This window comes from Nitrospirota bacterium, assembly GCA_016207885.1.
Lineage (GTDB): Bacteria > Nitrospirota > Thermodesulfovibrionia > UBA6902 > UBA6902 > JACQZG01.
Map to the genome: position 1 here is coordinate 115,344 of JACQZE010000003.1, position 57,671 is coordinate 173,014.

General features: G+C 44.5%; 55 protein-coding genes and 1 tRNA gene (2 of these 56 cut by a window edge). 13 read left to right on the plus strand and 43 right to left on the minus strand.

The features are described 5' to 3' along the window. Positions 1-345, plus strand: partial view of an adenosylhomocysteinase gene (locus HY807_00590; protein MBI4824907.1) — the final stretch only. 1,086 nt of this gene lie to the left of the window's left edge; only the last 345 of its 1,431 coding nucleotides appear in the window; its start codon lies beyond the left edge, outside the window; the stop codon is at positions 343-345. 73 nt (positions 346-418) lie between these two features. Here the strand turns inward: HY807_00590 and HY807_00595 are convergent, their stop codons facing one another. From HY807_00595 to HY807_00635, 9 genes are all read right to left on the minus strand, one after another. After that, positions 419-1,387 (minus strand): alpha/beta hydrolase, encoded by a 969-nt coding sequence (locus tag HY807_00595; GenBank protein MBI4824908.1) that lies wholly within the window; start codon positions 1,385-1,387, stop codon positions 419-421. A 9-nt stretch (positions 1,388-1,396) separates the two neighbouring features. Then, the gene (locus HY807_00600) at positions 1,397-1,837 is read right to left on the minus strand and encodes a dCMP deaminase family protein (GenBank protein MBI4824909.1); all 441 of its coding nucleotides are present in this window, start codon (positions 1,835-1,837) and stop codon (positions 1,397-1,399) included. A 59-nt stretch (positions 1,838-1,896) separates the two neighbouring features. Next, complete coding sequence (locus tag HY807_00605) at positions 1,897-2,187, minus strand: DUF3467 domain-containing protein (GenBank protein ID MBI4824910.1); 291 nt, start codon at positions 2,185-2,187, stop codon at positions 1,897-1,899. A 12-nt stretch (positions 2,188-2,199) separates the two neighbouring features. Next, positions 2,200-2,802 carry an MjaI family restriction endonuclease gene (locus tag HY807_00610; protein ID MBI4824911.1) on the minus strand — a complete coding sequence of 201 codons (603 nt, stop codon included), beginning with the start codon at positions 2,800-2,802 and terminating at the stop codon, positions 2,200-2,202. A 49-nt stretch (positions 2,803-2,851) separates the two neighbouring features. Next, positions 2,852-3,586 carry a cytosolic protein gene (locus HY807_00615; protein ID MBI4824912.1) on the minus strand — a complete coding sequence of 245 codons (735 nt, stop codon included), beginning with the start codon at positions 3,584-3,586 and terminating at the stop codon, positions 2,852-2,854. Beyond that, a complete protein-coding gene (locus tag HY807_00620) occupies positions 3,567-4,430 on the minus strand; it encodes a site-specific DNA-methyltransferase (GenBank protein MBI4824913.1) in 864 nt (287 codons plus the stop codon). The genes HY807_00615 and HY807_00620 overlap by 20 nt, the downstream gene beginning before the upstream one ends. A gap of 10 nt (positions 4,431-4,440) precedes the next feature. Beyond that, a complete protein-coding gene (locus HY807_00625) occupies positions 4,441-4,614 on the minus strand; it encodes a hypothetical protein (GenBank protein MBI4824914.1) in 174 nt (57 codons plus the stop codon). Between the two features lie 272 nt (positions 4,615-4,886). Continuing rightward, entirely contained in the window at positions 4,887-7,142 is a 2,256-nt protein-coding gene (locus tag HY807_00630; protein ID MBI4824915.1) for a vitamin B12-dependent ribonucleotide reductase, read from the minus strand. Between the two features lie 469 nt (positions 7,143-7,611). Further along, positions 7,612-14,340, minus strand: coding sequence for a hypothetical protein (locus HY807_00635; GenBank protein MBI4824916.1), 6,729 nt, complete (start codon positions 14,338-14,340; stop codon positions 7,612-7,614). A 234-nt stretch (positions 14,341-14,574) separates the two neighbouring features. On the opposite strand from HY807_00635, the gene HY807_00640 reads away from it, so the two are divergent. From HY807_00640 to HY807_00655, 4 genes are all read left to right on the plus strand, one after another. Then, positions 14,575-15,486 (plus strand): DUF4380 domain-containing protein, encoded by a 912-nt coding sequence (locus HY807_00640; GenBank protein MBI4824917.1) that lies wholly within the window; start codon positions 14,575-14,577, stop codon positions 15,484-15,486. 47 nt (positions 15,487-15,533) lie between these two features. Beyond that, complete coding sequence (locus tag HY807_00645) at positions 15,534-16,643, plus strand: type IV pilus twitching motility protein PilT (protein ID MBI4824918.1); 1,110 nt, start codon at positions 15,534-15,536, stop codon at positions 16,641-16,643. Positions 16,644-16,761: 118 nt separating this feature from the next. Then, complete coding sequence (locus HY807_00650) at positions 16,762-17,385, plus strand: hypothetical protein (GenBank protein MBI4824919.1); 624 nt, start codon at positions 16,762-16,764, stop codon at positions 17,383-17,385. Positions 17,386-17,504: 119 nt separating this feature from the next. Further along, a complete protein-coding gene (locus tag HY807_00655; protein MBI4824920.1) occupies positions 17,505-18,038 on the plus strand; it encodes a hypothetical protein in 534 nt (177 codons plus the stop codon). Between the two features lie 54 nt (positions 18,039-18,092). On the opposite strand, the gene HY807_00660 is transcribed toward HY807_00655, so the two are convergent. The 18 genes from HY807_00660 to HY807_00745 form a co-directional block, all read right to left on the minus strand. Then, on the minus strand, positions 18,093-19,316 hold the full coding sequence (locus tag HY807_00660; protein ID MBI4824921.1) for an ATP-binding protein: 1,224 nt from the start codon (positions 19,314-19,316) through the stop codon (positions 18,093-18,095). Between the two features lie 57 nt (positions 19,317-19,373). Continuing rightward, positions 19,374-19,472: transfer RNA gene (locus HY807_00665), tRNA-Sec, on the minus strand. 59 nt (positions 19,473-19,531) lie between these two features. Next, entirely contained in the window at positions 19,532-21,424 is a 1,893-nt protein-coding gene (gene selB / locus HY807_00670; GenBank protein ID MBI4824922.1) for a selenocysteine-specific translation elongation factor, read from the minus strand. A 70-nt stretch (positions 21,425-21,494) separates the two neighbouring features. Further along, positions 21,495-22,646 carry an ATP-binding protein gene (locus HY807_00675; protein MBI4824923.1) on the minus strand — a complete coding sequence of 384 codons (1,152 nt, stop codon included), beginning with the start codon at positions 22,644-22,646 and terminating at the stop codon, positions 21,495-21,497. A gap of 134 nt (positions 22,647-22,780) precedes the next feature. Further along, entirely contained in the window at positions 22,781-22,969 is a 189-nt protein-coding gene (locus HY807_00680) for a hypothetical protein (GenBank protein MBI4824924.1), read from the minus strand. A gap of 55 nt (positions 22,970-23,024) precedes the next feature. Continuing rightward, complete coding sequence (locus tag HY807_00685) at positions 23,025-23,357, minus strand: type II toxin-antitoxin system PemK/MazF family toxin (GenBank protein MBI4824925.1); 333 nt, start codon at positions 23,355-23,357, stop codon at positions 23,025-23,027. After that, the gene (locus HY807_00690) at positions 23,342-23,536 is read right to left on the minus strand and encodes a DUF2281 domain-containing protein (GenBank protein ID MBI4824926.1); all 195 of its coding nucleotides are present in this window, start codon (positions 23,534-23,536) and stop codon (positions 23,342-23,344) included. Before HY807_00690 ends, HY807_00685 begins: the two co-directional genes overlap by 16 nt. Before the next feature lie 250 nt (positions 23,537-23,786). Then, the gene (locus HY807_00695) at positions 23,787-25,535 is read right to left on the minus strand and encodes an AIPR family protein (protein ID MBI4824927.1); all 1,749 of its coding nucleotides are present in this window, start codon (positions 25,533-25,535) and stop codon (positions 23,787-23,789) included. A 209-nt stretch (positions 25,536-25,744) separates the two neighbouring features. Continuing rightward, positions 25,745-26,092, minus strand: a complete 348-nt coding sequence (locus HY807_00700) for a DUF5615 family PIN-like protein (protein ID MBI4824928.1) — start codon at positions 26,090-26,092, stop codon at positions 25,745-25,747. 19 nt (positions 26,093-26,111) lie between these two features. Continuing rightward, complete coding sequence (locus HY807_00705) at positions 26,112-26,354, minus strand: DUF433 domain-containing protein (protein ID MBI4824929.1); 243 nt, start codon at positions 26,352-26,354, stop codon at positions 26,112-26,114. 173 nt (positions 26,355-26,527) lie between these two features. Next, complete coding sequence (locus HY807_00710; protein ID MBI4824930.1) at positions 26,528-27,919, minus strand: L-seryl-tRNA(Sec) selenium transferase; 1,392 nt, start codon at positions 27,917-27,919, stop codon at positions 26,528-26,530. A 202-nt stretch (positions 27,920-28,121) separates the two neighbouring features. Further along, positions 28,122-29,405, minus strand: a complete 1,284-nt coding sequence (gene hisD / locus HY807_00715; protein MBI4824931.1) for a histidinol dehydrogenase — start codon at positions 29,403-29,405, stop codon at positions 28,122-28,124. Next, positions 29,402-30,652 (minus strand): UDP-N-acetylglucosamine 1-carboxyvinyltransferase, encoded by a 1,251-nt coding sequence (murA, locus tag HY807_00720; GenBank protein ID MBI4824932.1) that lies wholly within the window; start codon positions 30,650-30,652, stop codon positions 29,402-29,404. The genes hisD and murA overlap by 4 nt, the downstream gene beginning before the upstream one ends. Continuing rightward, entirely contained in the window at positions 30,640-31,503 is an 864-nt protein-coding gene (gene prmC, locus HY807_00725; protein MBI4824933.1) for a peptide chain release factor N(5)-glutamine methyltransferase, read from the minus strand. The genes murA and prmC overlap by 13 nt, the downstream gene beginning before the upstream one ends. Positions 31,504-31,523: 20 nt before the next feature. Next, positions 31,524-32,591 (minus strand): peptide chain release factor 1, encoded by a 1,068-nt coding sequence (gene prfA / locus HY807_00730; GenBank protein MBI4824934.1) that lies wholly within the window; start codon positions 32,589-32,591, stop codon positions 31,524-31,526. A gap of 94 nt (positions 32,592-32,685) precedes the next feature. Beyond that, on the minus strand, positions 32,686-32,886 hold the full coding sequence (gene rpmE, locus HY807_00735; protein ID MBI4824935.1) for a 50S ribosomal protein L31: 201 nt from the start codon (positions 32,884-32,886) through the stop codon (positions 32,686-32,688). Between the two features lie 357 nt (positions 32,887-33,243). Continuing rightward, complete coding sequence (locus HY807_00740; protein ID MBI4824936.1) at positions 33,244-33,891, minus strand: Fic family protein; 648 nt, start codon at positions 33,889-33,891, stop codon at positions 33,244-33,246. Positions 33,892-33,903: 12 nt separating this feature from the next. Next, on the minus strand, positions 33,904-34,428 hold the full coding sequence (locus tag HY807_00745) for a hypothetical protein (GenBank protein MBI4824937.1): 525 nt from the start codon (positions 34,426-34,428) through the stop codon (positions 33,904-33,906). Between the two features lie 281 nt (positions 34,429-34,709). Here HY807_00745 and HY807_00750 point away from each other — a divergent pair, with 281 nt between their 5' ends. Both HY807_00750 and HY807_00755 read left to right on the plus strand, forming a co-directional pair. Continuing rightward, on the plus strand, positions 34,710-35,513 hold the full coding sequence (locus HY807_00750; protein ID MBI4824938.1) for a hypothetical protein: 804 nt from the start codon (positions 34,710-34,712) through the stop codon (positions 35,511-35,513). A 23-nt stretch (positions 35,514-35,536) separates the two neighbouring features. Beyond that, positions 35,537-36,400 carry a Bro-N domain-containing protein gene (locus tag HY807_00755; protein MBI4824939.1) on the plus strand — a complete coding sequence of 288 codons (864 nt, stop codon included), beginning with the start codon at positions 35,537-35,539 and terminating at the stop codon, positions 36,398-36,400. A 62-nt stretch (positions 36,401-36,462) separates the two neighbouring features. Here HY807_00755 and HY807_00760 read toward each other — a convergent pair whose 3' ends face one another. Next, a complete protein-coding gene (locus HY807_00760) occupies positions 36,463-38,874 on the minus strand; it encodes a DEAD/DEAH box helicase family protein (GenBank protein ID MBI4824940.1) in 2,412 nt (803 codons plus the stop codon). Positions 38,875-39,144: 270 nt separating this feature from the next. Here HY807_00760 and HY807_00765 point away from each other — a divergent pair, with 270 nt between their 5' ends. Next, on the plus strand, positions 39,145-39,342 hold the full coding sequence (locus HY807_00765) for a type II toxin-antitoxin system HicB family antitoxin (GenBank protein MBI4824941.1): 198 nt from the start codon (positions 39,145-39,147) through the stop codon (positions 39,340-39,342). After that, positions 39,339-39,512: a type II toxin-antitoxin system HicA family toxin gene (locus tag HY807_00770; protein MBI4824942.1), complete on the plus strand. Its 174-nt coding sequence runs from the start codon at positions 39,339-39,341 to the stop codon at positions 39,510-39,512. The genes HY807_00765 and HY807_00770 overlap by 4 nt, the downstream gene beginning before the upstream one ends. Before the next feature lie 45 nt (positions 39,513-39,557). Here the strand turns inward: HY807_00770 and HY807_00775 are convergent, their stop codons facing one another. The 14 genes from HY807_00775 to HY807_00840 form a co-directional block, all read right to left on the minus strand. Continuing rightward, entirely contained in the window at positions 39,558-40,880 is a 1,323-nt protein-coding gene (locus HY807_00775; protein MBI4824943.1) for a sigma-70 family RNA polymerase sigma factor, read from the minus strand. A 157-nt stretch (positions 40,881-41,037) separates the two neighbouring features. Beyond that, complete coding sequence (locus HY807_00780; GenBank protein ID MBI4824944.1) at positions 41,038-42,744, minus strand: DNA primase; 1,707 nt, start codon at positions 42,742-42,744, stop codon at positions 41,038-41,040. An 89-nt stretch (positions 42,745-42,833) separates the two neighbouring features. After that, the gene (locus tag HY807_00785) at positions 42,834-43,799 is read right to left on the minus strand and encodes an NGG1p interacting factor NIF3 (protein ID MBI4824945.1); all 966 of its coding nucleotides are present in this window, start codon (positions 43,797-43,799) and stop codon (positions 42,834-42,836) included. After that, positions 43,800-44,252, minus strand: coding sequence for a GatB/YqeY domain-containing protein (locus HY807_00790; GenBank protein ID MBI4824946.1), 453 nt, complete (start codon positions 44,250-44,252; stop codon positions 43,800-43,802). 4 nt (positions 44,253-44,256) lie between these two features. Beyond that, positions 44,257-44,607 carry an aspartate 1-decarboxylase gene (locus HY807_00795; protein ID MBI4824947.1) on the minus strand — a complete coding sequence of 117 codons (351 nt, stop codon included), beginning with the start codon at positions 44,605-44,607 and terminating at the stop codon, positions 44,257-44,259. A 33-nt stretch (positions 44,608-44,640) separates the two neighbouring features. Continuing rightward, complete coding sequence (gene gatC, locus HY807_00800) at positions 44,641-44,913, minus strand: Asp-tRNA(Asn)/Glu-tRNA(Gln) amidotransferase subunit GatC (GenBank protein MBI4824948.1); 273 nt, start codon at positions 44,911-44,913, stop codon at positions 44,641-44,643. Then, positions 44,914-47,019: a UvrD-helicase domain-containing protein gene (locus HY807_00805; protein MBI4824949.1), complete on the minus strand. Its 2,106-nt coding sequence runs from the start codon at positions 47,017-47,019 to the stop codon at positions 44,914-44,916. 135 nt (positions 47,020-47,154) lie between these two features. Beyond that, entirely contained in the window at positions 47,155-48,990 is a 1,836-nt protein-coding gene (gene glmS, locus HY807_00810) for a glutamine--fructose-6-phosphate transaminase (isomerizing) (protein MBI4824950.1), read from the minus strand. A gap of 6 nt (positions 48,991-48,996) precedes the next feature. Further along, positions 48,997-50,385: a bifunctional UDP-N-acetylglucosamine diphosphorylase/glucosamine-1-phosphate N-acetyltransferase GlmU gene (gene glmU, locus HY807_00815; protein MBI4824951.1), complete on the minus strand. Its 1,389-nt coding sequence runs from the start codon at positions 50,383-50,385 to the stop codon at positions 48,997-48,999. Between the two features lie 47 nt (positions 50,386-50,432). Further along, a complete protein-coding gene (locus HY807_00820; protein MBI4824952.1) occupies positions 50,433-51,017 on the minus strand; it encodes a D-sedoheptulose 7-phosphate isomerase in 585 nt (194 codons plus the stop codon). Continuing rightward, positions 51,014-51,178 (minus strand): hypothetical protein, encoded by a 165-nt coding sequence (locus HY807_00825; protein ID MBI4824953.1) that lies wholly within the window; start codon positions 51,176-51,178, stop codon positions 51,014-51,016. The genes HY807_00820 and HY807_00825 overlap by 4 nt, the downstream gene beginning before the upstream one ends. Next, positions 51,175-52,557, minus strand: coding sequence for an argininosuccinate lyase (argH, locus tag HY807_00830; protein MBI4824954.1), 1,383 nt, complete (start codon positions 52,555-52,557; stop codon positions 51,175-51,177). Before argH ends, HY807_00825 begins: the two co-directional genes overlap by 4 nt. A 54-nt stretch (positions 52,558-52,611) precedes the next feature. Further along, positions 52,612-52,905 (minus strand): type II toxin-antitoxin system RelE/ParE family toxin, encoded by a 294-nt coding sequence (locus HY807_00835; GenBank protein ID MBI4824955.1) that lies wholly within the window; start codon positions 52,903-52,905, stop codon positions 52,612-52,614. Positions 52,906-52,907: 2 nt separating this feature from the next. After that, complete coding sequence (locus tag HY807_00840; GenBank protein MBI4824956.1) at positions 52,908-53,117, minus strand: addiction module protein; 210 nt, start codon at positions 53,115-53,117, stop codon at positions 52,908-52,910. 192 nt (positions 53,118-53,309) lie between these two features. On the opposite strand from HY807_00840, the gene HY807_00845 reads away from it, so the two are divergent. Continuing rightward, positions 53,310-53,843 (plus strand): flavin reductase family protein, encoded by a 534-nt coding sequence (locus HY807_00845; protein ID MBI4824957.1) that lies wholly within the window; start codon positions 53,310-53,312, stop codon positions 53,841-53,843. Here HY807_00845 and HY807_00850 read toward each other — a convergent pair. Beyond that, positions 53,840-55,669, minus strand: a complete 1,830-nt coding sequence (locus HY807_00850) for a hypothetical protein (protein ID MBI4824958.1) — start codon at positions 55,667-55,669, stop codon at positions 53,840-53,842. The two genes, HY807_00845 and HY807_00850, sit on opposite strands and share 4 nt — an antisense overlap. A gap of 134 nt (positions 55,670-55,803) precedes the next feature. Between HY807_00850 and lexA the strand changes: the two genes are divergently transcribed. The 3 genes in view from lexA to dinB are tightly spaced (at most 38 nt apart) and all read left to right on the plus strand, a layout consistent with a single transcriptional unit that may run on beyond the window. Next, positions 55,804-56,418 (plus strand): transcriptional repressor LexA, encoded by a 615-nt coding sequence (lexA, locus tag HY807_00855; protein MBI4824959.1) that lies wholly within the window; start codon positions 55,804-55,806, stop codon positions 56,416-56,418. Continuing rightward, the gene (locus HY807_00860; protein ID MBI4824960.1) at positions 56,418-56,666 is read left to right on the plus strand and encodes a hypothetical protein; all 249 of its coding nucleotides are present in this window, start codon (positions 56,418-56,420) and stop codon (positions 56,664-56,666) included. The genes lexA and HY807_00860 overlap by 1 nt, the downstream gene beginning before the upstream one ends. Positions 56,667-56,704: 38 nt before the next feature. After that, positions 56,705-57,671: the 5' portion of a DNA polymerase IV gene (gene dinB / locus HY807_00865; GenBank protein MBI4824961.1), read on the plus strand. The gene runs 251 nt beyond the window's last position; the window shows 967 of its 1,218 coding nt (coding positions 1-967); it begins with the start codon at positions 56,705-56,707; the stop codon falls past the right edge of the window.

Below are 57,671 nucleotides of genomic sequence, written 5' to 3' on the forward strand. Positions count from 1 at the left end.
GTTAATATAAAGCCGCAGGTGGATAAGTATATCTTCCCCGAAGGGCATGCCATCTTCCTTCTTGCCGAAGGCAGGCTGGTAAACCTCGGCTGCGCTACAGGCCACCCTTCATTCGTAATGTCAAACAGCTTCACAAACCAGACACTTGCACAGATAGACCTCTGGAAGAATAAGGATGTTTATGAAAAAAAGGTCTACCGCCTCTCCAAACAGCTTGATGAGGAAGTCGCAAGGCTCCATCTGGAGAAGATCGGCGTCAGGCTGACAAAGCTCACAAAAGAACAGGCCGCTTATATAGGCGTTTCTGTTGACGGGCCGTACAAGGCGGAGCATTACAGGTATTAATTTTTCTGTCATTCCCGTTATGTGTTAGGCGGAAATCCAGTCTTTTTTATGATGACAATCTGCATAGAGGTTCTCAGATACTTTTGAGAACCTCTATTGTTTTTTGGATGACTTCTTTGTCCCACATTATTGATACATGGTTCGCAGGCACGTCATAGTGACTTGAACTCCACGGCATCACCGAACTCTCCGCTGATACAAGAGCGTCACCCTTGCCCGGTGTAAGCTCATCAAGTTTGAGAGAAGACGGCAGCAGTTTCATAAGCGAATCAGGTATCTCTATCAGAGGCTTAGGATATATCTCGCTTTCATTCTTCTTCCACTGATAAACGGTCAGAAGCCTCGGTTCTGTCCCGCCGAAAGAAAGATATTTGATATTTTTATTGCTGGAATCTTTCAGGCCCTTAATAAAATCAGAGCCCGGCATCAGCTCCTTCAGCGCCTCCCCAAGGAGAAAATCAGTTGTCCGGCCGATGGTCTCAATAACCGTGCCTTGTTCTTCCTTCGGCAGGATCTTCTTCAGCACAGCTGCCAAAGGCGAGAGATATCCGGCTATCTTTGAGATGGAACTGCCTGAATGAGGCGATGCGATCGTTATCAGTGCCTTTATCGCGGGATGCCTATCTTCCATGAACTTCCTTGCGATAAGTCCACCCCTGCTGTGGCCTATCAATGCAACAGGGCTTCCGGGGAAAAGCTCTTCAGCCTTTGCAACGATATGCTTAAGCTCTACAACTGCGGCATCTACATGGCCGACCGGCCTCTTCTGGCTCCACGTTATGAGGTTGTATCCTTCATCCCTGAGTACAGACCAGATGTTCTCTATCTTATCGGGGAAATCGCCTATGGTGATATTATTTTTTTCTGTTGAAATGCGTGGAATGGGCGTCTCTGCTGCGAGTATTTTCAGCCGGAAGTTATTTGCAAGAAGCTTTGTGTGGAGAGGGTCTGTCCATATGCCCTTGTCCACTCCGAGGCCATGGATCAGGACAGCGACAGGTTTATCAGCGCCGCCCTTATGAATGGTTTCATTTAAATTCACATTGACCTGCTACGGCTTAAATACCTCTATCTTTTCAATGCCCCCGTCACTCTTCAGAAATATGACCTCTTTTATCTGGGCGTTCCTTATCATGCGGTCGCAAAGCTTGCACGGCTTGCCGTTGGCAAAACTCTTGTCATCTTCAAAACCTGCGATATAGATGACAGCGCCTTTCATCCTCTCAGGCGGCGCGTTGATGATCGCGTTCTGTTCGGCATGCACAGCCTCGCAAAGCTCATACCTCTCGCCTGAAGGGATGTTCTGTTCCTTTCTGATGCACGTTTGAAGGTCTATGCAGTTATCTATGCCGCGCGGGGCGCCGTTATATCCTGTGCTTATCAGCACCCTGTCTTTCACAATGACCGCGCCATACTTTCTGCGCATGCAGGTGGACCTTGAAGATACGACCTTTGCTATCTCTATAAAATAATCATCCCATTCAGGGCGCATGTTATATTCCTTTAATTGCTGATTCAGCGGTCATTAATTATAGCAGAAACGAAGCGGCGCTAAGCATTAAAACCTATCGGCCCTTTCCCCTTGAGTATATCCGCTTCCACGATCGTGCCAAATTGAGCCTCATATCTCCTGACATTATCCTGAAGCGCGGCAATTATGCGCTTTGCATGTCCCGGGCTTGTGATGACTCTCGCGTTGACCGTGCCGACAGGCGGTGTTATCAGAGAGAAGTCCATTATAAATTCATCCTTCGTATGTGTGACCGTCATACTGTTCGCATATACCCCTGCCTGAATGTGAGGCGGGATGTTGATAGTTATCTCATTTGGTTTGTTCGCCATTGTGTGCCTCCTTTATTTCTGTAATTTTCCGATTTCCTTTTTAATTTCTTCAATTACTTCAACATTATATATCTTCTTATTTTTGCCCGCCTTGACAGAGTAGATAAAAAAGACTTGCCCGCCAAACTTCTTTCTGAACTTTTCGTGACTAACTTCATGCATCTTAATCCATTGATATTGGTTCAATGCCTGACCGGAAGATATCGGCTTGATTTGAAGACCTATATACTTATCATTTACTTGAATTGAAAAATCAACATGATAAGCTCTGTCCCATTCATCAGGGGCAGGATTAATTTTAACGCCGATGATGGATTCAAGCTGTCCATATACCGTGTCAATCTCAGATTTATATCCTTCATAAGTTCTATTTAACACAAGATTGTATGCATAGTCGATGCATTCTTCTTCCTCAATTGATTCTAATTCGCTTTGAACAACTTCAGACAATTTCACATAAAGTCTTTGCCCTAAATCCCTGATGTATTCTCTTGTTATTTTTGCACCGTCCTTCTTTTTCTGTCTCGCGGTATTAAAGTAAAAACTTTCCCACTCTTCAAATGAGTTGCAGATACGCTTACAAATTAATTCGGAAATTGGACACATATACCGCATCTTATTTGTTTCGCAACAAAGCATAAAAGATATCTCCAGATATTTGAATTTAAGAACTCTTCCCAGAATTGTATATCACTAACTTCTTCCAATCTATTTTACCGTCTATGCAAAATTCATTCATGAAATCCATGGTAAACCTATTAATGATTTGTGCATAGGCAACCATAAACTCCTCATTGCGTTCTTTTGCCTTATGCCCGAGAGGCTCAATAATATCTGTAAACAAATATTCTTTTCCGGAAATGAGTTCCCAAAACCTTTGTCCACAATATTTGAAATAATCACCTTTGTCAGGTTTATTATCACGACCGTAACAGCAACCATTAATTGCCTGAACATGTATCTTTGAATTACTTGTTCTAAGAATCCTTTTGGCTTTTCTAAAATTGTCTTTCATTTTTATTACTTGTTGACTGTTCCCCCAGTTCGGCCCTGATTTAATTGCGACAATATTATGGATATTATCATTGACGAATTCTAAATCAATCCCTTCTGCAGAAGACTTATTGCCTCCATACACTTTCCCACAAATGAAGATTGCGAGTCCTTCCAAAAAGTCACCAAAGATTGTTTCTTCCTGAGAAGAAAGATGTGCATCAAGAAGTGGTTTAACTAAGTCTTGAGCCGTATGAATATTTTTTGCCTTAAATAGATAAGGATTCTTCTTTTTCAGGATTGTTGTCAATTTCAACCCTTCAAGATTCTGCAACCTCTTCGCATGAAAGGTGTTTATATTTTTCTCAATGAATGCAATTACATCTTTATTTTCGATTTTTCCCATACTTCACCTTCCTTTCAAAAAGTACCATATCCTTATAGTTATTTGCTTCCTCGGTAACCATATCATAATAATCTTTTGATCTATCAATCCCGATAGAATGCCGTTTTAGTTTATTGGCTACTCTCAAAGTCGTACCAGAACCCATAAATGGATCCAATACCCAATCACCTTCTCTTGTAAACAATTTCACAAACCATTCAGGAAGTGCCTCAGGAAAAACTGCGCTATGATTTCTATTAGAACATTCAGTCGCCATATGAAGCACATTTGTTGGGTAAGCTTTATCCTTATCCAACCAATTTGATATCTTCTTACCGAAACCGCTTCCGACCTTTGAGTTGTCCCGTACTTTATCTGTTTCACTTAAGTTTTTTAATCTTGTCTTGGCCCAGTCACCCATCGGAATCATAACTTCTTCCTGATACATGTTAAATTTCCTACTTTTATTAAACTGCAACAATCTTTCCCATGAATCCCTGAATCTGTTAGGCCATTTCCCTGGATAACAATTTTTCTTATGCCACATAAATTCTTCAGTCCATAGCCAACCTTGTTTTTTCATTTCGAGAATAAGTTCGATCACGTAAGTATGTCGCTCGCCATTAATAACTTTCTCTTTGATATTCAGTATAAAAGTGCCGTCTGGTTTTAAAACCCTGAGAAGTTCTTTGCTTATAGGTAAAAACCACTCGACATAATGATCAGGCTTTATCCCGCCATATGTGCCATTTCTGCTGTCAGCATACGGTGGTGATGTAACAATCATATCTATTGAATTTTCATCAAGGCTTTTCAAAACTTCTCTACAGTCACCTAACATTATTTTTGTGTGTATTTTTTTCATATTCCAAAAACTACCTCTCCTTCCTTACCCCTTTAAACGGTTCCTTGTTCGCCTTCTGATCAATGAATCTTCCTGTATCAGAATCCCTTTTCACCCATCGGTCATTATGAGGATTATGAACTTGTGAGCGGTCTTTTATTGCGCCCTGTCTGTGATTGTCTCCGTATGGTTTGTTTATTGCCATAGTAATACCTCCTTATTCTGGATTCCCATTTTCACAGGAATGACATCTTAAAATCTCCCCTAACCCCTCTTTGCCTAAGAGGGGAAGATTCTGGACAAGCCAGAATGACGGCTAAACCTATCCCGATTTGAACACACCCCTTAATCCCCTGCTTAAAGCACCTACTGTTGGTCTTTTTAGAGGGGAAACAAAAAACAGGGACACGGCTACCCATGTCCCTGCTGGATTTTACATATGCCGTATTTCCGCGTCTCAGTTCCTGTGCCCCTTTTCTAAAAGCACTTGGTAAAACCACAGTCCTTGCATACTGCGCAGCCGCCTTCATGCTCGACAGCGCCGCCGCATTCTGAGCACTGGCCAGAATGGAAGACCTTCTTGCCGTGATTGTCAGAACCGTTGCCATGGCCATTGCCGTTGCCTCCGGCCTCTTCCTTGAATTTCTCTATGGACTTTGAAATGGCGTCTGAACATGAAGATATCTTTCCGCCCTTTGACCATGCGGGGCTGTGACAGCTTATGCCCTTGAGCTGTTTGACGATCTCAAGCGGGTCTATGTTGCTTCTGAATGCGAGGCTCACGAGCCTGCCTATCGCCTCTGCCTGGCTTGACGCGCAGCCTCCTGCCTTGCCCATGCGGGTGAAGAGCTCAAACGGATTCCCGTTGTCATCTTCATTGATCGTGACGTAGAGATTACCGCAGCCGGTATTCATCAGCGTCGTTGTCCCGTGTATCGTCTCAGGCCTCTTCTTCGGCACTATCTTTACATATTCCTCAGATGACTGTCTGCTCTCTTCCTGGCTCGTCTTTCCTGTTGAGAGCACCTGCTCTTCTCTTGAACCGTCCCTGTAAACAGTGGCGCCTTTGCACCCGAGCTTATAGGCAAGGAGATATACATTTTCAACATCCTTAGGTGTCGCGTCTTTCGAAAAGTTGACCGTCTTGGAAACGGCATTGTCCACATACTTCTGAAACGCAGCCTGCATCTTCACATGATCCTCAGGTGTTATGTCATGAGCGGTAATGAAAATATTCTTTACATCATCGGGCACCGCTTCTATCCCGTGAAGCGTCCCTTTCTCAGCTATCTCTTCGATAAGCTCCCTGCTCCAGAAACCTCTCTCTTTTGCAATCTTTTCAAAGTACGGGTTGACCTCATAGAGCTTTGTCCCTTCAAGCACGTTGCGCACATAAGATACGGCAAAAAGAGGCTCTATCCCGCTTGAGCATCCGGCTATTATGGAGAGCGTGCCGGTCGGCGCGATCGTCGTGATAGTCGCGTTCCTGAGCTTCATCCTGTCTTTATACATGCTCTCGGAATGTGTTGAAAAAACGCCCCTCTCCTCGGCAAGGAGAGATGACGCCTTTCTGCCCTCATCCTGTATGAACCTCATGACCTCTTCGCCAAGGCTTAACGCGTCATCAGAGTTATAAGGAACACCAAGCTGGATGAGCATGTCAGCAAATCCCATAACGCCGAGGCCTATCTTCCTGTTCGCCTTTGTGGTCTCCTCGATTATTTTGATCGGGTACTTGTTCACCTCAATTACATTGTCAAGGAAGTGGACGGCTGAGTGCACAGTCTCCTTTAGCAAACCCCAGTCTATATTGGAACGAGGGTCTTCTACCGCAGTTGCGCCTTCGTGCTTCACAAAGTTCGAAAGGTTTATCGAGCCCAGGTTACAGGATTCATAAGGCAGGAGCGGCTGCTCGCCGCAGGGGTTGGTGCTCTCTATATCTCCCAGCTTCGGCGTAGGATTATCACGGTTCATCCTGTCTATGAAGATTATGCCCGGCTCGCCGTTCTTCCACGCATGATTCACAATGAGGTTAAAGACATCCTTTGCCCTGAGCATGCGCGTTGCCTTGCCGTCATGCGGGTTCTTCAGCTCATACTCTTTGTCCTTTTCAAAGGCGTCCATGAACTCGTCTGTGAGCGCGATAGAGATGTTGAAGTTGTTGAGTATCCTGTTGTCATCCTTTGCGGTTATGAAATCAAGGATATCAGGATGGTCTACGCGCAGCATGCCCATGTTCGCGCCTCTTCTCGTGCCGCCCTGCTTTATCGCCTCGGTCGCTGAATCAAAGACCGTCATGAATGAGATAGGCCCGGATGATACGCCCTTGGTGGAACCCACGATATCGCCTTTAGGCCTGAGCTTTGAAAAAGAGAAACCGGTGCCGCCTCCTGATTTATGTATCAACGCGGCATTCTTCACCGCCTCAAAGATCGACTCCATCGAATCCTCTACCGGAAGCACAAAACAGGCTGAAAGCTGGCCGAGCCTCCTGCCCGCATTCATAAGTGTGGGGCTGTTCGGCAGAAAGTTCAAAGATGTGATAAGGTCATGAAACTCTTCTTCAACCTGCTTTACCTGTGACTCTGTTTTTCCGTAGTTGAGGTCAGCGGATGCGATGACCCTTGAGACCCTCATGAACATGTCATCAGGATTCTCGATCACCTTTCCCTCTTCGCTCTTCCTGAGATACCTCTTGTGTATGACCTGCAATGCGTTCGGCGTAAGCTTCAATTTGCCTGATAATAGTTCTGCCATAAACTCTCCTTATTAATGATTAACTCTGATTTATAATTAATATACTGAAAAGACCAGCCTGTAACATGCCCTGAACTGCAAATAACGCAAAACCTGTTCAATCGTTATATATACTCTATTTAGACATGACAAGCAATTAAACCACAATATATAGTGTATGTCAAGAAGAAAATTACAATTTATGAACCCCTTGTTTTTAATGAGTTTTTACTGTGTAAAGAGAGTTGAAAAAATGTGGATTAAAAAAAAGTTATCATAGTTGCACATCGGTGCAAGTATGCTGAGTAGTATTCAAATAACTAATTTGGCTTACTAATAAAAACTGGGAAAGAGCTACGCTCTTTTTGGGCAGCGTAACTCCTCCCCATAACAAATAACATAAACCAGAAAAAAACAATTACAGTAAAAATTAAATACATTCTTTTCTGTTTAATTGTGCTTTATTTTAAGGCGCCGAACAACTTCCCCCTCCATCTACATACCACTTATGGCAAGGATAAGAAGTTCCCTCATTAATTGTCCAGTTGTTTGTGAAATCCCAATTTGAAAAAGTTGCTTGTTGTTTCATCTCTGTTGTTGTTTTGCCAGATGCTCCTCCGTAACAAGTTGTGTCTCCGAAACAGCCATCAGATTGACCAGTAGTTTCAGTATTCCAATAAGAGCTATAAACAACGGAGCTATTTGATCCCACCAAGCCACCTATGTAAGAACCGCTACCACTTATACTTCCAGCAGAATAAGAATTAGTGATTGTGCCATATCTACTAAACCCGACTAAACCACCTACCAAGGAAAGATTACCGCTCACATTGCCCATAGAATAAGAATTAATAATAGAACCTACATTATTTTTACCTACCAAACCACCTATGTTGGCATTACTACCGCTACCACTCACATTGCCAATAGCATAAGAGTCGACAATGGAGCCATCAAGTTCTCCTGCCAATCCTCCGATCAAAACATTATTTCCATCAGCACTTACGTCGCCAGTAGAGTATGAATTAACTATATTATTATCACTATAATGTTTCCCTACCAAACCACCTATATAAGAACCACCGAGGCCAATAACGTTACCAGTTGAGTAAGAGCTTGTAATAATAGAATCCATGTAAGTATACCCAGCTAAACCACCAACATAGGAATATCCGTCAATGCCACCGGTAGCATAAGAATTAACAATAGAAGAATCATAATTATAGCCAGCTAAACCACCAATATAAAGACCATCACCACTCACGTCACTGATAGAGTAAGAATTAGTAATATAAGAAAGATAATTATAGCCAACTAAGCCGCCAACATAGGAATATCCATTCATATTGCCAGAAGTAGAAGAGTTATCAATAATAGAGTTACTACTCTGTCCCACTAAGCCAGCAGCTTGATTATATCCTACAATATTAATATTAGTTAGATTAACGTTCTTTATCTCTGCTCCATTGGTTTTACCAAACAACCCCACATAGTTTGCCCCTGGCATATTTATATATAAATTCCGTATCTCATATCCTCGCCCATCTAATGTGCCTGTGAATTCCGTCCCGCCATTCCCGATCGGATCAAAACCTGATCCTCCATTCCAATTCACGGTATCCGAACAATCTATATCCTGCATTAAAGCATAATCCGCGCTTAGATTGTTCTGAATGTTTTGAAGCTCTGTGCAAGTTGAAATAGTCAAAGTATCAAAATCCCAGTTGAGGTTATTAACGCTGTCGGTACAGTCCAGGCACCTTAAAAGAACTCCACCTGATGCATTGCTGTCCTTGACATCAAGGTATTCCAAACTCTGACTGCCATTCGCTCCAAGATTAAGGTTGAATTGCGTCGGAGACGCACTGCTTCTCAATGAGAGCAGATTATTATTAACCCCTTTTAATGTTAATGAATGTGTTATGGTCTGGGTTGTCGCAGCCTCAAAGGTCAGAGTTCTTGCTGATGCTGTTGTTTTTTCCAGGTTGTAGAATGTTGTGGAGCCGATTAGGCTTTGATCAGTACCGGTCAACTTAACCGTTGATTCGCCATAGGTAAAGGTTCCTGAGTTTTGCCAGTTACCTGTCACATTCCAGAGAGAATGCCCCGGAGTTAGAATGTTGCCGTTAACATCCGTATAACCATCAACTAACGTAGAGCCAGCCTTTATTATCATCGTTGGAACTGTATAAGTGGCTGAACCTGTTATAAATGTTGTTGGATTGGTTGTCGTCTTTCCAACAACAAACATATTGCCGGTTGAATTGATCGGGATATTATTTACAGAATTATCCAGTTTTGTCGTGCCTGTGTCATAAGTATCAAAAAGCCCTATATATTTATTTGTTGTGAATACGGCTCCGACAGGGCCCAAGACCCCTCTGGGAATTCCTACATACGGGAAAAGCTCAGGACTCCCAATATAGACCGGCACATAATATGTGGTGGCTGTTACTGGAGCGTTTGTGGAAAGAGTTCCATCAATCTTGTTCAGTATCCTCCAGAAAAAATACCCTGAACCATCAATTATTCCATTATTTATTATGTGCCCGCCATTAGATATGTTATTACTGTCATCGCTTGTCTCTTTCCAGAAGCTGCCGTTAACGGTTAATTTCCCCTCTGTACGTATTGTGAGGTTGCCTGTCCTGCCAAGCTTTAGACACTTGGTACTTGGCACTGTCAAATATGACGATGAGGTCTGGTCATTACCAATGGTTAAATCATGGCCGACCATAAATGAAGGCAGGGCTGATACCCCTCCTTCAACAATTATATTGTAAAATCTTGTCCCTCCAAATGTTCCGATGCTGTAAGGATTAACTGTCTTGCCTGTGCCTGTTAATTTAACGGTACTCTGTCCATAGTTAAATGCAGTAGCTGACGCTGACGAATTCCAGTTTCCCGCTACCGTAATCATTGGTGTTCCAATTGATGCATTAAGTGTGCCATTGATTGTTACGTTGCCGTTGACTGTGAGGTCTTTGCCATTGAGTGTTAATGATCCGCCAGTGTTAATTATTAGATCATTGGTAACAGTTAAATTGGATCCACTTAAGTCTAATAAGCCACCGCTGTTTATTGTTAACGTTTTCATTGTTCTATATTGATCAAGCGTTGGATCGAAGGCTACAGTATTGTCTACATCAGGAATTATTATGCTATCGCCCTGGTTAGGCACAATACCCAAATCCCAGTTGTTCAGATCGCTCCAATTAGTTGATTCCGAGCCGTCCCATGTGACAGTGATAGAACATGTAACAGGAGTGCTTCCTGCGTCTAATGGGTTAGTGCCGCATATGTTCTCACGAATATCGCTATAGCCATCCCCGTCATCATCTGTATCTATACAATCCGCTGTACCATCACCGTCGCTATCCGTATCCACCACTCCACAACCACATGCTCCCGGCTCTGTCTTTGCAGGATCATCATCACAGGTTTCATCGGCATCACCATAACCATCCCCATCACTATCACTATCACTAACAAAGGCCCAGTTTGTGTTGTTATACCTATTAATACAATTTAAACAATCTAACTGCTGGCCACCTGTTGCATTACTGTCCTGGACATCAAGGTATTCAAGGCTCTGCGTGCCGCTCTGGGCTTTAAGATCATATTGCTGACCCGTCGCATTGCTTCTTAATAAAAGCAATTGACCTATGGCGCCTTTTAAGATTAATGAATGAGTAACGGTTTGGACAGCAGTATTATCAAAAGTTAAGGTAGCTGCTGAACTCACTGTCTTAGTTAAATCATAAAACGTATTTGAACCTAAGATAGTCTGGTTTGTCCCGTTTAATGTTACCGTGGATGTTCCTGCGTAAAACCTGCTGTTAACGGCTTTGTTCCAGTTGGTTTTAACAAACCACGTTGAGTTCTGGGCTTCTAATGTGGATGGAGTAATGGTATTGGCAAATCCTACGCCTCCGCCTAAGGTATAAACAGCAGAGCCTGCTTTAAGCGTTGCGGGGTTGCAGTCAGGATTCCAGTCCCAACTTCCTCCTATGATTACTCCATTCGTTAATGCAACAGGAATATTAAAATAAGAGTTGTCCAGAATTATCTCTCCATTATCAACTGTAACACTTTGCAGGAATAATGATTTACTCTTAAAGACAGCTCCGGAAGGGCCTAAAACTGCAGTGGCGGTAGTGCCTGCCCCAGACCAATTGAAAACATATACAAGTAAACTGCCGTAGTCCATCGCAGTAACCGGTGCATGAATAGAGTTTTTTGCCACTCTCCATAACACTGACCCTGTACCGTTGATTGTCCCTGTTTTAATAATATGCGACGAACTGTCATTAACCTCTATTGCGAGATTGCCGTTTACAGTCAACGTCCCATTAATTGCGATGTTCCCTGTTACTGTTAAATACTTGCCGTTGACTACATTAAGGATTCCACCGCTTTCTATGGTAAGGCTTTTAATCTTCCTGTTTATATCAAGGACAGGGTATTGGTTGGTTATACTATACGGAATTATCACATCTTGATAGTAGAAAGAAGGAACAATACCTTCTTCCCAATTATTCTCATTACTCCAGTCAGTAGACACTTCTCCGGTCCAGGTAAAAACAACTGGGCAGCTTGAACTTTCATCAATAACGCCATCACAATTATTATCAATGCCGTCACCGCATGTCTCAGCAACACCGGGTTTAAAAGCAGAGTTTGCATCATCGCAATCACCGGCATTTACTGCATAACCTATAGGCGGAAGCCCGTTGTGAGGGCAGTCCCTGACCTCAGATACAGGATCTCCGTAACCGTCCCCATCAAAATCACGGTAATACGACGTCATGCATGTGGATTCAAAAGTTCCAGTATAAGGGGTTAGTGTAATAGGACTTCCATCATGGTCAAAGGTGACATCTTCAGGATACGGGTTAAGATAAAGCACTCCATTATCAAATGTCCGCATCCAGTAATCAAAGTTGCCATCGTTATTTATATCATTCTTATGCATACCATCAAGAGGCACCCCAAGTTTTTCCTTGTATACTTCAGGCAGCAATGACGAGTCATCGCTGTTAATGGCATGTCCAGTAATATGGGCATTTGCCATTGCCGCAAAATACGTATAAAACTCTCTATAAAGATCGTCAGATCCGTTAGCCCGTTCTATCAACAAAAAATACCTTGTTGCATCCTGGTCGGTCCATGTAAGTATATCTTTCAAATAATTATCAACCATTTTTCGATTGTTAGCAGGAGAGTACTCGTAGTAGGTAGAATCTTCAATAGATTTGAGATAGCTGTTATTATCACCAATAATCCCTTTGAGATAATCTTCTCTCAAAAGCCCGTCCAGCATCCGATGCTGAATATTATTTCCATCAGTATAATGATAGAAATGTTGAATAAGCCCGGGAAGGTTGGATTCGCTGGCGCCGTTTGCTATGATAATGGCATCTGGGTTTTTCAAACGAATTCCCTGAACAACCGCTTTTAGCCCATTCAGCCAATTATTATCAAGTGTATTTAAATCATCCGGTTTGCCGTCTCCGTCCGCATCTATCTTACCGTCGCTTATCATGCTTGCTTTATATATAAAGTCATCGATTTCAAGGCCATCACCGTAAGGGTCATAAGATGGGTTGTATGGGTCATCTTGGTCGTAATCTGGAGAAGTTGTATCAGGCGGGCTGTTATAAGAAGCTAATCTAATTATGCGTTTCTGTGCCTCTGATTTCGTATAATTCCCCCAAGAGGCAGTATCCACCCTATACTCATCTGGTGAATAAAGATAGGGTTTATCGCAAATGTCTTTGAGTTTTTTCTCTTCGCTCATGCTATCAGCCAGGCTGGAGTAAGGCAAAATGACAAGATTAGAATTCTGCTCCTTCAGGAAGCCTAATTCCTCTAATATGCTGGCCTCTTTTTGCGCTTCTGTCATTTCCTCCAAAGAAACCCTACCCTCCGGATTAACTATCAGCAAAGAATAATTCTCTTTTATTATACGAAGTCTTCTATTCTTCCATATGATACTCTCCAAATCGGGATTATCAGGTCTAACAACATTGATAACACTATAATGAATATCGCCTGCAATGAGAGGGAAAGTCTTATTTGGATGACCTGTATAAGAATCAGGGTTAACCAGAGGTGAGGGACATTCTACTGTCCATGTACTCCCTCCGTAATCTATACTGCTGCCATTATCAGCGATGCGAACACAACCGCCTACAGAATTATTACCTGAGGCAGCTATAAGATAACCGATAGCGCTTCCGCTTCCAATATATACAGATTGACCTACCTCCATATCAACGTTATCAGTATTGAGTCTTACAGATTCACCATTCAAATATCCCCGCACCACTAAATTTTTACCAACCTGCAGAATTTCATCACTACAGTCTTCGTCAAAACATCCTAATTCCCCTGTGCCGCCAGCACTTTCAGAAATAATGTTCAAGTTCGCATATGGATAATCAGTAACAGTAATAGGAGCGTCTGTGGATCCACCTGCTACCATATAAACAAAATCCCCTTCTAAAAGGATATCCCCGTTATTTTCTAAATGAGGGCTGTAATCATCCGTAAACCTGTAAAATGAACCTTTGCCGCTTAGAACTGCACCTTCGTTAATTATCAAATTGCCTGCATAACCTACTCCGGCGTTTGAATTCAAGACAAGAGTGCCAGTAATAGTTAAATCATTTGCAACGCTAAGATGTTGATCTGGCGGATTAGTTTGAGTCCCTGAGATTATGCGTCCTGTATTTGCAATAGTAAGGTTATAAAATCTAGACTTTCCCCATAGAGTACCGGTCGTGTTTATTGGAGTGTTAAGTGTATTGCAACTGCCTGTAAGTACCACGGTACTCCCGCTATCTACACCACTCTGTTTATAGCTAAATATTCCTCCTGATGAATCCCAGTTACCCCCAACTGTTATCGTTGGAGTTCCAATTGAGGCATCCAATGTGCCAGTAATTAACACATCGCCATTTACAGATAGAGAAAAGCCATTTAGAATTAATGACCCGCTATTTTGTATTTCTAAATTACCTGTAACAGTAAGACTGTCTACAAGTGTCACTGCTTCGCCCGATTGTATTATTAAATCACCGTATACAGTTTCAGCTAATGCTGTCTTAATGCCTCCCAAAACAATAAAAAGAACAAGACACGCAAATAAAATTTTAATTCTGCTTAAGCAGTTCTTTATCTTATTTTTCATCACACTCCTCCTCTTTTTTATTTTATTATTATCAAAAACTCATTAATCAATAAGCTAACTTCAAACGATATGAGCGTAATTGTATACGTCTGCTTTTACCAAACTCAATAGACTTATAGGGGTCATAAGGATTTTCTATATGCTTATGTTTGCAAATACAGGAACTGTTATGAGCCATTTCTTTGCTAAACAAATAAAATTGTATAATTGGATACCATAAGAAGAAGAAATTTTATGCCAAAAGTGACCATACAAAAAATATCATTCGCCGGTTGGGACAACTGCGTACAGATATCCAACGGCATCGTTGACCTTATAGTGACGGCCGATGTCGGGCCGAGGATAATCAGATACGGGTTTATCGGCAAAGAGAACGAGCTTTGCGTTGTCGCTTCGACTAAAGGCATGACAGGCGGTGATGAATGGAGGATATACGGCGGCCATCGGTTATGGCACAGCCCTGAAGACAGAGTCCGCACATATCAACCTGATAACAAACCTGTTGCGTGGAAAGAAATAAAAGACGGGATAAAGGTTTCACAGGATGTGGAAAGATTAACAGGCATAAAAAAAGAGATGGAGATCACACTTTCTGCTGACAGCACTGAAGTGCATCTGCTTCACAGGCTTATCAATAAAGGGAGTGCAAATGTCGTGTTCTCTGTCTGGAGCCTTACAGCGATGGCAACAGGAGGTAAAGAGATAGTTCCTGTCACAGGGCATGACACAGGCCTGCTGCCGAACCGTACTATCTCGCTCTGGCCTTACACAAAACTTAATGACCCGCGTCTGACACTCGGAGAAAAATATATCATCATCCATCAGGATGCCGCAATTAAAGAGCCATTGAAGTTCGGCATACCAAATGAAAATGGGTGGGCCGCTTATTTTAATCATAACAACCTCTTTATCAAATACCATGAACATCAGGCCGATGCCCTTTATCCTGATTTCGGAGTTTCTTACGAGACATACACAAATGACTTTATGCTTGAGATGGAAACACTCTCGCCGCTTACGATTTTGGAATCCGGCAAAGCAGTTGAACATGCAGAAAGATGGGAACTCTTTAGTAACGTGCCAGCGCCTTCAAACAATGAAACAGAGATAGAAAATATCCTTTCAGACAGGCTCCGCACCCGATAATAATAATTAAAGTTGAAAATTATCAGATAAACTCTTACAATTAACACATGTCAACTCAATCGTTATACGACCTGCTTGAGATCCTTGTTAAAAAAGGCGGCTCAGACCTTCATATAAGTTCAGGGTCTCCTCCGCGTATGAGGATCGACGGCGAGCTCATTCCGGCAAATGATATTATCCTTACTCCTGCTGATACAAAATCACTTTTGTACAGTGTTCTTACTGAGAAGCAGAAGAATAAGTTTGAAGAGACAAACGAACTTGACCTCTCTTTCGGCGTGAAAGGCCTTTGCCGTTTCAGGGCGAACATGTTCATGCAGAGGGGCGCGATGTCCGCGGCCTTAAGAACGATACCTTACGATATAATGCCGTTCGATAAACTCGGCCTGCCGTCAGTAGTAAGCGAAGAGTTCACGACAAAGCTCAGAGGCCTCATTCTTGTGACAGGCCCTACAGGCTCGGGCAAATCCTCAACGCTTGCCGCAATAATTGACAAGATCAACAAGGAGCACCAGGGGCATATCATAACTATTGAAGACCCGATAGAGTTCCTTCATAACCATCAGAAGTGCCTTGTAAACCAGAGAGAGGTGGGCTCAGACACAGCGTCATTCAAGAATGCTTTGCGGTACATCCTCAGGCAGGACCCTGATGTTGTCCTCATCGGTGAGATGAGAGACCTTGAGACCGTTGAGGCCGCGCTTACCATCGCGGAGACAGGCCATCTTACCTTCGGGACACTTCATACCAATACTTCCGTGCAGACCATCACGCGTATATTGGATATCTTCCCTACAGCCCAGCAGGCGCAGGTCAAGGTCCAGCTCTCATTCGTTCTTGAAGGCATAATATCCCAGAACCTCCTTGCCAAACAGGGCGGCGGCAGGTGCATGGCTGCTGAAGTATTTGTGCCCACTCCCGGAATAAGAAACCTCATAAGAGAAGGAAAGATAGAACAGGTCTACTCAATGATGCAGACCGGCCAGACCAAATACGGGATGCAGACCATGAACCAGGCTTTGCTCAAACTTTTCAGGGAAGGCAGCATCAATAAAGAGCAGGCGATCACCACCTCTCCTTTGCCTGAAGAACTCGAAAAGATGATGGGAAGCGGCGCGGCAGGCATCAAGCCCGGAGGCAGTTCATTTCAGAGGTAACCCCGGCTAAAGGGCTCTCTCTTTTCCAAGCGGCAAATTATTTCCCGGCCTTACCTTCCTGAATATCCATATATCGCAGAAGTGTTTTATAATAACCGTGGCAATATTGAATATGGATATGGATAAATTTTTGAAGATATTTTGCAGGGCAGCGGCATTTGTATGCATATTCCTCATCTTTTATGCATGCAACAGGCATTTGGCCAGCTATGAACTATATGTAACCGCTGACCTTGATGAAAGCTCTTTATCACTTAAAGGGAAGCGGGTTCTGGTCTACACAAAAAAGGAGACCGGCAACCTTATTCTTGAAGTAGAGACTGCTGAAAAGATAAAAAAAGCGCTTTCAGCACATGGCTATATTTCTGTTGATAATCTTAAGGATGCGGATTACATCCTGCTGTTTGAATACAGCATTGATAACGGCAAAGCCATATCATCCATTGAGAGCGGTTATATCCTAAACCCGGTTACCAAACATTTTGAGAAGAGCCGCAGCACAAATACTGATATCGAATACACCAAGCAGCTTACACTGAGGCTCTTCAGCGCCGAAAAGCTCTCCGACACTTCACAGCCCGTATGGACCGGAAAGGCTTATAATCACGATGCCGGTTCCAACCTCCGCAGAACAATTGATTACCTCGTAGTGGCGGCATTCGAACACTTTGGCGAAGAGACAGGGGAGGAGAAAATGCAGACCATTAATTCAGAGGATGAGAGGATCAAAAGCCTTAACTAAGCGTCCATCAGCAGCAAACCGCGTATAGTGTGCAAATATTTACAAACATAACTGATGTGTATTACTATTAAAAACAAAAAATTGGTACTATTCATAATACTGCAGCCAGGGGGATAGAAATGAAAAAAACCTTCATTGTTTTGATTGCGGCCACAATTATTTTTTCTGTTGCAGGCATATCCTTTTCGGAAGAGATCGACCTCAGCAGCTGCAAAAGTGATACCATCGTAAAGGCCCCGGGCGGCAGTTTTGCGCAAATTTTCACAGGCCAAACATTAGCCGGGCCGGAAATTCTCGGGCTGCCATCAAATCCGCTCACTCTTTCGCCTGTCGGGGATCTATATATACAAACACTCGGTAAAATAACCACGGTCTCTTCTGAAACGACATACACCGGCCCGCTGTCTGTACTGTTGGATAGCGATGCCACATCTCTCAGTTTCAACATGGGCCATGGCCAGCCGCCAAGCACATTAAAGATAGATTTTTTTGCGGCTGACGGTTCCCTGGTGCACTCTGTAACTCAGGAGATATATAAAGACTACAACACATACAGCTTTAAAGGTTTCGGCACATTTCGGGGATTCAGCATACATAAAATCAATGACCCTGCAGGATTACGATTTCACAGTTTTAAATACAATTGTATTTAAGCGGAGGAGTTATAAGCAGCCCATTCTTTTCGTTTTAAATGTAGAATTGATTTGTTAAATACAGGAAAGCGGAATGATGTTTATTTCTCTATTGAGAGGGTATCCGGATTCTGCCAGACATATTATTGCTCCCTTGCCAACATCATTGCTTAATTTCTTTAATTGCAGGATACTTTTAGTCATATTGATATCCGGCTTCATTGACATTTTTATTTCAACAGGGAAAAGCTTCCCCTCCTCCTCAATAATCAGATCAACTTCATGTCCTTCCTTTGTTCGCCAGAACCATAAAGGTGCTTCGTACCCATGATGCCAGTAGCTTTTGATAATTTCACTTACAACATAGTTTTCCAAAAGGCTGCCGGCCATTGCACCCTGTGAAGCGACCTCAGAGTTGTGCCATCCTGTCAGGTAACAAACCATGCCTGTGTCAAGAAAATAAAGCTTCGGTGTTTTAATCTGCCGTTTACTGATATTCCGAAAGTAAGGCCTGAGAAGATAAACCTGGAAACTTGCCTCTAATATTCCCATCCATTCCTTGGCAGTACTTACTGCGATCTGTGCGTCACGGGCAAGCTCAGACAGATTCAACAACTGCCCTGCCCGCGCTGCGGCCAGTCTCAAGAACTTTTCAAAAACGCTAAGATTCATGACCTTTGTAAGGGCCCTGACATCACGCTCAATGTATGTTTGAAGATATGATCCGTGATATGTCTGAGTTGGAGGAACATCTTTATGAATAAACCTCGGAAATGTTCCTCTTACAATCCGCTTGAAAACAAGATCGGCCCCGCTCATTTCTTTTATGGGCGGAGCTGTTTTTTTATCCGGACGGACGATTCTGCCTGAATCCACTTTTCTGTATTCCTCGCCCTGAGAAAGACCGAGCATTTTTATGATCGCAACCCTTCCTGCGAGTGACTCTGAAATACCATGCATTAATGGAAAATGCTGTGAACCGGTCAACCAGTATTGCCCGTTCTTGTTTGATCGGTCTACGATTATTTTTATCCTCTGCATCAAACCTGGGGCATACTGGATCTCATCAATTATCAAAGGGGGTTTATATCTCTCAAGAAACAGATCAGGGTCTTCGTTTGCAAGAGTCCTCGGCCCGAATTCATCAAGTGAGACATAATTTCTTCCGGGTGATTCTTTTTTACCAAGATATTCGAGAAGTGTTGTCTTTCCAACCTGCCTGGGTCCTGTCAGCAGGATAACAGGAAATGATTTCGTAAGCCGTTTAATATGCGGTTCAAGATACCTATTCCTATACATATGACTAATTTACGATTAAATCGTAAATTAGTCAAGCAAATTAATATGCAATAAAATTGGCGGGAGCGTGTGGGAATCGAACCCACCCTGCCCGGTTTTGGCCAGGCAACAACGGTTTTGAAGACCGAGAAGGACACCAGAACCTTATACGCTCCCAATAGTGACAATAGAAAGTTATTGTAGCAAAATTTGATCACTTATAGAAGTTTAAATACTTATCCCTTAAAAAGAAACTTCCTCACATCGCCTATTCGCATCGTTATCCTGTTGCTGTCGAGATACTCAAGAAAAGGAAGCGCGTACTTTCTTGAAGTATCAAGGATATCCCGGAACTCGCCTACAGTCATATCCGGTTTCTTAGAGTAAAACTCCTTCAGCCTCTCCATCATCTTTGCATGGTTTGACTTTGAGATATAGACAGCGTCCTTTATCCTCACAAGGCTTCCCTCTTTTGCCATTATCTTTAAAAGCTCAACAGCCTGTTTGCTATCCACCTTTACTGATGCAGCAAGTTCATCAATTGAAGGAGGTTGAAATAGAGAATCATCTATCGCCTTTAATATTTTATCCTTTACAGCTTTATTGTCATCACTCAAAGAGAGATTGAACGCGCTTGACCTGACGATATCTTTATCTACTGTTATACCTTTAACAAGCGCCAGCAGTCCGTCGAAAAATCTCTGGTCCGCACCGCTGTAAGACGACCTCAGCTCCTCTTTTAACATACCCGGCCTGAGCGGGTTCTTAATGTGAAATTCTTTAAGAGATGATCTGATTCCTTCGGAAAAATCGTCGAACACATCCTTATGTATCAGCCTATCTTCACACCTTCGAACCTCACCGTTCTTTATCAATGTTTCAATGGCAGATTTAATATCAGGCAGCTCAGCCTTTATCCAGCCCTCAAGCTCTTCGCGAGCGATTCCGTATATCCCCTTCTGATGCACCTTTGCCGCTATCTTCTCGCCAAGGCTGCCCTCCCAGAATATGTTCTGTTCCTCAATATCCTCAAGCTTCTTCCTGCGTTTTGGTGAAGGGTCAAGCACCTCGCCTCCGCCAATCGTCTGCAAAGGAGAGAAGCGCCTGATTATATATCTGTCCCCTGCAAGCAGTGCGACAGGTGTCGGGAACCTGAACTGGCAGAAGGCGCTATCACCCGGTTTGAGCGATTCGTTCTCATAGATTATTATCCTTGCGGTCATCTCTGATGAGCCTGCGTGAAAGTGAACAAGGCTCCTGTTCTTGAGCGCGGTTATGGATGTATCTTTCAACAGCCTCAGCTCTGCATCAACGATATAGGATGTCTTCACCTTTCCGGGTGTTGCCAGCACATCGCCTCGCTGTATCTCATCCTTTGAAACACCCTGAAGGTTCACAGCGACCCGCTGGCCTGCATATGCGCTTTTGATCGCTTCGCCATGGCTCTGAAGCCCCCTGACCTTACTTATCATTCCACCCGGAAGAATCTCTATCGGCGCATCAACATTAATGCTCCCCGAAATCGAAGTGCCTGTGACAACAGTGCCGAATCCTTTGAGCGTAAATACCCTGTCAACAGGAAGCCTGAATATCGCCTTCTCATGTTTGGGTTCAATACCGGAAGCGGCATCCTTTATCTTATCCTTAAGCTCCTCCAGATTCTCGCCTGTCTTGGATGAGACCCCGATGATCTCGGCATCCTTTAAAAATGTTCCCTTAACAAAATCCCTCACCTCTTCTGTGACAAGGCCGAGCCAGTCCTTATCCACAAGGTCAGACTTTGTGATAACGATGATGCCCCTCTTCACCTTCAGGAGGTCGCAGATCGCAAGGTGCTCTCTGCTCTGCGGCATTATCCCTTCATCAGCAGCTATCACCATGAGTACGATATCGATCCCGCCCGCGCCCGCAAGCATATTCTTGATAAGCCGCTCATGCCCCGGCACATCAATGATGCCCACCTTAAGCCCGTCAGGATATGAGAGGTCAGCAAACCCGAGGTCAATAGTGATGCCCCTCTCCTTCTCTTCCTTCAGCCTGTCAGGGTCTGTGCCTGTAAGCGCCTTTACAAGCGCGCTCTTTCCGTGGTCAATGTGCCCGGCTGTGCCGAGGATGATGTAGCGGTTCATAGGTTTAAAAATAATTGTTTAATGAGGTGCCTGCAATTATTGAATTTACAAAACTGGCTGAACATTTATTTTACTCAAGAATTTTATTAAGCTCTTTTACAGATAATGTAACAGTATTTTTTCCTGAAGGGTATGTTTCCTCCCCGGGATATACTATGAACGCCTTCCGGCACGACAGGTCTTCAAGTGCGTTCCAGAAGCCCCTTTCAGCCTTCGGGCTTGCCGAATATTTAATTTCTACCGCGATAGGCCTGTTCTTTTTGTCCACAAGCAATACATCTATCTCCGCGCCTGCGCTTGTCCTGTAGAAAAAACAGGACCAGCCTTCAGGCAATAAACCTATTATCTGTTCAACAACAAAACCCTCCCATGATCTGCCGGCTGACGGATTTCCCATAAGGTCTTCCATATCTCCTATCCTCAATAATGAATGCAGAATCCCGGAATCCCGGATGTAGACCTTCGGCGCTTTGATCAGCCTTTTTTTAATGTTGGGATAATACGGCTGTAACCGCCTTACAATAAAAGTTTCCTCAAGGATATCAAGATAACTTCTCACAGTCGGCGCCGACACTCCAAGACTGCCGGCTATCTGGCTTGCGTTCCATAGATGTCCATGTGAATGCGCAACCATAGTCCAGAACCTCCGGAGCTGAGAGGAAGGCACACGTATGCCAAGCTGGGGGATATCCATTTCAAGATAGGTCTTTATAAACGACTCCCTCCACGAAAAGCTGTCTTCAGTTTTTTCAGCAAGATAGCTTAACGGGTAACCGCCCCTCAACCATAACTGCCAGATGCTCTTATATCCAGTCTCATTAATCGAAAAGGGGGAAAGCTCGTGATAGATTATTCTGCCCGCGAGGCTTTCAGAAGCGTGTTTTATCAATTCGGGTGATGCCGAGCCGAGAATAAGAAACCTTCCGCCGGTTCTTTTCCTGTCAACCAGCGCCCGTAGAAGCGGAAAGAGCGACGGCATACGCTGTATCTCATCAATAACCACAAGAGAATCTGTAAATTGCCCGAGATAAAGTTCGGGATCATGCAGTTTGTTCAAATCAGAAGGCAGCTCAAGGTCAAGATACACCATCTTTTTCGAGATCCCTTTCCGAATCATCCTTGCAAGTGTTGTCTTGCCTACCTGACGCGAGCCGATAATACTTACAACCGGATATTTCCTAAGAGATGCCTCAACATCGCCCTGAATCCTTCTCTTTATCATGGTTGTATTATGAAAGATTACATTTCAATTTGCAAGGTTAAAGTTTGATTGGGCAATGTGTCCGGCTGTGCCGAGGATAACGTAGCGGTTCATAGGTTTAGAAATATCATCTCTTATTTACCTCCTGCGTTGTTTCAATAAGCAGGCAGTTTTCTCCATGGAATTACCTTTATTTTACCTTTGACCATCTCCTGCTCTCCGCCGTAAACAAGCAATGCCAGGAGATCACTCCTGTCTGATAATTCTCTCCACTTCTCCGAAACCATGTTGCACAATATGTCAATGGTATTTACAATTTGTACGAGCTCTCTTTCCGTAGTCAATGTGTCCGGCTGTGCCGAGGATAATGTATCTCATATGATGGATAAATCCGGAGATTTACCGGCTGATGATTTCGATTACTTTATCAATAAGTCTGTTCAGTTTATCTGATTTAAGCTTGCCGATTTTATATAGAACAATGCGGCTGTCTGCTGTGAATATACGGTTGGGCCTTACATTACTCAACTGCTTCAGGCTTCCTGTCTCAAAGTCGTCATCATTGAGCGGAATTGCGTAATTATCTTTAATGGATTGACTCGTTATTTGACAAAGAATCAGGTCATCGCCTTCTAAAGCTGAAATGACCAATGCCGGGCGCTTTTTTGATTGGGTTAAATCAGAGAAGGGGAAAGGCACAACAACCACATCGCCTTTTATAAGTTTTGCCACGCCTCGTCTTCCTCGGGCCTGAGCCAATCTTTCTTCAGAGAAGATTCACTCGCAATAGTGGTCTCAAGCATTTCCTTCACTATCTTTGTCTTAAGAAAATTGACAAAATCCAGCACCTCATCAAGAAAAGGTTCAGGAGCATGCTCTATTTCATGTATCAACAATTCTTTCTTACTCATTGTGCAATCACCTTATAAAAAGATAGCATGTTATATATATTTTAGCAATTCAAAAGGATGAGTTATACTAACGATGCTTTGCCTGCAATATAGTTGGGAACAAGCACTAACCACATGAAAGCAACCCTGCCCCCAATTCTTTAAAGATCAACCATTAGTGGGGGGGGCAGGCTTTGCATTTGACAAATTCACGTCGTCCATTTCCTTTATGCCACTTCCTTTAACATCTTATTTATAAATTCATTCTTTTCTACGAAGCAACTATTTTTGAGGAAAAATCATTATACACCTGCCGATTAGCATCCATCGTTACCTGTACTAAGCTTTGAAAGGTCTGAATGGCTTTGCTCACTCTTTCAGCGCTTTTTAATCCATCAGTAAGCGCATCCTCTAATTGTGTACATAGAGGCACGTTAAGATTAACTATTGACATCCAATAGTCCTGTGCTTTTTTGGGTGACGTTTTGTCGCTAAATGATATGCGGAATCTATTTGGAATTTTTCGATTGAGAAATGTTTCAAGGCAACTTGCCACAGCTGACGCCAATAAATATGTAGAGCCACGTTTCCGAAAAAACTGCAACTGCTGCTCTTCGGATGTAGTCAGCCCTGATTCACTTTTTTTTGACTTAATAACTAAAGACAATTTCTTATCTTCTACTGCCCTTAATAAGGCATAAGCACATACTATATGTGCACCCTTTGTCTCATCATTGAAATATCTTGAATAAAGTTGATCATCTGCCCAAATATTTGCTTTCTGGTTATATGCAATGACAGAATCTCCATGGAAAGAAGCAAGGGCCTGACCAACGGTGTAGGAGGGCAATAATTTTGGTCTTCTTCTTATGGCATCGCTATAGCCGCCTCGACGCCCACCCTCATATTCGGCATCAGGAATTTTGCTAATTTGCTCTTTCAACTTTTTCTGATATTTATCAGTGCTTCTAAAATCTGAGGCCGTAATTTTATTCTGGCTATTATTGAATTGGATAATACTGTGAACCAAATCTCGATTTTCGGTCTGCACAAACCGTGCAGGAACTGTCGCTGCTTCAGAGGGCTGCCGTGTCATTGACCCGATAGCTCCTGTAGTTTGTGCGCCATTCACAATTGATATACCCTGAATCGTAAGATAATTTTTATTGCCTTTTGTTGTGGGCTCATAACGATTTACCAAAATCGTCAATCCGTTATTAAATACCCAAAAATTAGCAGCATCTTTTTCAGCTGATTTCTTAATACTATTGTTTATGTTGGAGTCACTCAGTCTTGAGCCGAGATAATCTCGCACATTTGCAGAAAATAATTTGGTTTTGTATTTCTTGTATTGTCGATGCAAGAATCTTGCAGGAATGGCTGTTATATATGCTTTCCATTCCGGCCCATTAACCTCATATCCTTGCGGTATTTCAATTACAAACTTATCATTCACAAGGATAGGCGACTGTGTCTCCGTATACCATTCTTCAAGCTTTTTCCTTCCTACCTCCAGCCCTTGTATTGCAACACGTTTACCTGCAAAGCACGAATGTATAGCGGAGTTAGCAGTTGCCTCTACTGTAATCAATTCATTTTCTACATTCTTTGATTCTGGCAAATTATGGATATACCAAATGTGCAAACTACTTATATTCCCAGAAGTGATACCGTCACGAAGTTCTTGTGCCGCCGATAGTATTTTTTCTGGTAGTTCATCTATCGGACGTTGTAACAGCCAACTGACGGCAGTGTTTAAATCGCTTGCTTTATTGGCTGGAGCTTCTTTTCTTTCTTTGGTCGAAATATAACATTGTGCTACAACTGCAATCCCATCATCTTTATTAATGAATACTATGTCGCACTTCTTATCATCACTGCCATCTGTGATTGAATCAGCTGCAACAGTGTCTAGATCATCTATCCCAAATTTTAATGCTAATGCAAACAAGCCGAGTGCATTATCTTCATATTGATTGAGATCCGTTCTAGATTCAAAAGCTGTCTTCCAAGCATCCATACTCGCACCCCAATATCAGAATTTATTAAAATTATTTACATTCAACTATATTTATACAATGAAAAAATAAAGCTGAATTTACTATGACAATACCTACCCTTTTTATGCCAACGCTTCAATAATACATTTAGACAATGCCTTTATCTCCCTATCCTGCACCGTTGAAGCGCGCCGTCCTGTATCCTTGCGATAACTGGGGTGGAACCCTCTCAACTTTTTATCCTAAGCCTTCCATTCTGGAATACGCAGAACTTATTTTTTATCTTATCTGAGTATTCGGTCAATATCTTTTTTATGATCTCAACCTTCTGGCCGCCATTTGCATCATCAAGCCTCAAAATCATTACGCCGGAATGCGATTTGCCGGAATTGTAGACAAGTTCGCCGAAGTCTTTGTCCATCGTGATTACCATACGACTTTCATTAGCTGCAAGCCTTAATATTTCCGAGTCCTTCTCTTTCGGATTTATATCCCTTACAGATTTTACATCATAACCGTTTTCCTTAAGCCATTCTTCTACCTTTTTGCTCACACCTACATCAACTAAAAATTTCAATTCCCCACCGTTTCAAGCATTAACCTTTATTAAGAGCAAAAACCTGCTCGTCACTCACCAGATTCGATACATAAAAAAGTATTGCTCTAATATCTTCTTTTTCAAGTTCAGGATAATCTTCCAACAACTCTTCAACCGTCAGGCCTCCTGCAAGAGCTTTTAATACTTGCTCAACGGTTATCCTCAAACCCCTGATAGTCGGCTTGCCGACCATCACGCCAGGGTCTACTGTAATTCGATTTAATAAGTCTTCGGTTTCCATGATAACAACCTCCTTATGTTTTTAAGCCGAGGGACAGGTCTTTGATTTTACTCACCCCTCTGCCCGGAAAAGTATCTTTGCTACATCAGAACTTATCAAAATTATATAGCCTTTCAATATAGTTATGCAATGAAATAATAAAGGTGAATTTACCGGCGGCGACTCCTGCTTTTTTACGCCAACGCTTCAACAATACATTTAGACAACGCCTTTATCTCCCTATCCAGCACAGTCCTTGCATCAACAAGAAGCGCGCCGTCCTGTATCCTTGCGATCACGGGGGTGGAACTTTCTCTCAATCTCTTTTCAAACTTATTGACAGACATCCTGAGGGGTTTGATCGAGACAACAAAGGTTGGAAAGTCGGTCTCAGGAAGAGAGCCGCCGCCGGCGCGCGACTGATCTGGAATGACGGTGATATCGGCATGGTCAGAGAGAGACTTCTTTAGAGATGTCTGGATCTTCTGCGCCCTCTTTTTGATGATATCCTTTTTTTCTGTAAGCATCCTGAGCGTCGGAATATCCCTGACAGCCTTCTCCTCATCAAGGAACTGCATAAAGGTCGCCTCAAGAGATGCAAGCGTCAGCTTATCTATCCTCAAAGCCCTGAGCATGGGATTTTTCTGGATCATCTGTATGTATTTTTTCTTTCCTATGATTATGCCTGCCTGAGGGCCGCCCAGGAGCTTGTCACCGCTGAATGTAACGATATCCACTCCTGACTTGATGACGCTCTGAACCGTCGGCTCGCCAAAGACGCCGTACTTCTCAAGATCTATCATGCAGCCGCTTCCGAGGTCTGCCATCACAGGCACCCTAAACTCTCTTCCTAAACCGGCGAGTTGATCCATAGAGACCTCTTCTGTAAAACCGATCACCTTGTAGTTGCTCGGATGAACCTTGAGCAGGAGGGCTGTATCGCCGCAGACGGCATTTTCATAATCTCTTAGATGCGCCTTATTTGTTGAGCCTACTTCCCTGAGCACCGCGCCGCTTGCCTGCATCACCTCAGGTATCCTGAATGAGCCGCCGATCTCTACAAGTTCGCCTCTGGATACTATGACCTCACGACCCCTTGCAAATGTATTCAGGCAGACGAGTACGGCTGCGGCATTGTTATTAACAATTAGCGCATCCTCTGCGCCTGTCAGCTCAAGAACGATATCATTCAGATGCGAATACCTCTTGCCTCTCTTCGCGCTTGAGAGGTCATATTCAAGGTTTGAGTAGCTTGCGGCAACATTTGTTATATTCTTGATCGCCTCGTCAGAAAGTATCGCCCTGCCGAGATTGGTATGGATGACGACTCCAGTTGCGTTGATCACCGGCCTGAGTTTATACGCAGAGAGTTCTTTTAATATCCTTTCAATATCAGGTGAAAGCGCATCAAGAGAGACAACGGGCATGAGGCCGCTCAATATCTCTTTTCTCTTTGCGTCAAGAACGGTTCTGACGGCTTTAAGAACTGACTTTCTCGGATAAGACTCAAGCCATTTCAGGCCATAAGGACTCTTGAGAACTTCATCAACAGAGGGGATATCTTTGAGAGGATTAAGTTTATTCATCTGTGTTTTTAACACAAGGAAGGCAGTATGGTCAAGTGAATAAAATATAACATATTATTTACCCCACTTTAGAAAAGGGGGGCAAGGGGGGATTTGAAGTCTCTTTAGGAAAACATGCTTTCTTAGAATAATGGAAGATATTATATTTATAAAATCCCCCTTAATCCCCCTTTGTCAAAGTGGGAAGTAAGTGAATTACTATTTATTTTTTCAGCCGAACCCTTACCGAATTGCCGTGCGCCTCAAGCCCCTCGCTGTCTGCTATCTCGGCAACGGTCTTTGAAATGGCGATAAAGCCCGCCTTGCTCGCGTTTATCAGGCTTGTGCGTTTGATAAAGTCATATACCCCGAGCGGTGATGAAAACCTTGAGGAGCCACATGTGGGAAGGGTGTGGTTCGGCCCTGCGGAATAGTCGCCAAGGCTTTCAGGAGTCCATTCTCCAAGGAATATCGCTCCGGCATTTTTTATAGACGGTAAAAGTTTCTCAGGTTTCTTTGTCATGATCTCAAGATGCTCAGGCGCTATGCGGTTTGCAATTTGGACTGCCTCGGCAATATCCGCTGTAAGAATTATTGCGCCGTACTTGGTTATCGAACTCTCAGCGATCTTTTTTCTGCTGAGCTTTTCAAGCTGAAGCGCCAGCTCTTTTTGAACTTCTTTGGCAAGTTGCTCAGAGTCAGTGACCAGGATGGATGAAGCCATCTCATCATGCTCTGCCTGACCGAGGAGGTCTGCGGCAATGAATGACGGGTTGGCTGTCTTGTCGGCAATTATCAGGATCTCGCTCGGCCCTGCTATCATGTCAATACCCACATCGCCGAAGACAATCTTCTTGGCGGTAGCAACAAATATGTTTCCGGGCCCAACGATCTTATCAACCCTCTTTATCGTCTCGGTGCCGTAAGCCATTGCAGCGATAGCCTGTGCTCCTCCGATCGCGTAGACTTCAGTTATCTTCAACAGGCTGACAGCAGCAGCAACCGCAGGGTTGATCTTGCCGTCAGGAGAAGGGACACAAACTGCTATCTCTTTTACCCCTGCAACCTGCGCGGGTATCACATTCATAAGAACCGTTGACGGATAAGCAGCCTTTCCTCCCGGCACATAAACGCCTACCCTTTCAATAGGCCTAATCACATGGCCGAGCATTATGCCTTTATCAGAGATATACCAGGACTCTTCTTTCTGAAGGTCATGATATGCCTTTATCCTTTTCGCAGACTCCTTAAGCGCTTTGACCAGATCCTTGCCTGCCATAGCGGCAGCCGCTTCTATCTCTTTGCTGCTTACAGCGATGTTCCTCGGCTTTACTGAATCAAACTTCTCTGTATATTTCTTAACAGCGCTGTCGCCGTTTGTCCTGACATCATTAATTATCTTCTTAACAACAGACTCATAATCCTCTCCGCCGTCTGAACCTGTCGTTGCCCTGTGGCTCAGTCCCTTTATGAAGAGAGCAACATCAGCACTCCTGATTATCCTCACTTCACCCTCCTGACATCTGCGCCAAGGTATCTCAACTTCTCCTCGATCTTCTCATAACCCCTATCAAGATGATAGACCCTGTCTATGACAGTCTCGCCTTCAGCCGCAAGCCCTGCTATCACAAGAGAAGCGCTCGCCCTGAGGTCGGTCGCCATCACAGGAGCTCCCGTAAGTGACCTGACGCCTTCAACGGTCGCGGTAGAGTCCTGCACCTTTATCTTCGCGCCCATCCTCCTCATCTCTGCAACATGCATGAACCTGTTCTCAAATATATTCTCTGTCACAATGCTCGTCCCCTCAGCCACTGACATAAGCGCCATGAACTGCGCCTGCATGTCCGTTGGAAAACCGGGGTAAGGCATCGTCCTTATATCAACGGCCTTCAATCTTTCTGGGCCCTTGACCTTCAGCACACCACCATGATGTTCCATCTTTATTCCTGTCTCCTCAAGCTTTACTATCACAGGCTCGATATGCTCCATGCTGCAGCCCTGTATCTCTATCTCACCGCCGGTGATCCCGGCTGCCGCTATAAATGTTCCTGTTTCTATCCTATCAGGTATTACTCTATAGTCAAGCGGGGAAAGTGAGGACACACCTTTTATCCTTATCATTCCGCTACCTGCGCCATGTATCGATGCGCCCATTGATATCAAAGCGTTTGCAAGGTCAACCACTTCAGGCTCGCATGCCGCGTTCTCAAGCACCGTCTCACCGTCAGCAAGAGATGCAGCCATCATAAGGTTCTCTGTCCCTGTGACCGTCGGGATATCAAAACAGATATGCGCGCCTCTTAACCTGCCTGACCTCGCATTGATGTAGCCGTCTGAAAGTGATATCTCTGCGCCCATCTTTTCAAGCCCCATGACATGAAGGTTTATCGGCCTTGCGCCTATTGCGCAGCCGCCCGGCAGTGAGACCCTCGCCTGTCCCATCCTCGCAAGCAGCGGGCCGAGCACAAGCACTGAAGCTCGCATCGTCTTTACGAGGTCATAGGACGCCTCTACATGATCTATATTCTCCGCCCTGAGCGAGACCTTTTTGTCCTGACGCTCAAAACCGATTCCAAGGCTCTTAAGCAGCTTTCCCATTGTGGAGATGTCCTTCAGTTCAGGCACATTATCAATAAGGCTTTCACCAGAGCTGAGAATGGATGCCACCATGATCGGAAGCGCGGCATTTTTTGCGCCGCTTATTGTTACGCTTCCCATTAATTTATTTCTGCCCTTAACTATTATCTTGTCCATTGCGCGCTCACTATCCTCTCTATGCCTGAATAATCCTTTATAGTTTCAATATTAATATATCCTGATCCCTTCATCAAAGATACAACCTCATCTGCGCATCCGTCGCCAAGCTCAAACATGAGCATGCCGTTGTCATTCAAAAAATCCCGTGCTGCGGGAATTATCTTTTTATAAAAACCCAGCCCGTCTTCGCCTCCGTCAAGCGCGCTTAACGGTTCCCAATCCCTTATCTCAGGCTGAAGCCCCTCAATATCGCCGGTCTTTATATAAGGCGGGTTTGAGATGATAAGGTCAAAATATCGTCCTTCTTTAATAGGCATGAAGAGATCTCCTTGAAGAAAAGAGACATTCTTTACACCGTTTATATCGGCATTCTTTTTTGCATAGGCGATTGCTTTATCTGAAATATCCACTCCGCAAACATCCGCGTCTTTGAATTCCTTTGCAATAGCAAGTGCGATGCAGCCGCTTCCTGTGCAGAGGTCAAGAACTGCCGGCCTTTTTCTCTCAACTGCAGATTGTGAAGCGTGAAGTCTCTTTATCGCCTCTTCAGCCAAAAGCTCTGTCTCAGGCCTCGGTATTAAAACACCCTCTCCCACTGATATCTTAAGCCCTAAAAATTCTTCTGACCCTAATATATACTGCAGCGGCTCACGCATCGATCTCCGTCCGGCAATTTCAGAAATGAGATCATCCTCTTTATCCATCAGCACAGGATCATCCCTGTAGATACTTACCGTGTCTATCCCAAGCCCATGCCTTAAAATAAGCTCAGCCTCTTTGCCTGCGGATTCCAGCCCGCATGAGCTCAAGAGGTTTGTAATGTCTTTTATTTTATTGACGGCCTTCATATCTTCTCTGCGCCTTATCTTTACGCCTCTTTTAATTTTTCAGCCTGATAATAATCATGAAGGCTCTCAACGACTTCGTCAAGATCCCCTTCCATAATGATCGCCAGTTTATGAAGGGTAAGCCCTATCCTGTGGTCAGTGAGCCTGTTCTGCGGGAAGTTGTATGTTCTTACCTTTTCGCTCCGGTCGCCTGTGCCGACCTGTGATTTCCTGTTCTCCGCCCTCTCGGCGTCTATCTTCTGGCACTCAAGTTCATAGAGCCTCGCCCTGAGGACCTTCATCGCCTTCTCCCTGTTCTTTATCTGGGAGCGGCTGTCCTGGCACTGAACGGTCAGCCCTGTTGGTACATGAACTATCCTCACTGCTGAATATGTCGTGTTTACGCCCTGGCCTCCCGGGCCTGAGGCACAGTATGTATCAACCCTGAGATCGCTCTCAACTATCTTCAGGTCAACCTCTTCAGCCTCAGGAAGCACGGCCACGGTCACTGCTGATGTATGCACCCTGCCGGATGTCTCTGTCGCAGGCACACGCTGGACACGGTGCGTTCCGCTCTCATATTTAAGCCGGCTGTAGACCTCTTTGCCCTGTACGGATGCCACAACTTCCTTTATCCCGCCGATGCCTGTGGAGTTGATATCCATTATCTCGACCTTCCACCTCATGCGCTCGGCATATTTGCTGTACATCCTGAAGAGCTCTGCCGCAAAGAGCGCAGCCTCATCCCCTCCTGTGCCGGCGCGGATCTCAAGGATGATATTCTTTTCATCCCTCGGGTCTTTCGGAACCAGCATGATCTTTATCTGATTCTCAAGCGCGGTCTTTTGCTCCCTGAGTTCTGCAAGCTCGGCATCCGCAAGCTCCTTCATCTCATTGTCCTCGGATGAAGATAATATCTCCTCTGCCTCGGCAATACCCAAAAGGCATTTCTTGTATCTCTTTATCTGCTCCACAACTGCAGAGATCGCAGACTTCTCTTTGGAATATGTCTGGCTCTTTGTGAAGTCCGAGAAGATATCAGGGTCTGACAATATCTCTGTTAACTCGGCATCCCTCTTCTCTATCTCTTCAAGTTTATCAAGTAACATTTCTAAAACATCTCCTGTTTAAAAAGGGTTTTGGGCATAAAAAAAGGAAACCCGCCTGAATAAATACAGAACGGGTTTCCTCTTGTCAGTATCGTTACTTTTTTGCGTATTTCTTTCTGAACTTTTCAACCCTTCCTTCAGCATCCAGCAGCTTCTGCTTGCCTGTAAAGAAAGGATGGCATTTTGCGCAGACATCTACATGAATAGTCGGTTGAGTGGACATGGTGGCAAAACTTTCGCCGCATGCGCATACCGCCTTAGCCTCTTTGTATTCCGGATGAATTTCCTGTTTCAATGTAACCTCCATAAATAAAAAACTTAGGTATAAACTATACCAAAGACAAAGACAATTTTGCAATACTGCACTTAAAAACCGTTATCACGAGGGACGTTACAGTAGTCCCATGGGTTTTTTTGACAATAACTGCAGAACTGTTATGCATTGTATAATGCCTTTCGAGGTTTCGCTATTAAATGGTATAATATTACATGTTAAAAAAGTCATTACTTGAAACTAATCCTTATCTGAAAGTGCCTGAAAAATACCGGCAAGCCCTGATTACAAATGTCGCCAGTTCAACAGCCATCGAGACAGGTGCATCCGTTGAATCTATAGCACGAAAACTTGCTAAGAGTGAGAAAATAGAAAAAATCACAACTCCGCATCACTCCGCTCGATAATCACCGAAAATAACTTCTCCAGCGGCTTGTAATTCTTGTCCAGCCCTGCCTGGATTGCTGCGAAATATTCCTCTTTTCTCTCGACCGTAATCAGTCCGAAATTAAGGAAAGGTAAACCGGCCTGAAGAGCCATCAATGTTGAAAGAATTCGTGCTGCCCGACCGTTCCCTTCGCGAAATGGATGTATCAGCACCAACTCAATATGTGTTTCAGCGAGTGCATGAATAACCTCAGATCGATTCTTGAAATTACATGGCGTGTTACGCGTGAGAACATCTTGCTCGAACTGAGTCATAAGAGATGGGATATGGATAGCCATCGCGAACGGAAAATCCCCTTTGCTCATATTTACATTCCGGTATTTGCCGGCCCATGAGTATATCCCATCTAACCAAATTTTGTGAAAACTGCAAAGATCCGCTGCTGTAAAACAATGGTGCTTGTCAAATTTTCTTACCAGCTTGTCCGTCGCCTCTTTCAGAGCAATAGCTTCTGCATCATCCATCTTCTCAGGTGACGTTATGCCGAGCTTGTTTTTAAGCACCCGCTCATTAGACCCCGGCTCATATGCATCTTCAGCAAGGTGCGCTGTTTTATACCGGCCTGATTTTTTCTTCATATAAGCTATCCGCTATCCATTCTTTAATTTGTCTTTAATACTTGCCATTAATTCTTCGTAAGGGATAGTTTGAACCTTGCCCTCTTTAATATCTTTGGCCTGCCTCGTTAGCGCAGACAACCTGCTTCTGATCTTGCTCTGAGTGAAACCCATAAAGGTCATCTCCCAGAGACAGTGCGCTACTATTTCTTCCTTGGGTATCTTTTTAAGAACTTTTTTATCTACCTCATATCCAAGCCACTTTGACCAAGGGGTATACTCAAGGGCATATGATTGTCGAATATCTTTTTCTGTACACACACCACTAACATCCAAATATGCGTTCTTCCCCCTGCCGACCTTCTTTATATCAATAACCATTCCTTCTTTGCTATATCTGTGCCTCATATTTTTTAGAGTTTTAAAAACATACTCGTATCCCTTGATACCCTTTCTCTGGTCGGGATAAAGCTTTAGCAGCGCCTCGTTAACATCTTTAAAGGTGCATACCTTTAGTATATCTTTGAACAACACTTTCTCTGTTTTGTTCTTTATCAATGCCCTCTCCTTTTCTTATGTTATATACCACATTTACTATATTTTATGTTTCAAATTTCATTGATTAAATAAAAAACTGCACTCTTAATGTGCTCCTCAACAAAAGTGATAAGTATAATTTCTTCTTCATATAAGCTGTGCAATGATCTCGAAATGCAATACTGCTCCTGGAAACCGTTCTTATGTATTTAGAAACCATTTTTTTGTGATAAAAGCAATCGGAAATGATACAATTATCCAGAAAACTGCATAATCCCTTGTTAATTATGAGAGAGTAATACATGGCAATACTCGGAAAACCTCAAGGTATTTTTGAACTTGATAATAGCGACATCTCCGTAGGGTCATTCCTATTGCGTCATGATATTTGTGAAATTCTACAAGTGTCAGACTCAGATTTATCATCAATTAAATTTAAAAACATCGATGGTCTTCAAATTGCTGATGAACGGATAATTCAAAAGGCATGGTACGGCGGCAATATTCCTAATGCGACACCATCCGACAAATCAAGCCTTGATGAGCTGTTACTTATTGCTATTATTAAAAAAACATTCCCTGATATTAAAATTGAAAGACAAGTAAAAGTAAAGCGTTACTCCCTAGATTTAAAACTCACACAAAACGGCAAGACTTTATTTGTTGAATTTGATGGCCCTTCCCATTTTGCCCCCTCACGATACGGCAATCCCGGCGACCCATTCAAAAAAAAGAGATCAGTAGAAGATGAAACAGGTCTTGAATGCGTAAAATGGCCATATTGGATTCAACGATGCACTACAAATGTAAAAGCTCTGTTTGATAGTTCCGTAAATGGGCTTGGTGTCTTGTGGAGTACAGAAGTTCATTTCGGGATGTTCATATTTGAGAATTCAGCTGATATCATTGACACTATCACAAAAAGGTTTAATGCTGTTGATGGTTCAGGTTACGGTTATTTTTATGGTTCAGAAACCAAAGAGAGAAATAACCCTGAACATCCAATTATTGAAAAGATTCGTCAAAACAAAACTGATATAGGCACTCTACTTCCTCGTGGTTTTGCAGACCGTGCTTACTGGCTACCCGATAAATTACAAATATGACCAAGATTGTTAACAGTGCAAACATGACTGACAATAAATTAGCCTTTTTTGAAAACCATAAAATCCGTCGTCATTACGATGAAAAAACAGAAACATGGTATTTTTCGGTTATTGATGTTGTAGGCGCCTTGACTGATAGCTCTAATCCACGTGATTACTGGTTCAAGATGAAAATCAGAGTAAAAAGCGAGGATGAACTTCAACTGTCGACAATTTGTCGACAGTTGAAAATGAAAGCTCCAGACGGAAAGATGCGTGAGACCGATACCACCAATGTTGAGGGACTTTTGCGAATTATACAATCTATTCCCTCGCCCAAAGCCGAACCATTCAAGCAATGGCTGGCAAAGGTGGGTTACGAACGATTACAGGATATGAGCGACCCCGCGCGCTCACTTGACCGCGCCCGTGAATACTGGCAGCAGCATGGCAGAAGCGAAAAGTGGATACAACAGCGGATGATGGGCCAGGAAACCCGCAATAAACTCACTGATTACTGGCAAGATCACGAGATTACAAAAGAAGAAGAGTATGCCACTCTCACCAACATCATTCATAAGGAATGGAGCGGTGTTTCAGTAAAAAAGCATAAAGATATAAAAAACCTAAAAACGCAGAATCTGCGTGACCACATGAGCGAAGCGGAGCTGATCTTCACGGCACTTGCAGAACTTTCAACCAGGCAAATTGCCGAAAGCATGAATGCGACCGGAATGGTAGAAAATGCAGATGCGGGGAAAACGGGCGGTAAAATTGCGAAGAAGGCCCGAAAGGAATTGGAATCAAAAACAGGCAAAAGCGTCATCACATCTGAAAATTATCTCCCACCGGCGAAGACGCAAAGGCAGATAAAACACAAACCAGACAATAGCAGTGACTATGAATGATTGTTTCATCGCTCGGCAATACGGAATTACTAAAACTGGAGATTTCCATACTGCTGGTGAAATCAGACAATCATCTTCTCCACATACCCCAGCGCCTTATATGCCTTAAGCCTTCTTTTGTACATTTTAAGAAGGACAGGTATGTGTTCATCAACATAATCATAAATCCGCACTTCTGTTTTCCCTTGATACGACCGATGAAGTCTTCCGGCATATTGGATCATCTTTCCCTTGAATGAAAATGGCATTGCGAGGAAAAGCGTATCAAGCCGGGGATCGTCAAATCCCTCGCCTATGTATTGCCCTGTTGCAAGGATCAGCCGTTCTTCGGTATCGGAAATCGATTCAAGCTTTGAAAGCATCTCTTTTCTTGTGCCGGCTCTCATTCCTCCATGAAGCACAATTATATGTTTTACGAATTTCTCGAGCTTCTGCTTCAGTAACTCAAGATGCTCTTTTCTTTCAGTAAGGACAATAGGAAAACGTTTTTCTTCAAGTGAATTCAGGATGTCATCAAATATCATATGGTTCCGGTTTTCATCCGTAATTAACGGCGGCCAAAGGCTTTGAATGTTATCTCCATCAGCCCATGGATATGCAAAACTCGTGGTTCTTGTCATGAGGCTGTATTTTAAATGTGAATCTGATGCGCTTTTCCGTGAAGTTACTTTATACCGAATCGGTCCGCACTGCATGGTAAAAATCGGCTGGTGACCGTCACGCCTGTAAGGAGTTGCTGTCAACCCGATAATATATCTTGCATTTGCCTCCATCATAACCCGCTCAAATGAGAAGGCTGAGACATGGTGACATTCATCAACAATAATCTGGCCATAGTTTTTAATCCTATGGTCTGTTTCACCCTGCCTGTCCAGACTCTGAATCATTGCAACATCGATTAAATTATTTGCCTTATTCTTCCCTCCGCCGATTTGTCCTATGGATCCAATCGGGATATTGAGGAAGGTGGCGATCTGCGCACGCCATTGTTCAAGAAGCGGTTTGCGGTGAACAAGCACAAGTGTATTAACTCCTCTTGCTGCTATCAATTTTATGCCTATCACTGTCTTCCCTATGCCGGGCGGCGCAACGAAAGTTCCAGTTTCATGTTTAAGCAGTTCTTTGCATGCATTCTCCTGAGTCTCTGTAAGATCGCCGTTAAAAGTAAATTGAACATCACTTCCGTTAACACGTTTATCTTGAATATCAAGAGATATTTGATTTATAGAACAGAGTTCTGAAATATCTTCCATACAGCCGCGTGGTATTGTGATGTAGCTCTTAAGTTCTGCGGCGCAGCAGATAACTCTTGGTGTTAATGCTGTTGAAAGCCTCATGCTCTGCTTTTTATAAAACTCCGGATTTTGAAAAGCTGCAAGTCTTTTGATCTTATTAAGCAGTTGAGACGGTAGTCCGTCTTTCCTGATGTATACTCGGTTTGCGAGGACAATATTTATTTCTGAGGGGAATTGGCAGGAGAGTTTTTCAAATTTATGGCTGCCTGACGGAGACCTTTCCCAGGGTCTTACTTCTTCATCTGTCTGGCTCATGTTTATATCCATTATGTCTTTTCCTCTTGTGACTTGTTCCACAAAAGATTGAATATCCTTGAGGGAGAGCTTTTTTACTTCTGACAGATAAGCCCACTGGTCAGAATAAGGAATCAGATCATCATCAAGAAAAATACTGTTGCCTTTCTCCATTGGGGCTTTTTGCAGGGGCAGGGCAATGAGGTTGCCAAAACCTCCTTTGGGAAGCGTATCCTGATTCGGAAAAAGACGGTCATAGCTTTTCATTTCAAGCTCATGCCGTTGTGACATTGTCTCTGTTATAAGATAGCTTCCAAGCTGTCTGGCAAGGGAAGCGCTTACAGTCTCTGAAAAGAATATCCAGACATGTCCTCCATTACCTGAGCGCGACCTTTCAAGAGAAGCTGGAATGTTATTACTTCGACAGGTTGTTAAGAAGGCTTTTGCGTCTTCCTGCCAGTTTTGTTTATCAAAATCAACAGCAAGGAAATAGCAGGTCTCATTTTCGAGCATTGGATAAACGCCGATGATAATACTCTCTTCAAGATGCTTTCTGACAACATCATCGCTGAGGGGAGATGGTTTCCTATGATCACACACTCCGCATTTCACAGATGGCTTTTTACATATCCCCCGCAGCCATTCATTCTCACAAACAGGACTGTACCCAATAGCGCCGGTCTTTTTGCTTGTCCAATGCTTCGGATAAACATCTTCCCTGCCGCGGAACAGGCTTCGAAATAATGCTATATTCTTATCCGTTAAAACCTGAGCAGTTACAAACGCTGGTGGTGAAGAGCAAGAAGCGCTTTCAATATCAGCGAGTGCGGTTTGTGATTTATTTAATTCATTAACGAGCTTCTCCCGCTCGGCATCTATCTCTATCAACCGCTTTTTGATAGCTGAAACGGTATTAACGATGTCTTCTCTTTTTTTGATAGGCATTATTTCATCTCTTTGTCCCGAAGGATGTTACAGTAATTCCAGAGTTTTTGAACAATTTGTGATAAGCTCATAGTCCTATGTTATATACCACATTTACTATATGTTATGTGTCAGATTTCATTGATTAAATGCAAAACTGCACTCTAAATGTACTCCTTACTAAACGCCATAAGTATGATTTTTCATATAAGCTGTGCAATGATTGATCCTGCCTTAAAAAATGACTGAGAAAAATGCTATGATATTTTAAAATATAAGTGAGGTTTTGACATGAAAACTAAATTGAATATGATTTATTGGAAAGGCGAAAAATTTTGGGTAGGTAAATTACTTGAGCGTCCCGACATAATGACACAGGGCAAAACCCTGAATGAACTTGAAGAAAATATGAAAGAGGCATATGTGATGATGACGATGGAGGATGTTCCTTCAAAACATAAGATCAAGAAACTTGAATTGGCTGTATGAAAAGAAAAGTATTGGTCAAGAAATTGACTACTCTTGGCTGCATTCTTGAGAGACACGGCAGTAACCACGACCTATATAAAAACCCCTCCACAGGTAAAAAACAACCGGTTCCAAGGCATAACAAAATTGATGAAAACTTGGCACGTCATATTTTAAAAGAATTGTCATAATCAGATTCAGAAATCAAAATCACGGCTGGCAACTACAACTAACCATCAATCATGGTCCAGGAACTCTTTAAGGCATTTGGTTCTTGAGGGGTGCCTCAACTTCCTGAGGACATTGGCCTCTACCTGCCTGATCCTCTCACGGGTAACGTTGAAATTCTGCGCCACCTCTTCCAGTGTTTCAGGATGCCCGTTGCCTATCCCGAACCTTCTCTTTATGATATCCGCTTCTTTAGGAGTAAGTGTCTGCATTATCTTTTCGATCTCCTCCTGAAGGTTATGGTGGATCGCGCATTCTAAAGGCGACAAGGCTGCCTTATCTTCCATAAGATCCAGAAGAAAGGTGTCCGATCCCTCGCCTACAGGAGTCTCCAGCGAAACAGGCTCCTTGGCTATCTTCATGATCTCCTTGACCTTTTCATCGCTGACGCCCATTTTTTCAGCTATCTCTTCTGTTGAGGGTTCTCTGCCGAGTTCCTGCACAAGCTCTCTTGATACCTTTGCCAGCGCGCTTAGTGTGCCGACGATATGCACAGGTATCCTGACCGTTCTGGCACAGTCTGCAAGCGAACGCGAGATAGCCTGCTTTATCCACCATGTCGCATAAGTGCTGAACTTGTAGCCCCTCCGGTATTCAAACCTGTCAACCGCCTTCATTAAGCCTATATTGCCTTCCTGCACGAGATCAGGCAGGCTGAGTCCGCGGCCTATATACTTCTTTGCCATACTGACAACAAGCCTGAGATTCGCCTCTATCAGAAGCCTCTTTGCTGAAAGGACCCTTACTTCATGATACGCAAGCAGCCTCAGGGCCTTTTTAGCCTCAAGATGGCCAAGCCCGAGAGAAGACTCTATTGCTGCGATCTCCAGTTTAATGTCTTGCGGATTATTGGAAGGGCTGTTCTTTCCCTTTTTGAGAATATCGATCCTTGATAATGCATCACAGAACTGCTCAATGAAAATCCTCACCACTTCTTCTTCAAGGCGGAGTTCGGATATCTTTGTAAAGATCAGCCTCTTGTTCTCTTCCAGCTCGTTCTTCAGCGCGGTCTTCTTTTCAACGGAGAGCCCTTTTTGATTGTATCGGCTGACTATTGTTTCCCTTGTGTCATAAAGGTTCTTAATATTCTCTATCGTCTTTATGAAATGTTCAGTGACGCTTGCCCTGTCTTTGTCTGAGATGTCATCGGCATAAGAGATGAAGTCGTCAATCATCGCCTCATCCTTATTAAAGACCTCCTGCAACGCGATGATCTTTTTTATGATAAAAGGTATCGCAAAGACGATGCGCCTTTCCTTCTCCCTCTCTGTCTCTATCTTCTTTGCAGCTTCAGTCTCCTCTTCCTTACTGAGCAGGGGGAGGGCGCCCATATCCCTCAGATATATCTTTATAAGGTCATCGGTCAGGAGCGCGCTGTTGGAAAAAGAATTATCTATTTCAGAGGACTCTTCTCCCTCATCACTCTCTTCCGGCAGATCCGTCTCTTCTTCATCATCCGGCAGGAAGATATCAACAAAGTCGCTCATATCAGCTGCCTCCTGATTTCTGCAGGCTGTCCTGCCTCATCTGAAGTTCTCTCAGAAGCTTAATGTCTTTTTTCATCTCAGCATCCCTTATTCTTTCCCTCAGCTCCTGGATCAGGAACCTGCGCTTCTTTTCTTTGATCCCGGCGACACAGTCTCTCAGCACTTTGTCAGGGTCATCAAACTCAGCCTTAAGCATGATCTCACTCAGTAATTCTTTCTCATTATCATCACATTGTAGCATCAGCTTGTCAAAATCCCTAAGGCCTTTTCTTATCTTCTTCAGTATAGAAGCTGTAACTGTATCTTTGAAATCATCTTCCGTAATACTGCCGAATACCATATCAGCTTTTTCAGGGAACTGAAGCAGCAGTTTAATTATATAGGCTTCATCCAGAGGTTTGGGCTTTCTGGCCGGCCCGCTCCCGGCCTTCACATCAGGACGCACCGGAGAACGCACAGCTTTATTCTTCATCTTCTGCAGCTCCTCAAAGATGAAGACCTCTTTTATGCCGAGCTTTTCCGATAACTCTTTGACATAAGCGTCAAGAAGAAGGTTGTCTGATATTTTAGAGACGGTATCAATGGCCTCGCGTGCTATTGCGCGCTTTTCCTTCTTCTGCCTGACCAGAAAATCTATTACTGATAAAGGCTTCTCAAGAAGCTCACCAAAGGCTTTTTTTCCATTCCTCTTTAAGAAACTGTCAGGGTCATCCTTATCAGGCAGAGACAAAATCTTTATATCAAGACCGGATTCAAAGAGGGTTTCAGCCGCGCTTCTTGAAGCCTTAATGCCTGCCTGATCGCTGTCAAAGGCAATTATGACATTATCAGTGAACCTCTTGATCAGCTTGCCGTGCTCCGGTGTGAGCGCGGTCCCGAGAGGCGCAACCGCGTTTGTGAAGCCGTTCATATGCGCGGCTATGACATCGAGGTATCCCTCCATTAACAAGATACGGTCAGCTTCTTTAATATGTTTTTTTGCGTCGTTCAGACCGTAAAGCGCTTTGCTTTTGTTGAAGACAGGCGTCTCAGGCGAGTTAAGATATTTTGGCTCGGAATCATCCATCACCCTTCCGCCGAATGCGATGACATCGCCCCTGAGGTCAAATATCGGGAATATGATCCTGTGCCTGAACATATCAAAATACCCCTTGGCGGTCTTGCTTGCCAGGCCTGACTTCACTATAATCTCAGGCCTGAAGCCCTTGCCCTCGAGATATTTCTTTAGAGCATCCCATGACTTCGGCGCATAGCCGAGATAAAAGAGCTTGCGTGCTTCCTCGGTGATGCCTCTTTTTTCAAGGTATGAAGACGCGATAGGACTCTTCTGGAGATTCTGCTGAAAGAAAGTGAGCGCAAGTTTCTGGATCTTCAGGATCGTCTCTTTTTCCCCTGACCTTCCGGCATCCTCACTTGACATCTTAAGGGTAACCCCGGCTCTTTTCGCAAGGAACCTGAGCGCTTCCTTGAATTCGATCTTCTCGTGCTGCATTACAAAGGTGAAGATATCGCCTCCGTTGCCGCATCCGAAACAACGATATATCTGCTTGGCAGGGTTGACTGTAAAAGAGGGGGTTTTTTCGGCATGGAAAGGGCAGAGCCCCTTCCAGTTATGCCCGGCCTTCTTCAGAGATACATATTCAGATATCATATCAACGATATCGATCCTGCTTTTTATCTCCTCAAGGCTGCTGTCGTATGAAGGCATGGTCTGAAATAGATTAAAAAATCCGGAGAGTTTTTTTAAGTTTTTTTTTACATTTTGATATATATCGCCGCTTTTTTATTATTCATTAATTATTTTTTCTTGAGCCTGCTGAATCTTCTGAATCCTGAACATTCGATTATCCTGAGACTGCCCTGCTTCTGTATCTCGTCGAACAGAAGGTTCATGCCGAGATTGTCGCTTGATATGTGGCCGGCAATCACAACATTTATATTGTGGTCTTCTGCAAGTTTACGGTGGTCATCTCCTATATGCATCCCGACAACCGTTCCTACGCCTGAGACTGCAAGCTTTTCATATATCTCCTTCGGCCCGCCTGTCCCGCCTGTCATATCAACAAATATCTTTCCCGCGCTCCTGTTCTTGTGCCCGGTAAAGAGCTTGGGCCCTGCGTTGATCTTCGCGGACTCCTGATATTCCGGTATCTCAAGAAGCAGGTCCAGCACCTCGCCGACCGTCTCAGGTTTTTTACTGTCAATCATCTTCTGAAGATAGGTGACCACATGGTTGTCAGCCGGTGTATGCGCAGACATCATCGGTATATCAAGCAGCCTGGCGGCATCTACAGCCTGTGTGTGGTTTGCCGGAGATATCCTTCTCTCGACCTCTTTTACCCTGCCTTCCAAAAGGCCCTCGGCGACATTGATCGGCACGCCGAACTTGTGGAATATATCCGCCTGCATCCCCATTACCTCATAGAGGCCGGCATACGCCCTGCCTCCGGGATGATGGGAGATGACAAGGTCAACCTTCTCACCTTTGGATGTAAGCCTGTCAGCAAGAAGCATCTCGCCTGTCCCTATATCTATGCCTACAAGGGCTGTCTTTATCTCTTCCTTTCCTGTGCCGTAAAGTATCCTGGTGTCGGCGTAAGGGTTTGTCAGGCTCTCTTTATCAAAATACTTCTTTTCAGCCTCTTTCATCTCTTTATAACGCTTGTTAGCTTTGTCGAGAGACTTCTGTACCGTCTTTCTGCCGCGCGGGTCAGCCTCCATACCCCTGTCTATTATCGTCTCGTATATATTTCTAAGCTTCATCTACGCCTCCTCAAGAAGTTTTTTAACTAATGCGCTGACAACCTTTCCGTCAGCCTTTCCCTTTGTCTTTACCATCATCGCCTTCATCACATTACCAAAGTCTTTAGCCCCTGCCGCACCTGTCTCTTTGACAGCCTCAACGGCCATCTCTTTTATCCGGTCCTCTGAAAGCTGTTCCGGCAGGTATGACTGAACTATCTCAAGCTCTTGTCTCTCTTTTTCAGCAAGCTCTTCACGCCCGGCCTTTGCAAACTGTTCAACCGACTCTTTCCCCTTTTTCACAAAGGAATTGAGGATCGCCATGGCCTCATCGTCAGTTAACACTACATGCCCTTTATCGATCTCCCTGTTCTTGATGGCGGATTTTACCATACGCAAAATCGATAATCTTGTCTTGTCGTTTGCTTTTAAGGCAGCATTGAGGTCAGATGATATTTGATCGGAAAGAGCCATTAGACTATCCTTTTATCCTGTTGTTTTCATCAAGCAGAATGATCTTTGGCTTGAAGCTCTTTATCTCCTCTTCATTGAAATACTCATATGAAAAGATAATGATCTTGTCGCCCACCTCGCCTTTTCTGGCGGTCGGGCCGTTAAGGCATACCACGCCTGAACCGCTCGGCGCGGGAATAACATAGGTCTCGAACCTCTCGCCATTATTGAGGTTGCTGATCCTGACCTGTTCATACGGAATTATGCCGGTCTCGGCAAGCAGCGACTGGTCTATGGTCAGGCTGCCTTCGTATTTAATATTCGCCTCTGTAACGGTCGCATTATGGATCTTGGCCCGGAGCATACATCTGAACATGATTACCTCTCAATTCTTCATTGCTAATAAATTTTACTCTATTATCTTCGGCACCCTGAAAAAACCATCCCGGCTTTCGGGCGCGTTCTCCAATATCTTCTCCCTGGGAAGCGAAGCTGAGACCTCATCGTCTCTGAAGACATTCTTCAAAGGCAGGACATGCGATGTCGGGGCTACATTTCCTGTATCCAGTTCATTCAGCGTGTCGATATATCCCATCACCTTATGCAGCTGATCTGCGAAAAGTCCTTTTTCCTCATCCTTCAGCTTCAGCCTTGCAAGGGAAGCGACGTCTTCGATATTCATCTAAACCCTCTCCAGATTCGCGAACTTCAGCGAGAGCCTCTTTATGCCGACAGAAGGGAAGTTGACCATGACCTTAAAATCATTCGTCTCGCCGTAACAGTCCCTGACAACGCCCTCGCCCCATTTTGGATGGCGCACTCTGACGCCTGAAACAAAAGGAGATGTGCTTCGGGGCCTGACAGGAATGCTGTGGCTCTTGCTGAGCGCTCCTGTCCTGGGCCTTTTCTCTATATAACAGCAGCAGTCAGCAGGTATCTCACTGAGAAACCTTGAAGGCTGCTGATCCTGGATCGAGGCATACAGCCTTCTCCTTTTTGCGCCTGAAAGGAAAAGCATATCGCGCGCCCTTGTCATGCCTACATAAAAGAGCCTGCGCTCTTCCTGTATCTCATCATCTTTCTTGATAGAGTAAAAGTGCGGCATAAGCCCGTCCTCCACTCCGGCAATAAAGACAACAGGCGATTCAAGGCCTTTGACAGTATGTATCGTCATTAAAGAGACCGAGTCTTTCTTCAGGGCTTCGTCCTGCGCGCTGAAGAGTGATGCGTTATCCAGAAACTCCTCCAGGCTGCTGCCCTCGGCAGAGCTTACTATCTCCATAAGGTTCTTGGCCTTCTCCTCCCCGGCCCACTCCAGATAACCGGTATTTTCAAATACAAGATAGACAAGCTTGGAAAGCTCCATATCTTTATTGTCTATGAGCCCGTCAATTACAGATATGAAACCCTTCACCTTATCCTTGAATGCTGAAGAGTATCCGTTGCCCCTGGAGACATGCTTCATGATCCCGTAAAGGCTCTTCTCCTTCTTTACCGCTTCATTGTTCAGCCTTGTAAGCGTTGTCTTGCCGATGCCTCTCGGTGGAGAGTTGATTATACGCTTCAGGCTTATCGAATCATTCGGGTTATTGATCACCTTGAGATAAGAGATAATATCCTTGACCTCTTTCCTCTTGTAAAAACTTATGGAGCCGACCACCTGATAAGGAATGCCGTTGCTCCTCATCGAATCCTCAAGCACCTTTGCCTGCTGGTTGAGCCTGTATAGCACTGTTATGTCGCTGTAAGTGTAGCTGCCCTTAAGGTAGAGTTCTTTTACGGTCTGGGCGATATAACCTGCTTCTTCCTGTTCATTGTTGGCGATGCAGTAAGATATCTTCTCTCCCTTGCCTCTGTCCGTCCAGAGTTTTTTTGCCTTTCTCAGGTCGTTCTGCGCTATCAGGCTGCCTGCCGCGTCAAGAATGTTCTGCGTCGACCTGTAATTCTGCTCCAGCCTTATCACCTTGGCCTTTAAGAAGTCCTTTTCAAAGTCAAGAATATTCCCGACCTCTGCGCCCCTGAACTTATATATGCTCTGGTCATCGTCGCCGACAACACAGATATTCTTGTGTTTTGATGCCAGAAGCCTGGCAAACCTGTATTGCGACAGATTCGTGTCCTGAAACTCATCTATCATCATATGCTCAAACTCTTCCTGATACTTCTTCAGAACTTCAGGGTGCTTTTCAAAGAGCTTCACAGCGCACATGATAAGGTCATCAAAGTCCAGGGCGTTATTCTTTTTCAGGTCATCCTGGTACCTGACATATACCTTGGCAAGTTTTTCATCAAAGCCGAAACTGTCCTCATTGGCAAGAAGGGCTTCGGAAGTTACAAGCGCAGCCTTGAGCGAAGATATCCTCGATGCGATTCCCTTATACAGGGCCTCATGCATCTTATACTCTTTCAGGATAGTCCGGATGAGGCTGCATGTATCGCCGTCATCATATATGCAGAAGTCCCTGCCGTATCCCAGCTTGTCGATCTCTTTCCTTAAGATCCTGCTGGAAAGCGAATGAAAGGTTCCTATCCAAAGGCCCTTTGCGCTCTTTCCCGTGAGCGCCTCGATCCTCTCCTTCATCTCATTGGCAGCCTTGTTGGTAAAGGTCATGGCAAGAATGGATGAGGGGGAGACCTTATGAACGCTGGTAAGATAGGCGAATCTGCGGGTAATTACCCTTGTCTTTCCGCTGCCGGCCCCGGCCAGTACGAGCATGGGCCCGCTTTTATGAGAGACGGCCTGCTGTTGCTGAGGATTAAGATCCTCCAGTAAAACATGTTTAGCCATTTTCGACCTCTTGCTTGTATGCGATATATGTCATCTGATACTAAAAAAGGAGAATTAAGGGAATAGTCTGTTTTATTCTTTCAGTGTCTTATTATATCAGATTAGGCAGGGAAATTTGTAAAGGGGAAAGGCTTATCACTCTACCGTAACGCTTTTTGCCAGATTCCTCGGCTGATCCACATTACATTTCTTCAAAACAGCGGTGTGATAGGCTAACAACTGCAGGGGCACGGTGAAGAGTATCGGCGAAAGATAACGGTTCGTCTCCGGGACGAATAGAACATGGGATGCGTTGTATAAGACCTTTGTATCCCCCTCGATAGCAATCGCAATAACCTTGCCGCTTCTGCTCTTTACTTCTTCAATATTTGAGAGGATCTTCTCATATATTTTTTCACCGCTGCCGGGAACCAGCGCGAGAACCGGCATATCCTTGTCAATGAGCGCTATCGGCCCGTGCTTCATCTCGCCTGCCGGATAACCCTCAGCATGGATATATGATATCTCCTTTAATTTCAGGGCGCCTTCAAGCGCTATGGGATAGTTTATCCCCCTGCCGAGATAAAGGAAGTCCCTTGCGTTGCAGAACTTTCTGGCGATCTTCAGGACGGAAGCGTTCAATTCAAGCGCCTTCTCAACCTGTTCAGGGATCAGGAGTATATCCTTCAGCAGTGATTTCGCTTTCTTATTATCAATGCTCTTCTTGGATTTTGCCAAAGCTATCGCGAATAGATAGAGCGCCGTAAGCTGTGTTGTGAATGCCTTTGTCGAGGCAACGCCTATCTCAGGGCCTGAATGTGTATAAAAGACGCCGTCCGCCTCTCTTGAGGATGTGCTGCCTATCACATTGCATATGCTCAGAACCTTTGCGCCACGCTTTTTTGCCTCACGCTGCGCGGCAAGCGTATCTGCCGTCTCGCCTGACTGGGTAATGACTATGACAAGGCTGTTTGAAGGAAGTATTGGATCTCTGTACCTGAACTCAGAGGCGATATCAACCTCGCATGGTGTTTTTGCCAGGTCCTCAATCATGTATTTCCCTGCAAGCGCGGCATGCCATGAAGTGCCGCATGCTACGAGAAAGACCTTATTCAATTTATTGATCTCATTCACATTCAGCGAGAACTCAGCAAGGTTCACCTCTCCCTTCTCAATGGAGAACCTTCCCCTCAAGGTATCAGCTATCGCCTGCGGCTGTTCATTGATCTCTTTTAACATGAAATGTTTGTACCCGCCCTTCTCAGCCATGGCAGGGCTCCATGTGATCTTTGTTATCCGCTTTTTAAAGGATTTATCACAGACGCCTGAGATGGAGATGCCTTTACGCGTTATCACAGCCATCTCATCATTTTCCAGAATGATAACGTCGCGTGTGTATTTAAGGAAGGCAGGCATGTCGGATGCTAAAAAGAATTCATCTTTTCCAAGTCCCAGCACAAGGGGGCTGTCTTTTTTTACAGCTATTATCCTGTCCGGTTCAGCCTCGCTTATTATGCCGAGCGCGTACGCGCCATGGACATGCTCAAGCGCCTCTCTTGTCGCTCTTTCAACATCAAGCCCTTTTTTTGAATAACTGTTTATAAGATGGCAGATGACCTCTGTGTCTGTCTCAGATGTAAAGACATGCCCCTGCTTCTTTAATCTCTCTCTCAGTTCATAATAGTTTTCAATGATGCCGTTATGAACAACAACTATGCCGCCTGACCTGTGAGGATGTGCGTTGCTCTCTGACGGCTTGCCATGCGTCGCCCATCTCGTATGCCCGATCCCGATGGGGCTGCTGAATTGCTTCCCGCTTATGCATTGCTCCAGCTTCTTTATCTTGCCTTCGCAGCGCTGCACTTCTATCTTATTGTCTTTAACAAACGCAACTCCGGCTGAATCATATCCCCTGTACTCAAGCTTCTTCAGGGAATCCACAATTACTGGGATTGCGTTCCTCTTGCCTATATATCCGACTATTCCGCACATATTAAGTTATTTTGACCTTCTGCCTTTAGTTTTTAATCTGCTTCTGTTTTCCCAGTCAGCGATATTTTTCTGTTCCGCCCTGCTTATGGCAAGCGCGCCTGCGGGAACATCCCTGGTGACAGTCGCGCCTGCTGCCACATACGCTCCTTTGCCTATCGTCACAGGAGCGACGATCTGAGTATCGCTCCCGATAAATGACCCTGACCCGATCACTGTCTTATGCTTCTTCTTGCCGTCATAATTGCATGTGATAGTGCCTGCCCCGATATTAACATCGTTCCCGATCACCGCATCTCCAATATAGCTCAGATGGGATGCCTTTGTCCCGTCTCCGAGTGATGACTTCTTTATCTCTACAAAATTCCCGACCTTCGCGTTCTTCCCTATGATGCTGTGAGGCCTTAAATGCGCTAACGGCCCTATTGAAGCGCCCTTTTTTATCCTACTATCTTCGATAAGGGAGTTATCCTTAATGGCCACATCTTCCTCTATAACACTGTCAACGATCCTTGCGCCGGGATAGATGACGCAGTTGCTGCCGATGGATGTCTTGCCTTCAATGCAGGTGTTAGGGTAAATGATCGAATCCTTCCCGATCGACACGCCGGGATGCACCACAGACCTTTGCGGATCAATGAATGTGACGCCTTTTTTCAGCAGTTTTAATATTACCCTGTCCTGAAATATCCGTGAAACATTATAAAGGTCTTCCCTGCTGTTGACGCCGAGTATCTCTTCTTCCATACAGATATATGTCTCAACCTTTTTCCCCTCTTTTGAGAGGATATTCACAAGGTCGGTTAAATAGTACTCTCCTGAAAGAGCATTCTTTTTTATTCTGCCGATGAAGTCAAGGACCTCAGGCTTCATCGCGTAAACGCCGCCGTTCAGTTCCTTGCACGCTCTCTTTTCATGAAGTGACGCGTGCTTGTCTTCAACAATGCCGATGATCTTTCCGTCATCGCCACGAACTGTCCTGCCGTAACCTGAGACAGAATCATTGAAGAAAGAGAGGTAGGAGAGCGTATTGCCGCTGCGTCTGTGTTTTGAGAGAAAACCCTTCAGCGTATTTGTTGTAATAAGCGGGCAATCTCCATTGAGGACGAGGATGGCATCACTTCCCTTTAAAGTTTTTTTAGCTATCTCAAGCGCATTGCCCGTGCCGAGGAGTTTCTTCTGGATGACAAACGAGAGGCTGTTGTCATTAAGCTGTGCCATAACATTGTCAGCGCCGTTGCCGACAACCACTACTATCTTTGCGGGCTTCAGGGGCTTTACAGCATCTATGACATGCCGGAGCATCGGCCTTCCGAGGACCTCATGAAGGACCTTCGGCTTAAGAGATTTCATCCTCTTGCCAAGACCAGCCGCTAAAATGACTACGGAAAGACCCATGGAGATATATTAATGGTTTGCGCTTATGATTTCAATTTGCGACGACTCTATCTGTTTCTGTGAGATTCAAAAAGGATCTCTTCAACCATCTGGCAGATGACATGGCCGAGAGTGATGTGGGTCTCCTGTATCCTGGGCGTATCAGAGGAAGGAACAGCAAATACATGATCCGCTATCGCAGCAAGCTTGCCCCCTTTTGCGCCTGTAAAGACTATCGTCCTTATCCTTCTCTTTTTTGCTTCCTCAACAGCCTTGATCACATTTTGGGAATTGCCGCTGGTGCTTATTCCTATCGCGACATCCCCATCCTGCGCATGCGCCTTAAGCTGGCGTACAAAGATATCCGAGAAATCATAATCATTGGCGATCGCCGTGACAACAGCCATGTTTGTATTCAGGTCTATCGCAGGCAGCGCAGGACGTTCCATCTTAAACCTTCCCACAAACTCAGCAGCGATATGGGCCGCGTCAGTGGAGCTGCCGCCATTGCCGAAGATCATGAGCTTGCTCCCGCTGTTAAAAGCCTCGGCAATAAGATTCGACACCTCAATAACAGCATCGATATTCGCTTTTATGAACTCCCTCTTTACGGACGCGCTATCTTCAAACGCCTTTAATATCTTCTCTCTCATTTGGTTCCCTCACTTTCTTTATGATCGATAGCTGATTTGTCAGATGGGATGATTGGTACAGGGTCGCCTTTCCTGCCGCAGGCGGATACAACGCCAAGCAGTATGAGTGTAATAAACAACATGAACAAACGTGAGAAGATACCGCGTTTCTCAGGCTTCACTTCTTCTTGCTCCCCTTTATATTTCTGAGGCGCAAAGAGACATTTTTGCCTGATGTCCCTCCGTGAGATATTTTATTAGCAACAGATGAAGCCACGGTTATATAACTGAAAATATCATTGCCGATAAGTTTTGAAAAATCTTTCAGTTCAGCAAGTTCCAGTTCATCTATTTTTTTACCGTCTTCTACACAGTGCCTGATTAGCCTGCCTGTAACACCGTGAGCCTCTCTGAAGGGCATGCCTTTTTTGACGAGATATTCTGCAATGTCAGTTGCTGTCAGATAGCCGCCCTCGGTTCCCTTTTCCATGGCTTTTTTGTTGAATATAATTTTAGGCAGAAGCACGGCAAGTATATTTAGGCAGGATTTTACCGTATCAACTGTATCAAACAGAGGCTCTTTATCCTCCTGCATATCCCTGTTATAAGCAAGGGGCAGCCCTTTCATAACCGTCAGTATTGCAATAAGATCGCCGAATACCCTGCCGCTTCTGCCCCTGATAAGTTCAAGAATGTCAGGGTTCTTCTTCTGCGGCATTATGCTTGAACCGGTTGAAAAGGCGTCGGGCAGAGTGACAAACGAGAACTCATCGCTGTTCCAAAGCACTATCTCTTCCGCAAACCTTGAGAGATGCACCATGACGATGCTTGCGGCAGAGATGAATTCAATAACAAAATCCCTGTCTGACACAGCATCCATGCTGTTCTCAGATATCTTGGGGAATTTCAGAAGCCGCGCGACATATCGCCTGTCTATCGGAAGTGTTGTGCCTGCAAGCGCAGCCGAGCCTAAAGGAAGCACATTGACCCTTGCATAACACTCTTCAAGCCTCGCCCTGTCACGCTCAAGCATCTCGTAATACGCAAGAAGATGGTGCGAGAGCAGCACCGGCTGAGCCTTCTGCAAATGCGTATATCCCGGCATCAGGGTTTTGACATGTTTTCCTGCAACAGAGACGAGCGACTTCTGAAGGCCTTTTACCAGAACAATTATCTCTTTTATCTCATCTCTGAGAAAGAGCCTCAGGTCAAGCGCGACCTGGTCATTGCGGCTCCTCGCCGTATGAAGCTTGCCGCCGACCGGCCCGACCTTTCTGGTAAGCGCATCCTCGATATTCATATGAACATCTTCAAAAGTGCTCTTGAACTTTAACCTGCCGCTCTCGATGTCTTCCCTGACGCTGTTAAGCCCTTTGAGGATGGTCGCTGTATCTTTTGCGCTGAGTATCTTCTGCTTCCCGAGCATCTTCACATGAGCGATGCTCCCCCCGATGTCATACCGCCATAAACGGACGTCAAAATGCAGCGAGGATGTGAACTGCTCCACCACCGCTTCAGTAGCTTCTTTAAATCTTCCTGCCCAGAGCTTTTTCATGAAAATAAGGATAAAACTAAAGCCTGATCGTAGTCAAGCGTAGATTGGCTTGATAAAAATTCATTTTATTCTATCAACCCAATAGTTAGGTTTTCTATGCAAGTGTGCAAATGCAAGAATAATAATATTGTCTTCCTGTACGGAATAAATTATTTTGTAAGAAAATTTACGGACAAGATACCGCCGGGTTTCTTTACGCTCAGACGGCCATGCTTGAGGGAACTTCTGAATATGAAGGAGGCCGTTTTTTATTTCATTTTCAAACTTGGCGCCTAAACCTGTTTGTTCGATTTCATAAAACTCTTTTGCCTCGTTAAATTCCAAACGGGCGATTTCAAGAATTGTTATGTTCATGATTATTTTTTCATGAACATATCTTCAAAAGAAACAGTTTTCAATTTACCGGCTTTATAGGCTTCAAGTCTTTTCTCTGCTTCATCGGCCCATATCCCTTCAATTTCAGGATCAGGGACATCCAGGCTTTTCATCAAGGCTTCGATGACAATGGATTTTTCCGCCGGCTTGAGATGTAATGCTTTTGATATTATTTCTTTTGTCAGTGACATAGTTACCTCTTAAATATTTCTTGCTGTTTTATTATTACACTTCGTTATGAACCTGTTTCATTCTAACACGATGAACCACTCTTTCGCACCCAAAATATGGAGGGAACCGCATGGAACAAAATCTGCCCGCATATTTCCACTCCTTGTCAAGAACATCTTCAGGATAGTAAAGTATTATTAATAACAGGAGGCATGATGAAAGATATCGACAGGCATGAAGCTTTTGAGCTGGCATCGCCTTTTCCTTACGTTCTTGCGGTAACGCTTGATGAGAGGGAGAGGCCGAATATTATAGGGCTTTCGTGGTGGACATTTACATCATGGGATCCGCTGATGATAGCTATTTCAGTAGGGCACAACAGATACTCACACAAATGCCTTGAGCTGAACAAAGAGTTCGTGCTCTGCTTCCCTTCTGAAGATCAGGCAAAGGATGCGTGGTTCTGCGGAACAAAGAGCGGAAAGGACGTTGACAAGTTCAAGGAGACAGGGTTTAATCCTACTCATGCAAAAGTGGTCAAGCCGCCGATCATAGCAGGAGTGACTGTTGCGTATGAATGCAAAATAGTTAAAGCGGTCGAGACAGGAGACCATACGCTTTTCATCGCAAACGTGGTTGAGATACACGGCGACCATGACAGGGCAAAACATCTTTATTCAATTCATTACAAGAAGCTGATAGGGATTGACTGCAAGGGAAATGTTGATCTTGACCTGAAGTATTAGTTACGACTTTCCGGCTGAAACACTTTCAGCCTTCTAAAGGCAGTATATAACGAACGAAAGCGCACTCCCTGTTCTTTCACAAATCGGGATATGGATTCGAGGTTCTCTCCGGGATAAGGCTCTCTTTTTGCTACCTCTGAACAGAAGGCGATGCTTGCCTCAAAATTCTCTTTAAACTCCTGAAGGTTATTGACCTCCTTTGGAGTGTAGCCGCAGTTGGATACCCTCTTCTCGAACTGGTCAACATACAGCTCTATCTCCTTGGCAAACATGTGCGGGCGATCCGGAGATACAAGCGAAGCGCCCCTTCCGTAGATATGGTCAACCATCTCTTTGAGCGTATAGATCTTATTAAACCAGGCTATATTGGGCCCGGGACAGATACACTGCGGGGCGTCCTTCTCATCGACAAGCCCGAGCGCGATGAGGCAGCCGTTTCCAAGCTGGTCGCAAATGCATTCTTTGTTAACAACATTCTCGATCATCTTCTTTTTCTCTTCATCCGTTATATCAAGCCCGGAGATTTGCTCAAGCTTCAGCTTCTCATACTGCCTCGATGAAAGGCATATGGGCTTTTCAGTGAATTCAGTATTGAATTTAAGAAAACCCTTGCCGCAGGGAGAGCCGGCCCTTCCGTCTAAGACCCTCTGTCTGGTCCATATCTCAGCGCCTGTCCCGTGAATATTGCTGAACTGCACGCCGATCGGCGATGAGTCGCTTATATAGAGATCCTTTTCACCGGAACGCCGAAGCAGTTCAAGCGTTGTATCATCAATGCACGTTGCTTCTGGGACAAGCAGAAAAGGTGTGCCCCACCCTGTCATGTCCATGCCGAAGTCTTCCATCAGCCTGCGCGTCTCAGCGTATGTGCCTATGCCGCCCTGCACTGTTATCAAAGGCTGCTGATTTAATGCGGACTCAGGATAATGCCATCCCATCTTTTCGTAGTATTTCTGTATCGGCAGATGAAAGTCTTGTGTCAGCGTCGCCCGGTTATCCTTGAACTCCTGCAGAATGCTTGGAAGAAGTATGCCGTTTGTAGGAAAGACATGCCCGCCGCAGTTAAGGCCCGACTCAATGCGGAATTCGTATACCTCAAGGCCTTTCTTCGCAAGGAACTTGCCCTGTATGAGAGCGGAACGGAAGTCGCTCACCTTAAGTATTATCTTCTTCTTTATATCGCCGTTCTCATCCCTGTAGAAATCGCGGAACTCCGTCATATAATGAAAGAGCCGCTGGTTCATGCCTGCTGAAAGCACTATGCCGGAACGCAAAGTGCTGTTGGCATAACCCCTTACAGCTGCCTTGGAGTCGCTGTACTCTTCAGGAAGCAGATCGCCCTTGCTGTCATAGTTCAGATTATCGAGCTTGACCATTATGTTTACATCAATGGAACCGGGAACCATCTTAGCGGTAAGTTCTTTTTCAAGCGCTTCTCTTTCAGCGCCCGGCTTCATAGCCATAGCTCTTGTAAAATCTTGTTTCAAAGGACTGTAATCAGGAAGGAGTTCAAAGTACTTGCACTTCTCGCTTCCAAGAGCAAACGGCTCCTTCCTTATCGCATCAAATTTGATCCGGACTATCTCGTCAACAAGATTGAGATAAGCCGTGGTCCTCTTTGCCCTTCCGTCTTCTTCTTTTACAGTTATTTCAGCGTAAGGCATATTGAACTTCTCGCAGTAATATTTGCGTACCGGCTCAAAAAGGATATCGTCAACAAGAGATATAACAGATTGTATCCCGAGATGCGCCACACGGATCGGAGTGTCAACCGAATGTCCGGTACCCATTACGGGTATATGAAATTTATGGTAGTAGACTGTCATTTAATTTAATCTGTTATATAAAAAAGAAATTCGATAATTATAGCACAGGGAATCAAAATTACGTGAAGGGGTATCTTAAAACAAAAACAAAGCCTCCTCTTGACAAAACTACTATACGTTTGTATAGTAGTTTTATGGCACAGAAACTTAGACAGCCGACCGTAAAACAACTTGCGGTCTTTGATTTCATCAAAAAACATATAATTGACAACGGGTTCCCCCCGACTGTGCGGGAGGTGGCAGGCAGCTTCGGCTTTGCAAGCCCCCTCTCAGCGCAGCTCCATATAAACGCCCTAATAAAGAAAGGCCTGCTTAAAAAGTCGCCTTCCAAACAGCGGTCGATCGAGATCTCGGGATTCAAACCTTCTGAAGACAGCAAGATACCTCTGCTCGGAACCGTCAGGGCTGGCGCCCCTATTTTGGCGGTGGAACATATAGAGGACTATGTCAATATCGACAAGAACCTCTTCAAGGTTGAAGGCGGTTTTGCGCTCAGGATAAAGGGCGACAGCATGATAGATGCGGGGATATTAGAGGGCGACATAGCATTGATAGCGCCTGATGCGGAGCCGAGGAACGGCGATATCGTTGTGGCGCTCATCGGGGATGAGGCAACGGTGAAGAGGTTCTTTCTTGCAAAGAGCATCGTCAGGCTTGTGCCGGAGAATAAAGATATGGAGCCTATGGTCTTTCCCGCGGAAGACGTGAGGATCATAGGCAAGGTCAAGGGAATAATGAGGAGCCTTTAATGCAACGGATAGGAGAACAGATACGGGTCATAGCGGCATTCTGGGGAGATTCGAAGTTGAAGCCGCTCAGGTTCAAATGGTCAAACAGGCAGATACAGGTCAAAGATGTCACATATGAATGGACAACATCAATGGGCAAGAGCAGGCTCTTGCATTTCTCAGTAACAGACGGCAATACGCTGTACGAGCTGAGCTTTAATACCGACTCAATAAACTGGATACTTGAAGGGGTGGAGACAGAGATATGATAACCCCACTTTAGCAAAGGGGGGCGAGGGGGGATTTTATGAGAACGATAATGCTTGTAGACATGGATTCATACTTCGCATCGGTTGAGCAGCAGAGCAACCCTAATCTGCGCGGAAAGCCGATAGCTGTGATAGGCTCTGGAAAGAGGACTGTCGTCACTACCGCGTCATATGAAGCGCGTGAGTTCGGGGTAAAGACAGGCATGAATATGTGGGAGGCGAAGCAGCTCTGCCCGCAGCTTATACTCGTAGTCGGCAATAATAATAAATATACAGATACATGCCGGAGGCTGACAGAGATCTACTCACAATATACCTCAGAGGTCGAGGTCTACTCCATTGACGAGGCATTTCTGGACATAACAGACTCGCTGGATCTTTTTGGAAGTCCGGCTGAGATAGGAAAGATGATAAAGAGAGAGATAAAAGAGAGGTTCGGGCTTAACGCAACAATAGGAATAGGGCCGAATAAACTCATGGCAAAGCTTGCAAGCGATATCTCAAAACCAGACGGGCTCAGATTGGTGAAGCAGGAAGAGATCGCCGGCATACTTGAAGAACTTCCGGTGGATACACTCTGGGGCATAGGCAAAAAGCTTGCGCAAAAACTCGACGCACTCGGCATAAAGACATGCGGCCAACTCGGCAGAGCTCCTGTAAGCATACTGAGAGACCACTTCGGTATAATCGGCGAGAGGATGAAACTTATGGGAATGGGCATCGACACTTCGGCTGTAGTCAATAATGATGAGACGGCAAAGTCTGTAGGCCACAGCATGACGCTCGCCCATGATATATGGCATGAGAAAGATATAGAGGCTTATATGCTGAAGCTCTCAGAGATGGTCGGCAGGCGCGCAAGAAGGTACAAGCTGACAGGTGATGTTGTGACAGTGACTATAAGGTACAAGAACTTCAAGACATTCACAAAACAGCTGAAGATAAACAGATGCGTAAATGACACCCACGATATTCATAACACCGCCATGGAGATAATAAGAGGCA

Bases quoted from the DNA above. Each gene is read 5' to 3' on its own strand.
- HY807_00600 (MBI4824909.1), bottom strand. From the start codon at position 1,837: ATGCGCCCTGAATGGGATGATTATTTTATAGAGATAGCAAAGGTCGTA.
- HY807_00605 (MBI4824910.1), bottom strand. From the start codon at position 2,187: ATGGCGAACAAACCAAATGAGATAACTATCAACATCCCGCCTCACATT.
- HY807_00610 (MBI4824911.1), bottom strand. From the start codon at position 2,802: ATGCGGTATATGTGTCCAATTTCCGAATTAATTTGTAAGCGTATCTGC.
- HY807_00615 (MBI4824912.1), bottom strand. From the start codon at position 3,586: ATGGGAAAAATCGAAAATAAAGATGTAATTGCATTCATTGAGAAAAAT.
- HY807_00620 (MBI4824913.1), bottom strand. From the start codon at position 4,430: ATGAAAAAAATACACACAAAAATAATGTTAGGTGACTGTAGAGAAGTT.
- HY807_00625 (MBI4824914.1), bottom strand. From the start codon at position 4,614: ATGGCAATAAACAAACCATACGGAGACAATCACAGACAGGGCGCAATA.
- HY807_00635 (MBI4824916.1), bottom strand. From the start codon at position 14,340: ATGAAAAATAAGATAAAGAACTGCTTAAGCAGAATTAAAATTTTATTT.
- HY807_00640 (MBI4824917.1), top strand. From the start codon at position 14,575: ATGCCAAAAGTGACCATACAAAAAATATCATTCGCCGGTTGGGACAAC.
- HY807_00645 (MBI4824918.1), top strand. From the start codon at position 15,534: ATGTCAACTCAATCGTTATACGACCTGCTTGAGATCCTTGTTAAAAAA.
- HY807_00650 (MBI4824919.1), top strand. From the start codon at position 16,762: ATGGATAAATTTTTGAAGATATTTTGCAGGGCAGCGGCATTTGTATGC.
- HY807_00655 (MBI4824920.1), top strand. From the start codon at position 17,505: ATGAAAAAAACCTTCATTGTTTTGATTGCGGCCACAATTATTTTTTCT.
- HY807_00660 (MBI4824921.1), bottom strand. From the start codon at position 19,316: ATGTATAGGAATAGGTATCTTGAACCGCATATTAAACGGCTTACGAAA.
- selB (MBI4824922.1), bottom strand. From the start codon at position 21,424: ATGAACCGCTACATCATCCTCGGCACAGCCGGGCACATTGACCACGGA.
- HY807_00675 (MBI4824923.1), bottom strand. From the start codon at position 22,646: ATGATAAAGAGAAGGATTCAGGGCGATGTTGAGGCATCTCTTAGGAAA.
- HY807_00690 (MBI4824926.1), bottom strand. From the start codon at position 23,536: ATGAGTAAGAAAGAATTGTTGATACATGAAATAGAGCATGCTCCTGAA.
- HY807_00695 (MBI4824927.1), bottom strand. From the start codon at position 25,535: ATGGATGCTTGGAAGACAGCTTTTGAATCTAGAACGGATCTCAATCAA.
- HY807_00705 (MBI4824929.1), bottom strand. From the start codon at position 26,354: ATGGAAACCGAAGACTTATTAAATCGAATTACAGTAGACCCTGGCGTG.
- HY807_00710 (MBI4824930.1), bottom strand. From the start codon at position 27,919: ATGAATAAACTTAATCCTCTCAAAGATATCCCCTCTGTTGATGAAGTT.
- murA (MBI4824932.1), bottom strand. From the start codon at position 30,652: ATGGACAAGATAATAGTTAAGGGCAGAAATAAATTAATGGGAAGCGTA.
- prmC (MBI4824933.1), bottom strand. From the start codon at position 31,503: ATGAAGGCCGTCAATAAAATAAAAGACATTACAAACCTCTTGAGCTCA.
- prfA (MBI4824934.1), bottom strand. From the start codon at position 32,591: ATGTTACTTGATAAACTTGAAGAGATAGAGAAGAGGGATGCCGAGTTA.
- HY807_00740 (MBI4824936.1), bottom strand. From the start codon at position 33,891: ATGAAGAAAAAATCAGGCCGGTATAAAACAGCGCACCTTGCTGAAGAT.
- HY807_00750 (MBI4824938.1), top strand. From the start codon at position 34,710: ATGGCAATACTCGGAAAACCTCAAGGTATTTTTGAACTTGATAATAGC.
- HY807_00755 (MBI4824939.1), top strand. From the start codon at position 35,537: ATGACTGACAATAAATTAGCCTTTTTTGAAAACCATAAAATCCGTCGT.
- HY807_00760 (MBI4824940.1), bottom strand. From the start codon at position 38,874: ATGCCTATCAAAAAAAGAGAAGACATCGTTAATACCGTTTCAGCTATC.
- HY807_00765 (MBI4824941.1), top strand. From the start codon at position 39,145: ATGAAAACTAAATTGAATATGATTTATTGGAAAGGCGAAAAATTTTGG.
- HY807_00770 (MBI4824942.1), top strand. From the start codon at position 39,339: ATGAAAAGAAAAGTATTGGTCAAGAAATTGACTACTCTTGGCTGCATT.
- HY807_00775 (MBI4824943.1), bottom strand. From the start codon at position 40,880: ATGGGCGCCCTCCCCCTGCTCAGTAAGGAAGAGGAGACTGAAGCTGCA.
- HY807_00780 (MBI4824944.1), bottom strand. From the start codon at position 42,744: ATGCCTTCATACGACAGCAGCCTTGAGGAGATAAAAAGCAGGATCGAT.
- HY807_00785 (MBI4824945.1), bottom strand. From the start codon at position 43,799: ATGAAGCTTAGAAATATATACGAGACGATAATAGACAGGGGTATGGAG.
- HY807_00790 (MBI4824946.1), bottom strand. From the start codon at position 44,252: ATGGCTCTTTCCGATCAAATATCATCTGACCTCAATGCTGCCTTAAAA.
- HY807_00795 (MBI4824947.1), bottom strand. From the start codon at position 44,607: ATGTTCAGATGTATGCTCCGGGCCAAGATCCATAATGCGACCGTTACA.
- gatC (MBI4824948.1), bottom strand. From the start codon at position 44,913: ATGAATATCGAAGACGTCGCTTCCCTTGCAAGGCTGAAGCTGAAGGAT.
- HY807_00805 (MBI4824949.1), bottom strand. From the start codon at position 47,019: ATGGCTAAACATGTTTTACTGGAGGATCTTAATCCTCAGCAACAGCAG.
- glmS (MBI4824950.1), bottom strand. From the start codon at position 48,990: ATGTGCGGAATAGTCGGATATATAGGCAAGAGGAACGCAATCCCAGTA.
- glmU (MBI4824951.1), bottom strand. From the start codon at position 50,385: ATGGGTCTTTCCGTAGTCATTTTAGCGGCTGGTCTTGGCAAGAGGATG.
- HY807_00820 (MBI4824952.1), bottom strand. From the start codon at position 51,017: ATGAGAGAGAAGATATTAAAGGCGTTTGAAGATAGCGCGTCCGTAAAG.
- HY807_00835 (MBI4824955.1), bottom strand. From the start codon at position 52,905: ATGAACATAACAATTCTTGAAATCGCCCGTTTGGAATTTAACGAGGCA.
- HY807_00840 (MBI4824956.1), bottom strand. From the start codon at position 53,117: ATGTCACTGACAAAAGAAATAATATCAAAAGCATTACATCTCAAGCCG.
- HY807_00845 (MBI4824957.1), top strand. From the start codon at position 53,310: ATGATGAAAGATATCGACAGGCATGAAGCTTTTGAGCTGGCATCGCCT.
- HY807_00850 (MBI4824958.1), bottom strand. From the start codon at position 55,669: ATGACAGTCTACTACCATAAATTTCATATACCCGTAATGGGTACCGGA.
- lexA (MBI4824959.1), top strand. From the start codon at position 55,804: ATGGCACAGAAACTTAGACAGCCGACCGTAAAACAACTTGCGGTCTTT.
- HY807_00860 (MBI4824960.1), top strand. From the start codon at position 56,418: ATGCAACGGATAGGAGAACAGATACGGGTCATAGCGGCATTCTGGGGA.